The sequence below is a fragment of the uncultured Pontibacter sp. genome, from assembly GCF_947492645.1.
In the GTDB taxonomy this organism is placed as follows: domain Bacteria; phylum Bacteroidota; class Bacteroidia; order Cytophagales; family Hymenobacteraceae; genus Pontibacter.
In genome coordinates this window covers 57,672-115,342 of record NZ_CANLMZ010000006.1, presented here as the reverse complement: position 1 = coordinate 115,342, position 57,671 = coordinate 57,672, and the positions used below count along the sequence as shown (strand labels likewise).

The 57,671-nt window shown below is 46.2% G+C and carries 51 protein-coding genes (2 of these 51 cut by a window edge); 16 read left to right on the top strand and 35 right to left on the bottom strand.

All coding sequences use genetic code 11. The features are described 5' to 3' along the window. The 4 genes from Q1A23_RS06990 to Q1A23_RS06975 all read right to left on the bottom strand — a co-directional run. Positions 1-1,092, bottom strand: the 5' portion of a protein-coding gene (locus tag Q1A23_RS06990; RefSeq protein WP_299821416.1) for an SdiA-regulated domain-containing protein. The gene continues 129 nt to the left of window position 1, outside the view; only the first 1,092 of its 1,221 coding nucleotides appear in the window; it begins with the start codon at positions 1,090-1,092; its stop codon lies off the left edge, out of view. A 125-nt stretch (positions 1,093-1,217) separates the two neighbouring features. Continuing rightward, positions 1,218-2,486 (bottom strand): HAMP domain-containing sensor histidine kinase, encoded by a 1,269-nt coding sequence (locus Q1A23_RS06985; RefSeq protein ID WP_299821414.1) that lies wholly within the window; start codon positions 2,484-2,486, stop codon positions 1,218-1,220. Then, positions 2,483-3,160 (bottom strand): response regulator transcription factor, encoded by a 678-nt coding sequence (locus Q1A23_RS06980; protein WP_299821412.1) that lies wholly within the window; start codon positions 3,158-3,160, stop codon positions 2,483-2,485. Before Q1A23_RS06980 ends, Q1A23_RS06985 begins: the two co-directional genes overlap by 4 nt. A gap of 125 nt (positions 3,161-3,285) precedes the next feature. Next, positions 3,286-3,831 (bottom strand): SRPBCC family protein, encoded by a 546-nt coding sequence (locus Q1A23_RS06975; RefSeq protein WP_299821410.1) that lies wholly within the window; start codon positions 3,829-3,831, stop codon positions 3,286-3,288. A gap of 326 nt (positions 3,832-4,157) precedes the next feature. Between Q1A23_RS06975 and Q1A23_RS06970 the strand changes: the two genes are divergently transcribed. Beyond that, positions 4,158-5,258: a type I restriction endonuclease gene (locus Q1A23_RS06970; RefSeq protein WP_299821408.1), complete on the top strand. Its 1,101-nt coding sequence runs from the start codon at positions 4,158-4,160 to the stop codon at positions 5,256-5,258. A 99-nt stretch (positions 5,259-5,357) separates the two neighbouring features. On the opposite strand, the gene Q1A23_RS06965 is transcribed toward Q1A23_RS06970, so the two are convergent. Next, positions 5,358-5,915: a hypothetical protein gene (locus tag Q1A23_RS06965; RefSeq protein ID WP_299821407.1), complete on the bottom strand. Its 558-nt coding sequence runs from the start codon at positions 5,913-5,915 to the stop codon at positions 5,358-5,360. A 63-nt stretch (positions 5,916-5,978) separates the two neighbouring features. Continuing rightward, positions 5,979-6,674 carry a hypothetical protein gene (locus Q1A23_RS06960; RefSeq protein ID WP_299821405.1) on the bottom strand — a complete coding sequence of 232 codons (696 nt, stop codon included), beginning with the start codon at positions 6,672-6,674 and terminating at the stop codon, positions 5,979-5,981. 144 nt (positions 6,675-6,818) lie between these two features. On the opposite strand from Q1A23_RS06960, the gene Q1A23_RS06955 reads away from it, so the two are divergent. The 4 genes from Q1A23_RS06955 (at position 6,819) to Q1A23_RS06940 (ending at position 10,856) form a co-directional block, all read left to right on the top strand. After that, the gene (locus Q1A23_RS06955) at positions 6,819-7,583 is read left to right on the top strand and encodes a hypothetical protein (RefSeq protein ID WP_299821403.1); all 765 of its coding nucleotides are present in this window, start codon (positions 6,819-6,821) and stop codon (positions 7,581-7,583) included. A 70-nt stretch (positions 7,584-7,653) separates the two neighbouring features. After that, a complete protein-coding gene (locus tag Q1A23_RS06950; protein WP_299821402.1) occupies positions 7,654-7,902 on the top strand; it encodes a hypothetical protein in 249 nt (82 codons plus the stop codon). Positions 7,903-8,110: 208 nt separating this feature from the next. Beyond that, the gene (locus Q1A23_RS06945) at positions 8,111-9,487 is read left to right on the top strand and encodes an FAD-dependent oxidoreductase (RefSeq protein WP_299821400.1); all 1,377 of its coding nucleotides are present in this window, start codon (positions 8,111-8,113) and stop codon (positions 9,485-9,487) included. 13 nt (positions 9,488-9,500) lie between these two features. Next, positions 9,501-10,856, top strand: a complete 1,356-nt coding sequence (locus Q1A23_RS06940; protein ID WP_299821398.1) for a 4Fe-4S dicluster domain-containing protein — start codon at positions 9,501-9,503, stop codon at positions 10,854-10,856. Between the two features lie 58 nt (positions 10,857-10,914). Here the strand turns inward: Q1A23_RS06940 and Q1A23_RS06935 are convergent, their stop codons facing one another. Then, a complete protein-coding gene (locus Q1A23_RS06935; RefSeq protein WP_299821396.1) occupies positions 10,915-11,160 on the bottom strand; it encodes a hypothetical protein in 246 nt (81 codons plus the stop codon). Between the two features lie 640 nt (positions 11,161-11,800). Between Q1A23_RS06935 and Q1A23_RS06930 the strand changes: the two genes are divergently transcribed. Beyond that, positions 11,801-12,403, top strand: coding sequence for a TetR/AcrR family transcriptional regulator (locus Q1A23_RS06930; RefSeq protein ID WP_299821394.1), 603 nt, complete (start codon positions 11,801-11,803; stop codon positions 12,401-12,403). 44 nt (positions 12,404-12,447) lie between these two features. Here the strand turns inward: Q1A23_RS06930 and Q1A23_RS06925 are convergent, their stop codons facing one another. From Q1A23_RS06925 to Q1A23_RS06880, 10 genes are all read right to left on the bottom strand, one after another. Next, entirely contained in the window at positions 12,448-13,605 is a 1,158-nt protein-coding gene (locus Q1A23_RS06925; protein ID WP_299821392.1) for an iron-containing alcohol dehydrogenase, read from the bottom strand. 3 nt (positions 13,606-13,608) lie between these two features. Further along, positions 13,609-14,628 (bottom strand): NADP-dependent oxidoreductase, encoded by a 1,020-nt coding sequence (locus tag Q1A23_RS06920; RefSeq protein ID WP_299821390.1) that lies wholly within the window; start codon positions 14,626-14,628, stop codon positions 13,609-13,611. Positions 14,629-14,766: 138 nt separating this feature from the next. Then, positions 14,767-15,111 (bottom strand): 50S ribosomal protein L20, encoded by a 345-nt coding sequence (gene rplT, locus Q1A23_RS06915; protein ID WP_299821388.1) that lies wholly within the window; start codon positions 15,109-15,111, stop codon positions 14,767-14,769. Between the two features lie 89 nt (positions 15,112-15,200). Continuing rightward, a complete protein-coding gene (gene rpmI, locus Q1A23_RS06910; RefSeq protein WP_299821385.1) occupies positions 15,201-15,395 on the bottom strand; it encodes a 50S ribosomal protein L35 in 195 nt (64 codons plus the stop codon). Positions 15,396-15,419: 24 nt separating this feature from the next. Beyond that, entirely contained in the window at positions 15,420-15,944 is a 525-nt protein-coding gene (gene infC / locus Q1A23_RS06905; protein ID WP_299821384.1) for a translation initiation factor IF-3, read from the bottom strand. 117 nt (positions 15,945-16,061) lie between these two features. Further along, positions 16,062-17,999, bottom strand: a complete 1,938-nt coding sequence (gene thrS, locus Q1A23_RS06900; protein ID WP_299821382.1) for a threonine--tRNA ligase — start codon at positions 17,997-17,999, stop codon at positions 16,062-16,064. Positions 18,000-18,011: 12 nt separating this feature from the next. Further along, positions 18,012-19,097 (bottom strand): tetratricopeptide repeat protein, encoded by a 1,086-nt coding sequence (locus tag Q1A23_RS06895; RefSeq protein ID WP_299821380.1) that lies wholly within the window; start codon positions 19,095-19,097, stop codon positions 18,012-18,014. Positions 19,098-19,249: 152 nt separating this feature from the next. Then, on the bottom strand, positions 19,250-20,035 hold the full coding sequence (locus Q1A23_RS06890) for a hypothetical protein (protein WP_299821378.1): 786 nt from the start codon (positions 20,033-20,035) through the stop codon (positions 19,250-19,252). Positions 20,036-20,096: 61 nt separating this feature from the next. Then, a complete protein-coding gene (locus tag Q1A23_RS06885) occupies positions 20,097-22,853 on the bottom strand; it encodes a DNA gyrase/topoisomerase IV subunit A (protein ID WP_299821376.1) in 2,757 nt (918 codons plus the stop codon). Then, positions 22,846-24,708: a DNA topoisomerase IV subunit B gene (locus Q1A23_RS06880; RefSeq protein ID WP_299821374.1), complete on the bottom strand. Its 1,863-nt coding sequence runs from the start codon at positions 24,706-24,708 to the stop codon at positions 22,846-22,848. The genes Q1A23_RS06885 and Q1A23_RS06880 overlap by 8 nt, the downstream gene beginning before the upstream one ends. Before the next feature lie 343 nt (positions 24,709-25,051). Here Q1A23_RS06880 and Q1A23_RS06875 point away from each other — a divergent pair, with 343 nt between their 5' ends. Beyond that, the gene (locus Q1A23_RS06875; RefSeq protein WP_299821372.1) at positions 25,052-26,188 is read left to right on the top strand and encodes an AI-2E family transporter; all 1,137 of its coding nucleotides are present in this window, start codon (positions 25,052-25,054) and stop codon (positions 26,186-26,188) included. A 40-nt stretch (positions 26,189-26,228) separates the two neighbouring features. Continuing rightward, the gene (locus Q1A23_RS06870) at positions 26,229-27,731 is read left to right on the top strand and encodes an exonuclease domain-containing protein (RefSeq protein WP_299821370.1); all 1,503 of its coding nucleotides are present in this window, start codon (positions 26,229-26,231) and stop codon (positions 27,729-27,731) included. 96 nt (positions 27,732-27,827) lie between these two features. Here Q1A23_RS06870 and Q1A23_RS06865 read toward each other — a convergent pair whose 3' ends face one another. Then, positions 27,828-28,100: a hypothetical protein gene (locus Q1A23_RS06865; RefSeq protein ID WP_299821368.1), complete on the bottom strand. Its 273-nt coding sequence runs from the start codon at positions 28,098-28,100 to the stop codon at positions 27,828-27,830. Between the two features lie 271 nt (positions 28,101-28,371). Here Q1A23_RS06865 and fbaA point away from each other — a divergent pair, with 271 nt between their 5' ends. After that, entirely contained in the window at positions 28,372-29,442 is a 1,071-nt protein-coding gene (gene fbaA, locus Q1A23_RS06860) for a class II fructose-bisphosphate aldolase (protein ID WP_299821366.1), read from the top strand. Positions 29,443-29,594: 152 nt separating this feature from the next. Here fbaA and Q1A23_RS06855 read toward each other — a convergent pair whose 3' ends face one another. From Q1A23_RS06855 to Q1A23_RS06830, 6 genes are all read right to left on the bottom strand, one after another. Beyond that, positions 29,595-30,536: a hexose kinase gene (locus tag Q1A23_RS06855; protein ID WP_299821364.1), complete on the bottom strand. Its 942-nt coding sequence runs from the start codon at positions 30,534-30,536 to the stop codon at positions 29,595-29,597. Positions 30,537-30,617: 81 nt separating this feature from the next. Next, positions 30,618-33,023 (bottom strand): glycosyl hydrolase family 65 protein, encoded by a 2,406-nt coding sequence (locus tag Q1A23_RS06850; RefSeq protein ID WP_299821362.1) that lies wholly within the window; start codon positions 33,021-33,023, stop codon positions 30,618-30,620. A gap of 3 nt (positions 33,024-33,026) precedes the next feature. Then, complete coding sequence (gene otsB, locus Q1A23_RS06845; RefSeq protein WP_299821360.1) at positions 33,027-33,842, bottom strand: trehalose-phosphatase; 816 nt, start codon at positions 33,840-33,842, stop codon at positions 33,027-33,029. Then, positions 33,839-34,597, bottom strand: a complete 759-nt coding sequence (locus Q1A23_RS06840) for a beta-phosphoglucomutase family hydrolase (RefSeq protein ID WP_299821358.1) — start codon at positions 34,595-34,597, stop codon at positions 33,839-33,841. The genes otsB and Q1A23_RS06840 overlap by 4 nt, the downstream gene beginning before the upstream one ends. 21 nt (positions 34,598-34,618) lie before the next feature. Beyond that, complete coding sequence (locus tag Q1A23_RS06835) at positions 34,619-37,399, bottom strand: HAD-IC family P-type ATPase (protein ID WP_299821356.1); 2,781 nt, start codon at positions 37,397-37,399, stop codon at positions 34,619-34,621. A 59-nt stretch (positions 37,400-37,458) separates the two neighbouring features. Further along, the gene (locus tag Q1A23_RS06830; RefSeq protein ID WP_299821354.1) at positions 37,459-37,644 is read right to left on the bottom strand and encodes a hypothetical protein; all 186 of its coding nucleotides are present in this window, start codon (positions 37,642-37,644) and stop codon (positions 37,459-37,461) included. Between the two features lie 363 nt (positions 37,645-38,007). Here Q1A23_RS06830 and pgi point away from each other — a divergent pair, with 363 nt between their 5' ends. Both pgi and Q1A23_RS06820 read left to right on the top strand, forming a co-directional pair. Next, a complete protein-coding gene (gene pgi / locus Q1A23_RS06825) occupies positions 38,008-39,663 on the top strand; it encodes a glucose-6-phosphate isomerase (RefSeq protein WP_299822287.1) in 1,656 nt (551 codons plus the stop codon). A gap of 133 nt (positions 39,664-39,796) precedes the next feature. Continuing rightward, complete coding sequence (locus Q1A23_RS06820) at positions 39,797-41,359, top strand: hypothetical protein (RefSeq protein ID WP_299821352.1); 1,563 nt, start codon at positions 39,797-39,799, stop codon at positions 41,357-41,359. Between the two features lie 55 nt (positions 41,360-41,414). Here Q1A23_RS06820 and Q1A23_RS06815 read toward each other — a convergent pair whose 3' ends face one another. Continuing rightward, positions 41,415-42,326: a DUF58 domain-containing protein gene (locus Q1A23_RS06815; RefSeq protein ID WP_299821350.1), complete on the bottom strand. Its 912-nt coding sequence runs from the start codon at positions 42,324-42,326 to the stop codon at positions 41,415-41,417. 18 nt (positions 42,327-42,344) lie between these two features. After that, positions 42,345-42,755, bottom strand: coding sequence for a septal ring lytic transglycosylase RlpA family protein (locus Q1A23_RS06810; protein ID WP_299821348.1), 411 nt, complete (start codon positions 42,753-42,755; stop codon positions 42,345-42,347). A 133-nt stretch (positions 42,756-42,888) separates the two neighbouring features. Here Q1A23_RS06810 and Q1A23_RS06805 point away from each other — a divergent pair, with 133 nt between their 5' ends. Both Q1A23_RS06805 and ychF read left to right on the top strand, forming a co-directional pair. After that, positions 42,889-43,239 (top strand): DUF3276 family protein, encoded by a 351-nt coding sequence (locus Q1A23_RS06805; protein ID WP_299821347.1) that lies wholly within the window; start codon positions 42,889-42,891, stop codon positions 43,237-43,239. A 294-nt stretch (positions 43,240-43,533) separates the two neighbouring features. Beyond that, complete coding sequence (gene ychF, locus Q1A23_RS06800; protein WP_299821345.1) at positions 43,534-44,631, top strand: redox-regulated ATPase YchF; 1,098 nt, start codon at positions 43,534-43,536, stop codon at positions 44,629-44,631. 133 nt (positions 44,632-44,764) lie between these two features. Here ychF and Q1A23_RS06795 read toward each other — a convergent pair whose 3' ends face one another. From Q1A23_RS06795 to Q1A23_RS06765, 7 genes are all read right to left on the bottom strand, one after another. Then, a complete protein-coding gene (locus tag Q1A23_RS06795) occupies positions 44,765-45,346 on the bottom strand; it encodes a YdeI/OmpD-associated family protein (RefSeq protein WP_299821343.1) in 582 nt (193 codons plus the stop codon). 99 nt (positions 45,347-45,445) lie between these two features. Further along, positions 45,446-45,841 (bottom strand): hypothetical protein, encoded by a 396-nt coding sequence (locus Q1A23_RS06790; protein WP_299821341.1) that lies wholly within the window; start codon positions 45,839-45,841, stop codon positions 45,446-45,448. Positions 45,842-45,920: 79 nt separating this feature from the next. Next, positions 45,921-46,283, bottom strand: a complete 363-nt coding sequence (locus Q1A23_RS06785; protein ID WP_299821339.1) for a hypothetical protein — start codon at positions 46,281-46,283, stop codon at positions 45,921-45,923. A gap of 202 nt (positions 46,284-46,485) precedes the next feature. Continuing rightward, a complete protein-coding gene (locus Q1A23_RS06780; protein WP_299821337.1) occupies positions 46,486-47,817 on the bottom strand; it encodes a DUF5103 domain-containing protein in 1,332 nt (443 codons plus the stop codon). A gap of 436 nt (positions 47,818-48,253) precedes the next feature. Next, positions 48,254-48,706, bottom strand: coding sequence for an OsmC family protein (locus Q1A23_RS06775; protein WP_299821335.1), 453 nt, complete (start codon positions 48,704-48,706; stop codon positions 48,254-48,256). 100 nt (positions 48,707-48,806) lie between these two features. Further along, positions 48,807-50,162, bottom strand: a complete 1,356-nt coding sequence (locus Q1A23_RS06770) for an ATP-binding protein (RefSeq protein WP_299821333.1) — start codon at positions 50,160-50,162, stop codon at positions 48,807-48,809. Then, positions 50,152-51,543: a sigma-54 dependent transcriptional regulator gene (locus Q1A23_RS06765; RefSeq protein ID WP_299821331.1), complete on the bottom strand. Its 1,392-nt coding sequence runs from the start codon at positions 51,541-51,543 to the stop codon at positions 50,152-50,154. The genes Q1A23_RS06770 and Q1A23_RS06765 overlap by 11 nt, the downstream gene beginning before the upstream one ends. Positions 51,544-51,817: 274 nt before the next feature. On the opposite strand from Q1A23_RS06765, the gene Q1A23_RS06760 reads away from it, so the two are divergent. Then, a complete protein-coding gene (locus tag Q1A23_RS06760; protein ID WP_299821329.1) occupies positions 51,818-54,223 on the top strand; it encodes an ABC transporter permease in 2,406 nt (801 codons plus the stop codon). Between the two features lie 90 nt (positions 54,224-54,313). On the opposite strand, the gene Q1A23_RS06755 is transcribed toward Q1A23_RS06760, so the two are convergent. Continuing rightward, a complete protein-coding gene (locus Q1A23_RS06755) occupies positions 54,314-54,475 on the bottom strand; it encodes a hypothetical protein (protein ID WP_299821327.1) in 162 nt (53 codons plus the stop codon). A 371-nt stretch (positions 54,476-54,846) separates the two neighbouring features. On the opposite strand from Q1A23_RS06755, the gene Q1A23_RS06750 reads away from it, so the two are divergent. Together Q1A23_RS06750 and Q1A23_RS06745 are read left to right on the top strand one after the other, a co-directional pair. Further along, on the top strand, positions 54,847-56,448 hold the full coding sequence (locus Q1A23_RS06750) for an alpha-amylase family glycosyl hydrolase (RefSeq protein WP_299821325.1): 1,602 nt from the start codon (positions 54,847-54,849) through the stop codon (positions 56,446-56,448). Between the two features lie 69 nt (positions 56,449-56,517). After that, positions 56,518-57,240, top strand: a complete 723-nt coding sequence (locus Q1A23_RS06745; protein WP_299821323.1) for a DUF2490 domain-containing protein — start codon at positions 56,518-56,520, stop codon at positions 57,238-57,240. A 91-nt stretch (positions 57,241-57,331) separates the two neighbouring features. Here the strand turns inward: Q1A23_RS06745 and abc-f are convergent, their stop codons facing one another. Further along, positions 57,332-57,671, bottom strand: the 3' end of a protein-coding gene (gene abc-f, locus Q1A23_RS06740) for a ribosomal protection-like ABC-F family protein (protein WP_299821321.1). 1,592 nt of this gene lie beyond the right edge of the window; 340 of the gene's 1,932 nt are visible here — the last part of the coding sequence; its start codon lies beyond the right edge, outside the window — the gene reads right to left on this strand; the stop codon is at positions 57,332-57,334.

The window sequence follows — 57,671 nt, the reverse complement described above, 5'->3', positions numbered from 1 at the left end:
AGTTAATTTCACGATCTTTCCCTGTTCGCTCAGCACCATTATTCTGCTGTTTTCAGCATCAAGCACATACAGTTCGTTGGTGAGCGGGTGTATTTCCAGGGATGCCGGCTGAAGCCCGTCGTAGATACTTTTTGCTTTCTTCTTGCTTTCCAAGTTCTTCTGTGGCAGCTCGATAAGTATAACAGGTTCGGGGTTCACTTTATTTGATTGAAGGTCAAATTCAAAAATTGTTTTCTTGCTGCCATACTTCTTATCATACCCTTTACCGGCTATCAGCAGGCGGTTCCGGGCAGCGTCAAGGGCCATCCCCTCGGTATCTTGTGTTGGTGCAAGGCCAAGCGAATGGCTGGTTACCTGCGGCTTTTCCTTCCTAAATCCTTTTATGCGCAGCAGGGTAGCATCGCTGCGAAGTACGATAGCTTCATCATCCATGATCACAATGCCTTCATAATCGCCCGGTCCGGCAAAGTCTATTTGCCTTTCCACGGATCTTTTGCTTGTGTCGTAAATAAATATTGTGCCCTGTTCATCTTGCACACAGGCAAGCTTTTCGTCTGGCAGCACAGCAATTCCGGATATTTCCCTTAGCTCCTGCGGCAGTTCCCAGCGCGCTACGGGCTTACCCAACATGTTAACACGGTCATCCGACATTGAAACAGGTAGTACTGTAGCTTGCTCTGCCTTTAGTGCAGCAGGTTCTGGATCCGTGAGGTTTAACAAATTGCCAGCCTCATCAAATGTTATCAGCACTTCCTTTGTTCTTCGCTGCAGTTCAACCACATAGCTGCGTTGCTTATCGCGCTGCACCCGGTGCACTTCCTCTACATTGTAGTTGCCATACTCTTTGGCCATTCGGGCAAGTATAGCTTCAGGCAAATCCGCTTTATCAATCTCTTCTGATACTTGCACCAAAGCACCCGTAGTATCCAACAGCACCTCCCTTTCCCTGCCATTGATTTTAAAATCAGCTTCGTACAGCGTATTTTCTAAATCCCAGTCAACGTTTTTTACGCTAGGGTACATCTCTGCAAAGCGCACTTTGATATTTTCAGGCACCTGGTCCTCTTCCCAGAAGGTATTGCAAGAGGCCATTATGGTGCTTCCTGCCAAAAGCAAGCTATATAAACTCCGTTTTTTCATATCTACAATCATCTTGGTAATCTGTATAGGTTAGCTTACGAAGTGATTTTGTAGGAATTCTGAAGCCATGATCTGTTTCAGGAGCGGGAATCAAAGTGAATGCATAACTTATGCTCCTCTTTAAACTGGTACTCGTACCTGAAGCTGTATACTTCACTTATCTTTTTCACCAGCGCAAGCCCTATCCCCAACGACTCAACAGCAGCTGAGGCACGCTTAAAACGCCTGAAAAGATAGTCCGGCACCTCCTCCAGCTTTGCTCCGGAATTGGCCACGCACAGTTTGTCGGCTGTCAGGTACACCCGGATATAGCCGTTGTCATGATTGTGTTTGATAGCGTTGTTCAGCAGATTGGTAACCAGCACTTCTGCCAGGCCGCGGTTCATTTTGAGGTATACTTCCTCCAATTCCAGGGCCTGAAGGGTAATGTTACGTACGGCGGCAAATTCCTGCAATATGCTCACCTGCTCCTTTATCACTTCCTGCAAAGGCACCTCGTCCTGCACCTGAAATTCCCTGTTCTCGATGCGGGTTAGCAATATAAGCGATTTATTTAACCGCGACAGCCTGTTGATAGCTCCGTACATATCCGACAACATGCCTGCCTGTTCGCTTGTCAGGTTATCGGATTGCATAAAGAGTTCGATCTTACTTTTAACTACCGCCAATGGCGTTTGTATTTCGTGCGATGCATCTTCTGTAAACTCTTTAAGGTTAATGTAATCGCTGTGGATCTTATCAGTCATGGAGGTAATAACCTCGTTAAGCTCCTTAAACTCTTTGATGTTGGTAGCACTTAGCTGCAGCGGCTCCTGCTGTGCCAGGCGGTAGCGTTTAATCTTATAAAGAGTGCTGTAAAAGTTTTGCCAGGTGTGGCGGCTTACAAGATAGTTTACAAAAAAGAGCCCGATCAGGAGTAGCACAAAGGTCCAGAGCATGGCCAGAACGGTACTTTCCACCAGGTCCTGAAAATCCATCAACGACTTCAGGATAGTGTATTCGTATGGCTTATCGCCTTGATATGCTGTAAAAGTAAGCCGGCGGTAAGGAATATACTCTTCGTCGTAAGTGCTGAAAATTAAGGTATCGGCAAGCTGTTCCATGATGGGTGCCGCCATATTCGCTTCCTTCACAAGTATAGCCTCTGATATACCTGATGTTACGTTTGGCAGGCGATCATGCACCCTTATATAATTGATAATGTTTTCCTTATCTGTAAACAGCTGATCATCTACTTCATCGTAGATCTCTTCGCGCATGGTTGTATAAAACAGGATACCACCAACCAGGAACACAGCCACAGACACCAGCGCATAGTATAAACTGGTTTTGGTCAGGATTCTCATGCGTCGCTGAATTTATACCCAAGGCCATATACATTTTGGATGTAATCGGTGCTGCCGGCATCCATCAGCTTACGCCGCAGGTTTTTGATGTGCGTGTACACAAAGTCCAGCGAGTCAAGTCCATCAATATGGTCGCCCCACAAATGTTCAGCAATAGACTCTTTGGTAACAACCCGCTTTTGGTTGGAAAGGAAGTATAACAGAAGGTCGTGTTCTTTTTTTGTCAATACCACTTTTTTACCTTTAACGCGCACATCCGCAGAATCGGGTATCACTTCCAGGTCGCCGAAGGATATAACTTTCTGGCCGCTGAAATTCCTTCTTCTGATAATAGATTTTAGCCTGGCGTTGAGTTCCGATAAATGAAAAGGCTTAGTCAGGTAGTCGTCGGCTCCTATCTCCAGGCCGTTTATTTTATCGCCTAGCGCATCTTTAGCAGATATGATGATGATGCCGGTCTCGGGGCTGTTTTCTTTTAACAGGCGCACCAGTTCCAGCCCGCTACCGCCAGGCAAGGTAATATCGACAACAACGCAGGCATAATCAAAATCAATAATTTTATAGCGGGCCGCCGTGTATTCTGCAGCCGACTCACAAGTATAGCCTTCCTGCCGCAGGTAATCTACAATAGAGCTGTTTAGTGCCTGCTCGTCCTCAACAATTAAAATTTTCATGCTTCTATGGTAAGGCTATTTCCCGGAAATATAAAGTATAAATCTGAGGAAAATCTGTGATAGGAAAAAGAGCCAACCTGATATACAGGATGGCTCCCAAAGTTTACATATTTTTCATAACTGCTTTACCTTACAGCTGTTGGTTTCTCCACAATTTTTCTCAGGTTTTCGAGGCCTTTCTCGAAACTTGGCCCGAGCATGGGGTCCAGCAGCAGTCCAAAATATTTATGCACCGGGTTAGATCCCGTTTCGGCCTCCATTGCCCACGTAACTACTGTTCCTTCAGGTGTTTCCTCAAACGTGTAATAGGCAAAGCCATCGTTTTGGCCTTCAAACTTCAGCTTTGTATCGATGCGTTGGTAAGGTTTGCTGTTTGTGATGGTGAGCGAGCCACTGCCCACGTCCGGGTGTTTGCTAAACCAATTATACTTTGCGCCTTTACCGGCAATGGGCCCTTCGTAAGAAAGCAACATGTGGGGATCGATTGTGTGCCACGGAGACCATTTCTCCCAGTTCTGCAGCCTGTTTACCTGATCAAATACAGTTGTGGCAGGTGCTTTAAGTACCGCTCTACGCTCTATGGTAACTTTAGAAGGAAGGAAAAAGGCGACAAGCAGGAGTACCACCATTAAACCCAGCAGGCTTACACCGAACTTTTTCAAGACGTACATAAGGTGACGTATTATGGTTAGTTATTGAACATAGGAATTTTTTAAGGCTTTTGCAACTTGGGCCGCTTTACAAAAAAAGCCGCAGCTTACGCCACGGCCTTTTTCTCAGATGGAAATTTAATACTAATGTACTAAGAGTTATACGTGAATGTTACGATAAGTATACAGTATTAATGATTGTAAAGCATTTTTACTTCTATACTGTTTCTACACCACTTTTTACATGAAAAATTTCATATAATTAATTGTTTAAATACAGAAAATGTTTTTTTATACCATAAAGATTATATATATTGTTTAAGTAATTAAATCTAAGAAAACTAGATATGGATTTTATTGATGTAATCAGAACTCTCGGAGAAAAGGTAAACCGAATGAAGGACACTATACAGACGGAAGAAGCTACCAAAACAGCATTCGTGATGCCCTTTATAGCAGCCCTTGGTTATGATGTTTTTAATCCTTTTGAAGTTATACCTGAATTTATAGCTGACTTAGGTATTAAAAAAGGTGAGAAAGTAGATTATTGTATACAAAAAGATAATCAACCAATAATTATCATAGAATGTAAGCATTGGAAAGAAGAACTTAATGTTCATAATTCCCAATTACATCGTTACTTCCATGTATGCAGCACTCGATTTGGAATTCTTACAAATGGAATAACTTATAGATTCTACACGGATCTAGAAGAACCGAACAAGATGGATAATAAGCCATTTTGGGAGTTTAATATAACCGAAATGGCAGAGGCTACTGTTTCTGAACTGAAGAAATATCAGAAGAACGCTTTTGATGTTGACAATATTCTGAGTGCAGCAACTGAACTAAAGTATACTAGAGAAATAAAGAAAATAATCTCTGCAGAATTCATTAACCCTTCAGAGTTATTTGTAAAACACTTTGCAAAGCAAATTTATTCTGGTCCTATTACAGCAAAAGTAATGGAACATTTTGCTCCAATGGTTAAGAAATCTTTAAGTCAGTATGTGAGTGATCTAATTAGTGATAGATTAAAAACAGCTTTATCAAATGAAGTTGATGCTGCCAGGATGGAACACGAAGCAGAGCAGCAGGCTCAGGTCAGCACAGTTACTGATACTAACGATCCTAAAACAGAATTTACTGAGCTTGAGCAAGAGAGCTTCCACATCTTAAAATCAATTCTTCGAACTAAAGTGGATAGCCATCGAATTTATTATAGAGACACAACTAGATACCTAAATATTATTCTGGATGATTCCATAAGAAAAACAATTTGCCGCCTATACTTAAATAACACCAAAAAATATATAGGCTTGATAGATGAAGCAGGTAAGGAAAATAAAATTGAGCTAAACACCCTTGATAATATTTACGATTACACAGAGCACCTGTTGAATACACTACAACGTTATGATAAAACGTTTGAGCCTGCAACCGCTTAATTAAATTCATAAAACAAGAAACCCCAAATCTCTATCAGTACAGCTTTGGGGTTTCTTGTTTTATAAGCAGATGCTCATTAACTGATAAATTCTGGAGTATTACCTGTTATATCCTCCAAAATGTCCGTAATAGCGGTTACCTCCCCTGTCTCCTGTACCGTATCTGTCATCTCCGAAATCCCGGAAAGCATCTTCATTGCCATAGGCTGCATCATGGCGGTAACCATGATTCCCGCGGCTATCAAAGTCCCGGTACATGTCGCCTTCCTCAGGATTATCGAAATTGGGGTTGTAACCCATGTTGTAGCGGTAGTTTCGGGGCCTGCCTGCATATGGGCCCTCGCCCCTGCGCGGGTAGTCCCCAAATGTATCCAGGTCGTTTTCAGCGGATCTTGGCAAACCATAGTCTTCCGATCTTGGCTGCGCTGTATAGTTGCTGATGTCATACATCTGGTCGTAGCGTTCTTCGCGCATACCCGCATCGCCGCCTCTACTGCCATACTCACGGCTTTGCTGCCTGCGGTACTGTTGCCCCGGCTCATGCTGTGAATCTCCTAAGTAAGCCTGGCGCCTACCCTGAAACGGCCCATTTTCCAGGTTTCCTTCCTCGTATCTTTGGCTATATCTGCCGTAGTTCATATCTCTTTCGTCTCTCATGGTTTTATACTTAAACAGGTGCCGCAAACAGTTGCAGCACCTGTTGTTATACATTGGTTTATATTAGCGTCTGTCTCTGTCTCTCATATAGCGTTCGCGCTGCGAGTCATTCTCAGATTGCCATCGGTCAAGGTTGCTGTAATAGCTGCCTTCGCCATAATGCGTGGCATCCTTGGCGTAATTTCGTCCGGAGAAACCCGTGCTGTAATCGTTATCGTAGTTGCGGTTTCCTTCTTCGTAGCGTCTGTAAGACTCATGGTCGCCGCGCGAGCCGCGCGCCCAGTTATCGTTGTCATCTCCCCTGCGCACATCATGGCCAAACTTTTCATCAGCCATTCTATAGCGGGTTCGGGGCTCGCTGTTGCTTCTTAAACTATCGTAATCGCGGTTGCTGTAATCGGCACGGCCATCGTAGTGCCTGCCCGAGTTGTACCTGTTTTGTGGCACATAGCTCATCCCGTAAGGATTGTCTGAGCTTTGGTTTCTGCTGAAATCTTCTCCGGCATATTGCGCGCCACCCGGCCCAAATCTGCCTTCACGGTATATGTTCTGCTGATCCTCGCTTGAATTATAGCTGGAGTTGTCTCCAAACTGCTCAAAGTCGTTGCGGCCATAACCCCTGTTGAAATGTGTATCAACGGTGTAGTTGCCACGGTCGGAGTTCTGGCCCTGGTGGTGGCCATGCAACCAGCGTGCATCAGGGTCTCCGGCTCCGTGTTCCATTTCATCGCGACGATCATATCTTCTGTTGTCTGTCATAGCTTAGGTTTTATATAGGTTTAACTCAATTACATACCTTATTACGGTAGGTTGCGCCAATTTGGTTAGATCCTCTAGGCTGATGCTCGTAAACCCAAGTCGACTTCGTGCGTTAAAAAGGTAGAACCAAAATGAAACAAGACTATGGAAGGAATGGATTGGTATAACAGGACAGGCTACACCGATTACCGCAATCATTACCGTGGCGATGAACGCCCTATGGATGAAGATGAGTACCGTGGCGCCTATCGTTTAGATACATCAAGCAAGCACAGCAACCAAAGCACCTGGGACTGGAACAGAGACCAGGGAAGAGACCACAGCCGCAACAATTATAACCGCGACTATAATAGAAACTATAACCGTGATTATAACCAGGACTACAACAGCGGCAACCAACGGGCCGGCCATTTGGCTAACCAGCGCGATTACGAAAGAGACTGGAGCGGCAATTACCACAAAGACCGCGGGGGCTACGACCACGACAACCAGAACATGGACAGCCGCTACCGCCGCAACGATAGCGACCGCTCTTACAAAACCAGCAACAGCAGCGACTGGAACCGCAACCGAAACGATGACTACAACAGCCACGACCGTGGGCAAGGCAGCCACCGCAGCGTTAGAAGCCGTATAGATGAAGGCAATAGGGACCGAAGCGGAAGCAGCAACTTTAATGCAGATTATGGACCAGACCGTTATGGCCGCGGAGGCGGTGAGAACTATGGCAATATGGCCGGGTCGCTTAGCTACGGCTACGACGGCGCTAACAACCACGATCCTGATTGGGATAGACATTACGATCCGCTAAGTGGCCGCAGGCAGCGTAAAGGTGGTAATTACACCAGCCGCCATACAGGCCAAAGCCAGAACCGTGACTCAGACCGAAATTCAAATAACCGTTACTAACAATATAGAAACTTATAATACAGGAGTGTAAGTATGCTTCTGCATCTCAACAAATTTAATATTACATACTATGAACACGAACAATAAAAATAGCGACAGAGACAACGATAAATTAAAAAACGAAGACACAAACAAAACAGTCAATAAAGGAAACAAAGTACCTAACATAAATCCGACTGGCCAGAAGCAGGACGTTGATAACGACGAATTAATGCAGGGCAATGTAGGAGGAGCGCCATCGCAGAAAAGCGGCAGCAGAGGCAGCTCTGACGTGCAGGATGGTGGTACCGACATTGGCAGCAGCGCCGGTAGTCATTAAGCTATACTTTAAACATAAAGAAAAGGCCGGCAAAACCGGCCTTTTCTTTTGCTACATGCCGATGGTAAGTCCTGCTCCTGATTTTAAATTAAAACCTATGCTGTATCTTTAACGGGCTTACTTATACTAATTAGAATTAGGCTCATTTAAACAGGCAAATAAACCTTATCTGCTTGTTCAAGTTTATTACCTGTACAAAAACCAGCCTATGCGGTCAGATCAACACTTGGTTATAATTGGAAACGGCATTGCAGGTGTTACACTTGCCCAAAACGTACGCAAAAAGAGTGATTGCGCCATTACGTTGATCTCCTCTGAATCTGCTACTCATTTTTCAAGGCCTGCCTTGATGTACGTGTATATGGGCCACATGCGCTACAAAGACATACTACCTTACCCGGATTGGTACTGGATCAAAAACAACTTAGCGCAGCTGCATGACCGTGTAACAGCTGTAGACATCCATGCCAAAACCCTTGTGTTGCAAAATGGAGCACCCATAAACTATGATGTGTTAGTGCTGGCTACCGGCTCCTGCCCTGCCTTTTACAACTGGCCGGGGCAAGGCTTAAAAGGAGTGCAAGGATTAGTAACATTGCAGGACCTGCACCTTATGGAAGAAAACACCCGGGGTGTAACAGAAGCTGTAATTGTAGGCGGAGGGTTAATTGGCATAGAGATGGCTGAAATGCTGCGCAGCCGAGGTATAGCTGTAACGATGCTGGTGCGCGAACTGCATTACTGGCATAACACTTTACCGCCACAAGAGGCTATACTTGTTTCTAATAATATCCGGAAGCACGGCATCAGCGTGCTGTTTCAGGAGGAGTTAGCAAGTATAAACCCGGATGCGGCAGGACGCGCTGAAAGTATAACAACCAAAAGCGGCAAAAAAATACCTTGTCAATTTGTAGGGCTGGCCACCGGTGTCAAACCCAATGTAGGCTTTTTGCACGGTTCTGGCATTGAACTGGACAGAGGTGTATTAGTTGACGATACTTTTGCCACAAGCGCACCTGCAGTATACGCCATAGGAGATTGCGCTCAGTTCCGTAATCCGGCTCCTTTAGCTCCTGCTGTAGAGCAGCTGTGGTACACAGGCCGCCAACACGGCGAAACCTTGGCGCAAACCCTTACCTCTGCTACTCAAAAGAAAAGGTATAGCCGTGGCCCCTGGTTTAACTCAGCTAAGTTCCTCGACATCGAATACCAGACCTATGGATTTGTTCCTGCCACCTGGGATAGCAAGTATGATTCGTTATATTGGGAACATGCAGAGGGCAACAAGGCCATACGGTTTCTGTTTGAAACGGAGTCCGGGCTGCTTTTGGGAGTAAACATACTTGGGATTCGCTACCGCCACGACCTCTGCCACCATTGGTTGCAGCAGCAGTATACTATACACGATGTAATGCAGGAGTTAAGCGCAGTAAATTTTGATCCGGAATTTTTCCAGCGTTACGAACAGGATTTGTATAACCAATATGCAATCCGCTTCCCGAAACTGGCAGTTCCACCGCGCCAAAGCAACTGGTGGGAGTTGCGCCATAAATTCAGTCTTTTCTCTTCTTCCGAAAGTTGCTAATAACAAAGTATAAATGAGTACTACAACATCAGCCTATAGTTCGCCTGTTACACCCAACGCTCATGGAGGTGCACTTAAACTTACCGGCTTACTTCTTATCTCGTTGGGTTTACTCGGCATGCTGGTAGCTGCTGTTGGTGCAGAGGCTGTTTCTCCAGTACTTTCTGGCCTTGGCGGAATAACGGCCGTTACAGCAGGCGGAATTTTATATGTATGGGAAGCCCGTAGACAGAAGTCAGTCGCAGAGCAAAACAACGGCGCATGGCAAAATAACATGACAGCACGCGGCGCAGGCGCCTGGGTTGTAGGCATTGTGCTTACCGGCTTTTATATTCTGTTGTACTGGTTCCCGAACACCTTGCATGGCCTGATACTGGCTGTGGAGCCGCTGAGCCAATGGCTACGTAACCGCCCCGCCGACCATTGGTTTCTGTATGGCATATTTTATACGTTGGCCGTACTAGTAATGGGTTTGCACGCGCTGCTAAAATACCGCAATAGCCGCTACCACATCATCCGTACTGTCTCGGTCATGTTCTTCCAGTTGGGGTTTGCGTTCCTGCTGCCTGGCCTGCTGCTATTCTTAAACAAACCAGAATTTTATTTCAGTTATTTCTGGCCCTTAAAGTATGATTACCTCTTCCCCAGCACCGTTGGCTACCTCGTAGACAATGGTGCTGCCTTAGGAGTGTTTATGGTTTTCTGGGGGGCGGTGTTCTCATTTATTGCCACGCCTATACTTACCTACTACCTGGGCAAGCGCTGGTATTGCTCCTGGGTTTGCGGCTGTGGCGGACTAGCCGAAACAGCCGGCGACCCCTACCGCCACCTGTCCGATAAGAGCAAAAAAGCATGGCAATGGGAAGTTGCTATTATCTACCCTATACTTGGCTTTGTGATCATCACTACATTAGTACTATGGGTAAACTCCTGGAGCGAGGGTAAACTGCTGGGCAATCTATCGCACGGCTTCTCCAGCACCTACGGCTTCTTTATAGGTGCAATCTTTTCCGGGGTTGTTGGTGTAGGCTTTTACCCGCTTATGGGCAACAGAGTGTGGTGCAGGTTTGGTTGCCCTATGGCAGCTTATTTAGGGCTGTTGCAAAAGCACTTTTCCCGGTTCAGGATTACTACCAATGGCGGGCAATGCATTTCCTGCGGCAACTGCTCTACCTATTGCGAAATGGGAATAGATGTGAGGCACTACGCTCAGAAAGGCGAGCCTATTATACGATCTTCGTGTGTTGGTTGTGGTATATGCGCGCACGTATGCCCCAGGGGTGTGCTTAAACTGGAGAATGGCCCCCGCGACAATCGCTACGCAGCCACCCCGCTTATTAACCGCGACGATGTAGACATACTTCGCTAAAGCAAAAGCCACCTTTACCGGGTGGCTTTTGCTTTATATCTTATAAGACAATCTGCGCTTACTGCAGCTCTTCCTGCTCCATGTAGTCCCACATCGCATCTTCGCTCGAGCCTGTTTTAGCTGCATACACTAACATGGTAGTATACACACCTATCAGTAAAAAGCTTAACGGGATAGAAAATACAAAAGAGACAATGAGCGTTTTAATAGGATCTGGCTTGGAACGCATCTTTGTGGAGGCATACCAGAAAAACAAAACGTTAAAAATACCCGAAAGTGCTACAAAGTTTAAGATGTCAAGCATTGGCTAAAAATTTATGTGATGTAGATCTACCAAGAAATATGCCAGCGTGAATAAGCTATTCTGCTTACATTTTAATCTCTTAGATAAATCCTTTTTACTGTTCTGTTTAATGCAAATTAAGTTACAACTTAGAGAATGCCAAATTTTAGAATGAAAATTTTACAAAAATTTCACAACCTTAAATATTTGCATATTACTATATATCAGCACCTTTATCAAACCACCTTCAGTTTAGTAGCAATACTGATCAAAAATAATGCAAAACGAATAAGGCCATTCTCTTCTCTGCTTTACGTACCTGCAGTTGTTTACTTCCCTATCAAACTTACTACAGAAAGATAAGCTCGCTTACTGCTGCTGTACTTGTGTGGGCAACACTTGCCGCTGTAAAAGCATTCCTTAAACTAACTCAAGTACAAACATTTTTTTGATAGAGCGTAAAAGATTAAAATTTATCTTACTAATACTCAATACAGAAGCTATTAATTTTAGATTGCAAGAAAGGTAAAACACTACAAGTATAATTTTATTTAGACTAAACTTATATATTTGTTTATATACAAAGTATAAACCTGCGCCTTTTTAGTGTCCCGCTAAGCACCATAGCCGGGCCATTTCTAAAAGACGAGTATAACTAGCTATGAATCCAAGAGAGCAGATTATTACAAAAGCAGGTAAATTGTTTTTTGAGAAGGGATATGTATCTGTGCTGATGGCTGATATTGCCCGGGAGATGGGCATGAGCAAAAAAACACTTTACCAGTACTTTACAGGAAAAGAAGATTTAGTTGTAGAAGTAATTAAACTGTACCAACAGCAGATGCAGACAACTGTAGAGCAGCTGATTGAGAACTCTACCATTTCTTTTCCGGATAAGGCAAGCCAGATATTCAGGTTTGTTGCCACCAAACTACACGATATCAACCCTCAATTTATTGATGATATCAAACAGAATTCCCCTAAAAGCTGGAAACTGATACAAGACTATAAAGCAGATGCCGCTTACCTGCGTTTTAACTCATTACTCGAAGAAGGCGTGCGCATGGGGTATGTTCGTGCTGATGTGAATCGCCCTTTAGCTGTAATGCTTTACGCAAGCGCCCTTGATACCATTGTAAATCCTGCTTTTATGAAGCAGGTCCCACATCAACTGACAGACGAAATACCTTACTCGCCAGATGCTGTTTTTGATGGATTAGTCAATATCATTTTTAAAGGTATACTTAACGGTAAAGAGCATTAGGCACAAAAAAGGCTGCTAAAATTAGCAGCCTTTCCTGAATTCTATTAGAGACTCATCGTGAGTATCTCTTCTACATCCTTTATCTGTATATCGGCATGCTCGCCAAGGTTTTTTACTCCGCGTTCTTCAAAGCGCCTCACAATCTCTTTTACAGTTTCCTGTCCTACTTCGTAATCGGCTAGGGTAGTCTTAATGTCAAGCGACTCGAAGAATGCGACAGTAGCCTGTATCGTGGCTTCTATGCGCTCATCTTCGGTGCCTGCATCTACTCCCCATACACGCTGGCCGTATTGCAACAGCTTCTCTTTTTTGGTTTCCTGTTTGTAACGCAGCAGCGATGGCAATACAATGGCTAATGTACGGGCATGGTCGATGCCGTGCAGGGCAGTAAGTTCGTGACCTATGTAATGGGTAGCCCAGTCTGTTGGTACACCCACGCGAATAACTCCATTCAAGGCCATGGTAGCGCACCACATGAAATTAGCCATGGTGTCGTAGTCTTGTGGGTTTTCAACGGCCTTAGGACCCTCCTCTTTCAGCGTCAGAAGTATAGATTCTGCCATTCTATCTTGCAGCGGCGCATTAACCGGGTAGGTAAGGTATTGTTCCAATACGTGGGTATATGCATCTACAATACCGTTGCTGATTTGGCGCACAGGTAAAGTATATGTTGTTTCCGGGTCAAGTATAGAGAACTTTGGAAAAGTGAGCGGGCTGCCAAATGAGAACTTCTCCTTTGTTTCGGCTTTGGTGATAACCGAACCAGAGTTCATTTCAGAGCCTGTGGCAGGCAAAGTAAGAACGGTGCCGAACGGTACTGCTTTCTTAACCGGTGCTTTTTTAGCTAGTATATCCCAGGCATCAGCTCCCTCATACTCCATGGCAGCCACAATAAATTTGGTGCCATCAATTACGGAGCCCCCTCCTACAGCCAGCACAAAATTTACTTGTTCTTGTTTTGCCTGGTTTACAGCTTTCATCAAAGTTTCGTAGTGTGGGTTAGGCTCTATCCCCCCAAACTCAGTAACAGTTCTGCCGCTTAGTGCAGCCATAACCTGGTCGTAGACACCATTTTTCTTTATGCTGCCACCTCCGTAGGTAACTAGCACTTTTGCATCCGCAGGTATTTCAGAGGTTAATGCCGCAATTTGTGCTTTACCAAAAAGTATTTTAACCGGATTATAAAATGTGAAGTTATTCATGCTTTATTCTTGTGTTGATCTATCTGCAATTTTGACTAATTGTTTGCCTGTATTCTCTCCTTTAAACAAACCTAAGAAGGCTTGTGGGAGATTATCAAACCCTTCTGTTATACTTTCCTCATACTTTAACTTGCCTGCTTTTACCCACGCTGTCAGGTCTTTGGCTGCCTCTGGAAAACGCGCTGCGTAGTCGCCTACAATAAAACCTTTCATCAGGCAGCTCTTAGTTAAAAGCATTGGCTCGATTCTAGGCCCCGTTGGCCGGGAAGTGGCATTGTAAAAAGCTATCTGCCCACAAATGGCAATGCGTGCAAACTTGTTAAGCAAGGTATAAACCGCATCCGATATGTCTCCGCCAACATTATCAAAGTAAATATCCACGCCGTTTGGGCAGGCTTGCTCTAGTGCTTTGGCTATATCAGGTGTGGTTTTGTAGTTGATGGCCTCGTCAAAGCCTAACTCTTCTTTCAGATAAGCTACTTTCTCATCGGTTCCGGCTATGCCTATTACCCTGCACCCTTTCAATTTCGCGATTTGTCCTACTACTGTACCCACAGCGCCAGCCGCCCCGGATACAACCACAGTTTCTCCTTCTTTGGGCTCCCCGATAAAGAGCAGGCCGCAATAAGCAGTTAAACCTGGCATGCCTAAAATTCCTAAGTGGTAGCTTAAAGGTGCAACCTCCGGATCGATTTTCTGTACCCCCTTTCCATCTGATATGCTATAGGTTTGCCAGGGAAGGCTTCCTAAAATCACATCTCCTTTTTCAAACTTCGGATGGCGGCTTTCTACTACCTCGGCTACTACACCTCCGGTAATGGGCTCATTAACTTTATAGGGCGGCGCATAGGATTTAGCATCGTTCATTCTGCCACGCATGTACGGGTCTACAGAAATATAAAGTGCCTTCAGTAGCAGTTCCCCTTCATTTGGGCTTTCTATTTGCTCCTCCACAAATTCAAAGTTGTTTTGGTCTGGCACCCCTTGTGGCCTGCTGCGCAATAATATCTTTTTAGTGTTCATACTATAAACTCTTCTTTCAAATGTAATTTATGCATAACAGCTAACAAGGGTTTAGGTTTTGGCCTGCGCCACAAATTGGGGTAAAACAAAAAGGGCTTAGCATGCGCTAAGCCCTTCTCGGTATATATTGCTAGTAAATTACTTTACTTTATCAACAATGCTCTTGAACGCCTCAGGGTGGTTCATGGCAAGGTCAGCAAGTACTTTACGGTTAAGGTCGATGTTGGCTTTCTTAAGAGCGCCCATCAACTGAGAGTATGACATGCCGTGCTCACGCGCACCAGCGTTGATACGCTGAATCCATAAAGCTCTGAAGTCTCTCTTCTTTGCTTTTCTGTCGCGGTAAGCGTAAACTAAACCTTTTTCAATAGCGTTTTTCGCTACTGTCCAAACGTTCTTGCGACGACCAAAGTAACCTTTGGCCATCTTCATCATTTTTTTTCTTCTGTGTCGTGCTGCTACGACATTGACCGATCTTGGCATTTCTTTAAAAGTTTTGGCGACTGGTGATTAAGATTAATCTTCAAAAAAGACCAGGCACCGGGTTCGTACTATTAGTTAACCTAAAATAATTAAATGTTAAGCATTGCTTTTACTCTGTCCATGTCAGCTGAGCTAACAAGTCCTGCATGAGTAAGGTTACGCTTCTGCTTCGTCGTTTTCTTGGTCAGGATGTGGCTTTTGTAAGCGTGCTTACGCTTGATTTTGCCAGTACCTGTCAAAGAAAAACGCTTCTTTGCACCAGATTTAGTTTTTACTTTTGGCATGTTTATAAAATTGATTGATAAAAATTATTTTTTAACAGCAGGTGCCACTTTCGGTGATAGGATCAAGAACATTCTCTTTCCTTCCAACTTAGGCAGCTGCTCAACTTTAGCTACATCCTCAAGCGCCTGTGCAAATTTAAGCAACAAGATCTCGCCTCTTTCTTTGAACACAATAGTTCTACCTACAAAGTGCACATAAGATTTAATCTTAAATCCACTCTCTAAGAAGCCTTTGGCGTGCTTTAGCTTAAACTCGAAGTCATGATCATCCGTGTTAGGGCCGAAACGAATTTCTTTGATCACTACTTTTTGCGCCTTTGCCTTCATTTCGCGCGTTTTCTTCTTCTGCTCGTACTTAAATTTCGAGTAGTCGATGATGCGGCAAACTGGCGGATTAGCTGTCGGTGAAATCTCAACCAGGTCAAGATTCTGCTCATTTGCTATTTTCTGAGCATCTCTGGTCTGGAAAATTCCTTGCTCTACATTGTCACCAACCAACCTAACTTCTCGGGCAGTTATTTTATCATTGACTTTGTATGGCTCTTCCACCTTTCCGCGTGGGATGTAGCGCTTATTTGGCGTTGCTATGGTTGTACCTCCTTTAAGTTAATTTCTACAATTAGGCTGCGAATATCGCAATTTTTATATCAAAAAGAAAATAATTTCTTATTTGTTAAGTGTTTCAGCAATTTTTGACTTAAACATTTTGATGTATTCATCAACTGTCATCGATCCTAAATCGCCTTCGCCGTGTCTTCTTACAGACACCGCATTGTTCTCCTGTTCCTTCTCTCCTACTACCAGCATAAAAGGCACTTTGCGAACTTCCGCATCCCGTATTTTACGTCCGATTTTCTCGTCGCGGTTGTCTACAAAACCTCTGATATCTTCCTCTTCCAGTTTGTTGTATACTTCCTGCGCAAAATCGTGATACTTTTCTGAGATAGGAAGTATGGCAAACTGCTCCGGGCTTAACCAAAGCGGGAAGTTACCACCGCAATGCTCGATCAATACAGCCACAAAGCGTTCTAGTGAACCAAATGGCGCTCTATGGATCATTACAGGACGATGCTTGGCATTGTCGGCACCTATGTACTCTAACTGGAACCTTTCAGGTAAGTTATAATCTACCTGAATAGTTCCCAACTGCCATTTACGGCCAAGGGCATCCTTCACCATAAAGTCGAGCTTAGGTCCGTAAAACGCAGCCTCGCCCAATTCGGTTACAGTACGCAGGCCTTTCTCTGCTGCAGCCTCTATAATAGCACTCTCAGCTTTCTCCCATACTTCGTCAGTACCAATATACTTCGTCTTGTTCTCAGGGTCGCGCAAAGATATCTGAGCTGTATAATCTTCGAAGCCTAGTGCCTTGAATACATAAAGCACAAGGTCAATTACCTTGATAAACTCTTCTTTTACCTGATCTGGGCGACAGAAGATGTGGGCATCGTCTTGCGTAAAGCCACGGACACGTGTCAAGCCGTGTAGTTCACCGCTTTGCTCGTAACGATATACGGTACCAAACTCAGCGAAACGCACCGGAAGCTCTTTGTATGAGCGCGGACGTGTTTTATAAATCTCGCAATGGTGCGGGCAGTTCATTGGCTTCAGCAGGAACTCCTCATTTTCATTCGGTGTCTTGATCGGCTGGAAAGAATCCGCGCCATACTTTTCGTAGTGGCCGGATGTAACATAAAGCTCTTTGCTGCCAATGTGTGGCGTAACAACCGGCTGATAACCTGCTTTAACTTGTGCTTTACGCATAAACTGCTCCAGGCGCTCGCGCAGCAGCGTGCCCTTAGGCAACCACAGCGGCAAGCCCATACCTACCTTTTCAGAGAAGGCGAACAGTTCCAGCTCTTTGCCCAGCTTACGGTGGTCACGCTTCTTGGCCTCTTCCAGGCGCTCCAGGTACTCTGTCAGCTCCTTCTGTTTCGGGAAGGTTACGCCGTAGATTCGGGTAAGCTGTTTTTTACTTTCGTCACCTCTCCAGTAAGCACCTGCCACGTTCATTAATTTTACAGCTTTAATGCTACTGGTGTTCGGCAGGTGTGGTCCGCGGCATAGATCCACGAAGTTACCTTGGGTATAGAACGTAATGGTGCCATCTTCAAGGTCTTTGATCAGATCCAGTTTATACTCATCGCCTTTTTGTGTGAAGTAATCTACAGCCTCGGCTTTTGACACTTCACGGCGCACGAATTCGTTTTTAGTGCGGGCAAGTTCGAGCATCTTCTGCTCTACTTTAGCGAATTCATCCTGCGAGAATGACTGCTCCCCAAGGTCTACATCGTAGTAGAAACCGTTTTCAACAGGAGGTCCGATGCCAAACTTCACGCCGGGGTATAATTCTTCCAGCGCCTCAGCCATCAAGTGAGCTGATGAGTGCCAGAACGTGTTTTTACCTTCTTCATCATTCCAGGTGAGCAGCTGCACCGTTGCATCTTCGTTTATCGGGCGCGTTATGTCCCAAACAGAACCATTTACTTTGGCAGCAAGCACATTTCTAGCTAAGCCTTCGCTTATACTTTGTGCGATCTCGAAGCTTGTTACACCTTGGTTGTACTGGCGAACAGAGCCGTCTGGCAGTGTGATGTTGATCATGTATCCTAAAATCTATTGTTCTATTGTTGCCCGACGCACAGTTGTACTATCGGGTACTGGTTTCGTTAATTTATACTTCAGGCGGCTAATTGCCTGATAGCCATAAGTATAGCGTGGCTCTACCTCCACTAAACGCTGGTAGGTAGACAGCGCTTTTATGTTTTGACCGGTACGCTCGTAGGCACCTGCTAAGGTGCTTAAGTACTTTGGTTCGCGTTTATACTTATCGTATACCTTCTCAAGATGTGCCAAAGCTTCTTCGGTGTTACCCTGCGCATAGGTGGCCATTCCTAACCTGTAATGAGCGCCGTATAGCGTATCACTTAGTGCCACCGCTTTATTAAAACTAAGTAAAGCACTATCCTGCTTTTGCGTTGCCTGGTAAAGCAAACCTTTATAATACCAAAGCTTTCCGTCTTTCTTATCCAGCTTCTCTACCGTTTTTAAGTATGGCTTTGCCGTTTCATACTCTTTCCGGGCTATGAGCAATCCGGTTAGTTCGCGGTGCGGCTGCATAAAGTCGGGTAGCTGTTCCAGCGCCATCTTATAATTCCGCATTGCCCTTGCCGTATCTCCGGTTACCTCCTGCACACGCCCTTTGTAATAATATGCATAAGCATCTGTAGGTGATAACTCCTGCGCTTTATCCAAGTATAGCTTAGCTTGCTTGTAATCTTTCCGTTGCAAGTATAACTCGCCGAGTAAAACATATAAAGAACTGCTCTGGTAGGAGTTGCGTTCAGCCTGTAAGGCTAATGGCAATGCTTCTTCCTGCCGGTTTAAAGCTCTTAGCACCTGGGCTTTCACAAACAAGGCTGATGGTTCGTTCTTGGTAAGCCGTACAGCATCTTCTGCATCTTTCAGCGCCCTTTCCAGATCGCCTTTACGAAGCAAAACGATGGCACGCCGTGCATACAAGCTGCCGTCACGCTTTGATTGATCTATTGCAGCGTCCAGGTTCTTGAGTTGGGCCTCCGGATCATCTTTCACGTCAGTCAGGTCCACCATGCGCTCCTGCGCATCCTTCTCGCCAACACATCCGCTTAAAGACATCACCAGCACTAATCCCCAAAAATATAGCTGTCCCTTTACTGGCATATTTTAATTAAGACGGCCTAAGGCCCTTAAGTGCGCTAAATTAAAACAAATTACCTAAATAGAATAATACTATGTTACTTATCCACGCTGTATAAAGCAGAAAGCCTACCTCCTATTCGGAAGCAGGCTTTCTGAAGACATTCTGAATATGTTTATGTATTCTTTTTCTCTTGCAGCATGATCTTGCAGCGCCTGCTTAACTCTAACTCTTCCTTGGTGTACAAGGTAAGCGTAAGAGCTTTCGTCAGCGTATTCATACAAGCTTCTTTTTCCTTCATCTCACTATAAATAAGAGCCAGATCGTAATAATATCTGATGTTTTTTGGATTGTAGGTTATGGCCCGCTCTATCGCATCAGCGGCATCTTTATTAGACGCAACACCACAAACACCTCCAAACAAAAACTTAGAGGCCATTTTTTCGGCAAAATTAAGATTGGCCATCTTAAAATACCAGCGCCCCAATATGTGCCATGCTCCCGCGTGTTCCACATTGGCAGCTAAAGCAGCGTCCACAAAAGTTTTCATCTGGTTTATACTTGACAGCCGTTCTTTTGGACCAGAAACCAATGCCTGACTACCCAATGACAGCGCCATCACGTAATTTGACTCTGAATCGGACGGATTTAAAGCATAAGCTCTGTTGGCATACTCTCTTGCTTTGGAGATATGTTGCAGCTTTTTTGTTTCGTCGGTATACCTGTCGCCTATGCGGCAATGCAGGTAACTGGCTTTACAAAGGGCCACATAATTATCTTCAGACTCCTCTAAGATTTTTTCAAAGACTACGAGTGCCTCGCTATCCTTATAATTAACAAGCAATTGCTCAGCCTGCTGCAATAGCTTGTCATTCCCTGATGCGCCATCATCTGCCATGGTGGCAAACGCGGAGCAAAAGAGAAAGAATATAACCGGAAATGCTTTTAAAAGTCTTCTCATATTTCTACACACTACAAGCTAAGGAATATCAAAGACTTCTGCAAGAGTAAAGTTAGCCGGATCAGAAGAGATCCAGCTGCTTTTTCTCTTTTAAAGCTTTAAGTCCGTCGCCATCATGCTTGTCTTCTTCTACGGTTTCAACTTCGGAGAGTTGGGTGCCACTAATCTTGGCGGCCTCCTCTGCCAGCTCTTTTAATTCGGATGGTAGCGTTACAGGCGCTTTCTTGGGAGCGGCTTTTTTGGCTTTGCCCTTCTCGTCCTGCGGCTGCTCTACAGCATCCATTTTAGGTACATCTACATCGTATATCTTAAAGTAGTTCAGTTTATTACCCATTGCCTTCCAGCCTTTCACATCAATAAAGTCGCTTAGCAGCAGCTTTTCAGATGCTTTTTCGCCTCGCAGGCTTAGCTTAAACTTGATGGTTGCCAACGGCTGCGAATGCGTGGAAACGGCCTCCAGCCTCGAGTTTTTGCTCTCAGAGATAAAGGTAAATTTCTTGCCTACAGTAGAGGTTTCTATCTTGAAACGCTTTACATAATACGTTTTATTATCTCCCTCGTAATAAATTGCAGACACTACCAGTTCCGGTTCAAACTTCTGCAGCACTTTAATCTTCTCAACGGTGTAATGGTTGGTCAGGTCAAATGTTGTCTGCTCGTAAGTACCATCCTCGTAAATAACAAGTATAGTATCTTCTGTATTGAAAGACCCCAAGTAGCGGCCGCGGCCTTCCGTGTTCAGCCTACCGATCACCTCGTCATAGTAAATCTCACGGCCACCCAAAGTAGAATCGCCAAGACTCTTCTGCACAACTTTCTTGATCGGGTATTTCGTAACAATATTACCGTTAGAGCCTTTGCCCTTGATCATCAGATCCGCAAAGTCGTAGTCGAATTGCTTGATGCGCGCAGTAGACTGTGGAGCCAAAGTTATACTTACCACTTCCGACTCTGAGTTCGGGTTGGCAGTCAGGTAATGTACTTTAGAGCCTTTGCTGCCTTTGGTCAGGTCATACTCCTTATCTCTGGTAATGGATTTTACAGCAAATCGCTTTGCAAACGATACGCCTGTCTTACCGTCCACATAGATCATGTTGTACACCATGTGCTCGTCGTTTTTATTGTAAACGCCGGCCATAATAATGTCCTTACCAACAAATGTTTTATCTGAAACTTTGGTTACTGTAAACTTGCCATCTTTACGGAACACGATTATATCGTCCATATCAGAGCAGTCGCACACGAATTCGTCTTTGCGCAAGCTGGTACCGATAAAGCCGTCCTTAGCGTTCATGTACAGCTTCTGGTTTGCAATGGCCACTTTCTGCGCTGTAATCACATCAAAGGTTTTGACTTGTGTTTTGCGATCGCGGCCCTGGCCATACTTCTTCAGCAGCCCTTCAAAGTAAGCAATGGCGTAGCGGATTAAGTTAGCCAGGTGGTCATCTACCTCAGCCATTTCCTCTTCCAGCTTTTTAATGTATTCATCGGCCTTGAAAGAGTCAAACTTAGAAATACGCTTGATCTTTATCTCAGTCAGGCGAATGATATCATCTTCTGTAACTTCGCGGCGCAACAACGACTTGAATGGATCCAGGCCTTTATCGATAGCATTGAGAACAGCCTCCCAGGTTTCGCACTCTTCTATATCACGGTAAATGCGATTCTCGATAAAAATTTTCTCCAGCGAAGAATAGTGCCACTTATCTTCCAGCTCGCCCTTGCGGATCTCCAGCTCACGCTTCAGCAGGTCAACTGTTTTGAAAGTTGATATGCGTAGCAGCTCATCCACACTCATAAAGTGCGGCTTATCATCGATAATAACGCAGGTATTCGGAGAAATGGATACTTCGCAATCTGTGAAAGCGTACAAGGCATCCATTGTAAGATCCGGAGAAACACCTGGCGGCAGTTGTACTTGTATCTCTACATTGGCGGCCGTATTATCAATCACTTTTTTGATCTTGATCTTGTTGTTCTCGCTTGCCTTCACAATCGATTCCATCAGGCCGGTAGTAGTAACACCATATGGCACATCACGGATGATGAGCATGGTCTTATCTACCTTCTCTATGGTAGCACGCACGCGTATTTTGCCACCGCGCATACCATTATTGTAATTTGTAATATCAACCTGGCCTCCGTTAGGAAAGTCTGGTAAAAGCGTGGTGCTACGGCCCTTTAACACATCAATAGAGCCTTTGATCAGCTCTTTAAAGTTGTGCGGCATTATTTTGGTAGATAAGCCCACCGCTATACCTTCCACGCCCTGAGCCAACAACAGCGGAAACTTAACCGGCAATGTTACCGGCTCATTTTTGCGGCCATCATAGCTTAGCTGCCATTGCGTAGTCTGGGGGTTAAACACCACATCCAAAGCAAACTTGGAAAGTCGTGCCTCAATATAACGTGGTGCAGCAGCGCTGTCGCCTGTACGCACATCACCCCAGTTACCCTGGGTTTCTATCAAAAGATCTTTCTGGCCGAGGTTCACCATAGCGTCACCGATAGACGCATCACCGTGCGGGTGATACTGCATTGTCTGACCTATCACGTTAGCCACCTTGTTAAAGCGACCGTCGTCCATCTCCCGCATCGCGTGCAGGATACGGCGCTGCACCGGCTTTAGACCATCTTCGATAGCTGGTACCGCACGCTCCAGAATTACATAGGAAGCATAATCTAAGAACCAATTTTCATAAAGGCCGGCTACAGGAGTTACATTATGGATTACTTCTTCTTCGCCATCTGTAAACGCTACTTCCAGTTCTTCTCCCTCCTGTTGGTGCAATTCTTCGTTTATATCGTCGTTATGCATAAATCTCTTCAACTATGTCTTTCTCAATCTTCAAATTATCGATAATGAAGTTCTGGCGCTCCGGCGTGTTCTTGCCCATGTAGTAGCTCAGTATCTTCTGTATCGTGGTATCTTTCTGCAGGATCACCGGCTTCAGCTTAATGTTATCGCCGATAAACTTGCCAAACTCATCCGGCGAAATCTCTCCCAAACCCTTGAATCGAGTGATCTCAGGACGTTTGCCCAGTTTCTGAATTGCCACCTGCTTCTCTGTTTCGTTGTAGCAATAGATCGTTTCCTTTTTATTGCGCACCCGGAAAAGCGGTGTCTCAAGTATAAACACGTGCCCGTTACGAACCAGATCCGGAAAGAATTGCAGGAAGAACGTGAGCAGCAGCAGACGGATGTGCATACCGTCCACGTCGGCATCCGTAGCGATTACAACGCGGTTGTAGCGCAGGTTCTCCAAGCCTTCTTCAATGTTAAGGGCGTGTTGCAGCAGGTTAAACTCTTCGTTCTCGTAAACTACTTTCTTTTTCAGGCCATAGCAGTTAAGGGGCTTACCTCTTAAACTGAAAACGGCCTCTGTATCCACATTCCGTGATTTTGTGATAGAACCACTGGCAGAGTCACCCTCGGTAATGAAGAGTGTGGAAAGAAGCGCATTCTCATGCTTGTCTTCGTTGAAGTGAAGGCGGCAATCGCGCAGTTTGCGGTTGTGCAGGTTTGCTTTTTTAGCGCGTTGGTTGGCAAGCTTTTTAACCCCAGCCATGTCTTTACGCTCACGCTCACTCTGCTCAATTCGCTTCTTCAGGGCCTCAAATGTTTCACTATTCTTTCTTAAATAGTTATCCAGGTGCTCTTTTATGAAGTCGTTAATGTAGGCGTTAACCGTCGGGCCATCAGGCCCCATATCAATAGAGCCTAGCTTTGTCTTCGTCTGCGACTCAAACACCGGCTCCTGCACACGCAGCGAAATAGCGCCTATAATAGAAGCGCGAATATCAGCGGCATCGTAATCCTTTTTATAAACCTCCCGGATAGTCTTAACTATAGCCGTTCTGAAAGCCGCCAGGTGCGTACCACCCATTGTAGTGTACTGGCCGTTCACGAAACTGTAATACTCTTCGCCATAGTCGTTGCCATGCGACAGCGCCATTTCAATATCCGGCCCTTTCAGGTGGATGATCGGGTAACGCATGCTTTCTTCATCGGATTTATTGCGCAGCAGGTCCAGAAGACCATTTTCGGAATAATACTTTTTACCGTTGAAGTTTATAGTTAAGCCAGCATTCAGGTATACATAGTTCCAGATCTGGTTTTCCAGGTATTCCGGGTTGTACTGGTAGTTTTTGAAAATAGTATCGTCCGGTGTGAAAACGGTAAGCGTACCATTGCGCTGCGATGAATCCTGGATTTCAAGATCTTCCGTTAAAACGCCGCGCTCAAACTCGGCCGCCTTAACTTTTCCGTCGCGCACAGACTGGATGCGGAAATAACTGGAAAGGGCATTCACCGCCTTGGTACCCACCCCGTTCAAACCAACCGACTTCTGGAAAGCCTTGCTGTCGTACTTACCGCCTGTATTGATTTTGCTAACACAGTCAATCACTTTGCCAAGCGGAATTCCGCGCCCGTAATCGCGCACCTGTACTTTGTGGTCAGAGATTTTGATGTCGATTGTTTTACCGAAACCCATCACGTGTTCGTCAATGGAGTTATCAATCACCTCTTTCACCAAAATATAAATACCATCATCAGCCGAAGATCCATCTCCAAGCTTGCCGATGTACATACCAGGGCGTAACCTGATGTGCTCGCGCGGCTCCAGCGAGCGAATGCTGTCTTCGTTGTAATTATGCTCTAACTCTGCCATTCTGTAAGCGTAAGTGTAGTTGTTTAGGTAAACCCAATCGGAAATATAGAAAAATAAAAGCGCCCCGGTGCAACAATTAGTTCCGGCACCAGAACAAAATGCAAATAACTAAAAATTTAGCTAATATAATTAGCAATTAAAAATTAGCTTTATGGCTTTCATAGCCATTGCATTAGTATAGAACCATAAAATTAAGGCTCTGGTTCATGAAAATCAAGATATTTGGCTTATACTTTAGCTATTAAATTTAGCAAATTAATATATAAAAACTTCTATAATTTAAGCTTAACATTTAGTTACTTTAATGCCTGATGCACGCATACTTCTTGTGGCTTAGCCTTCTATGGAGATAAAACTACCTAACTACCTGAAATTTATACTTATCCTGCTGGGCGTTGTGCTTTTGATAGGATTGCTTCAATCGTTTAAGTCGGTGCTTGTGCCCCTGGCTTTTGCTTTGCTTTTTGCTTTGCTACTGCTGCCCCTAACCAAAGACATGGAACGGCTGCGCATTCCGCGGCCATTGGCTATACTTTTCTGTATTGTGCTGGTGGTAATTGTGCTCGGTGGCGTGGTGTGGTTCCTGTCCATGCAGTTGGTGAGCCTTACTTCTGAGCTGGATACTATTGGCGAAAACATTGGTACGCTGGTGGATAAAGTGCAGACTTTCCTTTACAGCAAATTTGGCATAGAGCCCTCTAACAGAGCCGATCTGGTTAAAAACGCCATTGGTAGCTTGCAGGATATTACAACCACTTTTCTGGGCAGCACCATATCCATGACAACAGGTGCCTTATCGATGCTTGTGGTGGTACCAATTTTTGTGTTCTGCTTTTTATACTACCGCGACCACCTGGAGCAGTTCCTGTTTAAGTTTGTATCTAAAGACCGCCGCAGCAGCCTGACGCAAACAGTAATGAACATACAACAGGTGGTGCAGAGCTACATTTCAGGTTTAATGATTGTGATTTTTATAGTGGCGCTGCTAAATTCTGCCGGGTTAATGCTGCTTGGCGTAAAGTATGCGATCTTCTTCGGTGTGTTTGCCTCTATCCTTACTATCATACCATACATCGGTATACTTATTGGTGCGCTGCTACCTGCCCTACTCACGCTTGCCACTACGGGCCATCTGATAGATGCCGTACTTGTGATTGCAGTTTTCATGTTTGTACAGTTCCTGGAAGGCAATTTCATCACGCCATTTGTAGTAGGATCTAAGGTAAGTATAAACCCGTTTGCTGCCATTGTGGCCTTATTAATTGGCGGTGAAATTTGGGGCGCAGCCGGCATGATTCTGTCTATACCCCTTATAGCCATGCTTAAAGTAGTTTTTGACGTGTACCCGCCATTAACGCCTTTTGGTTTTCTGCTTGCCGACATCGACACAGTTAACACCAAAAAGCGGGGCCGAGTCAGCAATTGGTTTCAGGAAATGTGGAATGGAATTGCGAGGGGCAAACGCAAGAAAGAAGACTAAATGCTAACCTTATTCGCTCAAAAGCTAAGTTGCGGTTAATTTGAAACGGAATACTAAAAAAATTGGTTTAGGAGAAGAGCTTCCTGCACTTGCAGATGCGCAGGAAGTAACGGACTTAACTCCCAACCATTTGTACGCTATAATAGATATTGAGACCACAGGCGGACAGCCTGCTCAAGACAGAATAACTGAGATTGCCATATTTATACACGACGGACACCAGGTTGTTGATAAATACAGCACTCTCATAAATCCACAGCGCCCGATCCCATACTTTATTTCGCAGCTAACCGGCATTACCGACGAAATGGTAAAGGATGCGCCGAAGTTTTATGAAGTTGCCAAGGAAATTGTTGAGTTTACAGACGGAAAAATATTTGTGGCCCACAACGTGCGCTTCGATTACTCTTTTATTAAAAAGGAGTTTGCCGACTTAGGTTATACTTTTCAGCGCAAAACCCTCTGCACCGTTCGCCTCACCCGAAAGCTTATTCCGGGTTTGCCCTCTTACAGTTTAGGTAAGCTTTGCAAAAGTATAGATATCCCGCTCAGCCAGCGCCACCGCGCCATTGGCGACGCAGAAGCCACAGCCAAGCTGTTTGATAAGCTGATTAAAATAAACCGCCCTGTAGTGGATGGCAATATGCACATGGCTGCAGAGCCTTCGCAAGCCATCAAACAGGAAATAAAAACATCGCTGCTGCCTCCCAACATTTCAAGGGAGCAGATAGATGCCTTGCCCATGGTGCCTGGTGTTTACTATTTTTATAACGAGAAAGGCGAGGTGATTTATGTTGGGAAAAGCATCAACATAAAAAAGCGGATTATCCAGCACTTTAACATCGATTACAAAAGCCGCAAGTCCCTGGACTTTAAGAACAGCATAGCCGACATTACTTTTGAGATGATGGGCAATGAACTAGTGGCTTTGTTGTTTGAGTCGGCGGAGATAAAGCGCATGAAACCGCAGTATAACCGCCAGCAGCGCCGCAGCGTGTTTAACACCGGCATTTTTACCTACACCGACGACAACGGTTACAAAAGGCTAACCTTCGGAAGTGTAAACAAAGCCGACAACGTGAGCATGACACCCATTATTGCGCTCTCAAACCACTACAAAGCCAAAGGCTTTTTGTTTCATAAGGTGGCCAAATTTAACCTTTGCCAAAAGCTCTGCGACCTGTACAAAACAAACGGCGCTTGCTTTGATTACCAGGTGCACCAATGCAAAGGCGCCTGCCTTGGAAAAGAGGATCCGGAAGAATACAATCAACGCGTAGATGCCGCCCTCGAGTCCTTCACTTATGAGCATAACAGCTTCGTGATTATCGGGAAAGGCCGTGAGCCAGGTGAAAAATCCGTAGTAGTGGTAGAGCACGGCACTTACATGGGCTTTGGCTTTGTTGACGACACCTTCTCTGCCTCGTCGCTGGATGATTTTAAGGGAGCGATAACACGCTATAACGATAACAAAGATATTCAGCAGATTATACGAGGCTACATGCGCGGCAAACACAAAGACAAAGTGCTGGTTTTTGACTGAAGGTCTGGCTTTAGAGCCCAGGTAGCATAACAACCAAAAGAAAATAAAAAGGAGGCGCAGGCCTCCCTTTAAACTTTATACTTCTATACTAACTCCTCATCCTGTTCTGTTCGCTTTCTGAACCACCGGTATTGCGGCTGCGTTGCTGTCCTGCTTTGCCAACGTGGTAAAAGAAAGACATAACTTTGTATCCATGTTATCAACCTTCTCCTTAATGGCCTGCAGCTTCTCATGAGATGTTTTTATATTTCCCAGCAACTGCATCATTAACTTTGTCAGCTGCCCCTTTATACATTGTTTCGATAAATTTATAGGGCAGTTCGGTTTTTGTTTTTTTTCTGCTTGCGCCACGATGTAAATGCGCTTCATACTGCTCTCATCGCGCTTCAACAGGCCTTAATAACTATTATCTGCATCAGCTTTGGTTTGTTCAGGCAATGCACTTTTATGCAGCGTTTCTGTAGTTATGGCCTGAAGGCAGGAATTTGTTCTCACGATAAATGATGTAGCTTTAAATTTTCCTATAAACTTAAGGAAATACCTTTTACCTGAGGTTGAATGAAAGATAAACTTGTTTCTTGCCTTTTTATTTTCTAATCTCGTTTAACTCATTTTAAAAGTATAAAACAAGCATTAAAACATGGGAAAAAGATTCAGAGCAGGTGTATTGTTCGGTGATGAAGTTTCGGAACTGTTCCGCTACGCCAACGAAAATAAATTTGCCTTACCGGCTGTTAACGTCATTGGCACAAACTCCGTAAATGCGGTGCTGGAAACTGCCAAGGCGGTAAACTCTCCGGTTATAATTCAGTTCTCGCATGGCGGGGCACAGTTTTTCGCTGGCAAAGGCTTAGACAATGAAAACCAGAAAGCTGCCATTGCCGGTGCTGTTTCCGGGGCACAGCACGTGCACCTGATGGCCGAGGCTTATGGCGTTCCGGTTATACTGCACACAGACCACGCTGCCAAAAAACTGCTCCCCTGGATTGACGGCTTACTTGATGCAGGCGAAAAATACTATGCGCAAAACAACAAGCCGCTGTACAGTTCGCACATGCTGGATTTATCAGAAGAAGAGATAAAGGAGAACATTGAGACCTGCGCCAGCTACCTGAAGCGCATGGATAAAATGGGCATGACTGTAGAGATTGAGTTGGGCGTAACAGGCGGCGAGGAAGATGGTGTAGACAATACAGGCGTAGACAGCTCGCGCTTATATACCCAACCAGAAGAAGTTGCCTTTGCCTACGAAGAGTTAAAGAAAGTAAGCGATCGGTTTACCATTGCCGCTGCTTTTGGAAACGTGCATGGTGTGTACAAACCTGGCAACGTAGAGCTTCGCCCCGAGATTCTGAAAAACTCGCAGGACCACATTCAGCAAAAGTATAGCACCAGCGCTAACCCAGTAAACTTCGTGTTCCATGGCGGCTCCGGCTCCGAAAAAGCTAAGATCACAGAGGCTATCGGGTATGGTGCCATCAAAATGAATATTGACACGGATATGCAATGGGCTTTTTGGGATGGCGTAAAAAATTACTACGAAGGGAAACGCGACTACCTGCAGGCTCAACTAGGAAACCCGGAAGGCGCAGATTCCCCCAACAAGAAATACTACGACCCAAGGGTATGGCTGCGTGAAGGCGAAAAGAACTTTATCGCTCGCTTAAAAGAAGCCTTCGCAGATTTAAACTGCATGGACAGAAACGCTTAAGTATAATTTACACTTCGAGAGAAAGAGAAAGGGTGGAGTTACGGCTCCGCCCTTTCTCTTTTTTATACTTAGTTGAACATTTATAAAAGCTATCAAAAGTATAAACCCGGAAAGCCGCTGAATCTGAATACGGACTTGCGTTTACCTTCCTGTTATTTGTGTTCCTGCAGCCACTTATAAATTGTTTCGGTGTCTTCTTTCCGGCAAAGCTCTGAGCCGGCTGTCATGGTGGCTGCTGTACCGGCTGCAACGCCATAACGCACCACTTCATCTAAAGAGCAACCTTTAGCAAGGCTCATTACCATACCCGCCACCATACTATCGCCGGCGCCAACTGCGCTTTTGGGCGGCACGGTGGGTGGCACTATATACGTTATACCTTCTTTGGAGGCAAGCATGGCTCCTCTCGGCCCCAGCGATACCACCAGTACCTTGCATTTGCCTTCGCTAAGTATCTGCTGTGCTATTTCTTCCTGCTCCATCGCAGAAATATGCTCCTTACCTGCCAAAGCTGCCAGTTCTGCCAGATTTGGCTTTAGCAAGTATACGCCCTCTCCTGCCGCTTTCATCAAAGCTTCGCCAGATGTATCCACCACTAATTTAAAACCTTTCTGATGGGCAATTTCGGCTAAGCGCAGGTAAAAATCGTCGGGCACGCCTGGGGGTAAACTGCCGCTGGCCACTACAAACTCCGGAACATCCTGCTGCGGCATTTGCTCCAGTTTATTCAGACATTGGGTCCATTCATCTTCATAGGTTTCGGGGCCAGGCATGCCAAACCGGAACTGGTTTCCGGTGGTGGTTTCCATCACCATCAGGTTTTCGCGCGTCCACTCTTTTGTTTTAACTGCCCAGGCAGATACCCCTTCTTCTTTAAGTAAACTGCTTAGCATTTCGCCTGCAGGCCCTCCTGCCAAAAACCAGGCACAGGATTCGCCACCTAATTTTTTAATGGCTCGCGACACATTGATACCGCCTCCCCCGGGCTCGTATACCGGGATATCGCAGCGTAGTTTTTTTTCGGGCAGCACGTGGCTCACCGTAGTACTTTTATCTAATGCAGGGTTAAGTGTGATTGTGATGATTTTATGCATGTTGCCTGTGTTAAAGTATTTTGTAGTTCTGCTCTAAACTGTTTCTGTTGCAAGCGCTGTTAAGTATAGGTTTTGATCTGGCTAACTTTTCCGAATGGGAAACGCACGTTTTTCACCAGCTCTAAAAGTGTATACCTCGCCCATTACACCAATTTTTATTTCTTTCGCCCATCCCTTATCAAACGTTATAAGCATTTTATCCTGTAACAGCTCCAACGATAGCCAATGGCTGCGGTAACGTAACTTTAAGTTCAGACAGCCGATCTCATCCGGAAGCACAGGGTTAAACCACAACATTTCATCGCGTATCTCAAGCCCTGTAAAACAGCGCTGCACCAGGTCTACTGTGCCAGCCATGGCGCCAAGGTGTATACCCTCTGCCGTTGTACCTCCCTGCACATCCTCCACATCGCTCATTAAGGCCAGTTTAAAGTTATCCCAGGCACGTTTTCTATCTGATCGGGCTAACACCCAGGAATGCACTATTTTACTTAACGTAGAGCCATGAGAAGTTCGCTGCGAATAGTAGGCAATGTTTTCGGGAATAGATTCGGGTTTGAAAGTATAGCCCATTTTCTGAAACATCTGCTGCAGTTCCTCTGAAGAAAACAGGTAAAACAGCATCAGCACATCGGCTTGTTTGCTGGCTTTATACTTGTTCACATTGTCATTTTCGCTCTCCAGGATACGGTCCAGGCGCATGGCCTCTCCATGCTTGGCTTTATACTTCTCCCACGGAAATTCCTCCAGCTTCTCGTAGCCTTCAAACTGGGCAATAATGTTGGTTTCTCCGATATACGGCACGTACATGCGCTGGCTAATGTGCTGCCAACGCTCTACATCAGCTGTGGTGATACCACATTTATCTTTCAGCTCCTCAAGCCGCGACCTATCCAGTATATCCATTACCTGCAAAGCGCATTGGATAACCCACACGGCCATCACATTGGTGTAGGCATTATTCGAAAGACCTGGACTGTCGGAATCAGGATATTCGGTGTGATATTCATCCGGCCCAACCACGTTGCGGATCTCGTAGCGCCCTTTTTCCTGGCTAAGAATGGCAATTGAAGACCAAAACTGCGCGATTTCAAAGATCAACTCTGCCCCGTAAAAAGCCAGGAACTCTCTGTCGTGGGTGGTTTGGTAGTAATGCCATACATTATAGGCTACGGCTGCGTTAATGTGGCGCTGCAGAAACGTGTTGTCCGGCAGCCAGTTTCCAGATTCCGGATTAAGATGAACAACCTGGCTTTCTTCACGCCCGTTGCTGCCGCTTTGCCACGGGAACATGGCTCCCCGGTAACCGGCCTCAATAGCTGCATACCTGGCCTCTGGCAAACGACGGTAACGGTACATCAGCAGCGCGCGGGTAAGGGCGGGCAGGCGCAGGTTCAGAAACGGGAAAATAAAGAGCTCATCCCAGAAAATATGCCCGCGGTAAGCCTCGCCGTGCCAACCACGCGCCGGCACTCCCACATCGTGCCCAACAGAATGCGCCGAAACTGTCTGCAGCAAATGAAACACATGCAGCCGCAGTATAGACTGTGCACTTTCGTTACAGTCTAGCTCCAGGTCGCAACGATTCCAGAGGCGCTGCCACGCAAGGCCACTAGCATTCAGCAATTGATCGAACCGGCCCAGCCGCTCTATATTTTCGCAGGCTTCCAAGAGTGGTTCTGATATGGCGTGATCCCTGGAAGTATAAATAAGTACTGATTTCTCAACTACCACGGCTTTGCCCTGGGTGCAAGGCAAGGTTAGCTGCTGCTCCACGTAATCTGGCGCAGCCATACTTCTGCGTGCCGCCTCCTGCCGCTTTCCATCAACAAAAACCTCAGTACGGGCAGCCTGCGCCATCCGTACTTTGGATTGTGAGGTTTGTGCTACCAGGTACAGCGTGTCTTCATTATACTGATCTGCTGTGACAGGCTCTAAGTGTTTGCTTTCGAGGGAACGGTAACGTGCCACGCCGCTGTTGATCACTCTCCCGTCTAAGGCAGTTTTCAGCTCTATTTCTCCTGACCAGTTTTGAGGAATTATTTCCCAGGCCAGCGCTGCAACATGGGGGTTAGCCATACTTACCAGCCGCCGGCTTGTAAGCAATGTTTCTCGTTTGGCTGCATCCCGGAAAAGAACCCGCCGGGTAAGCAATCCCTGCTGCATGTTCAGTTCCTGTTCGTATTCCAGCACGTCCACCTTTTGCAGGCTAAACCATTCTTCTCCTTTGTGTCTAAAAGACAAAGGCAGCCAGTTAGGCCAGTTCACAAGGTCTTCGTTCTCTACTTCTTTCCCCGATACTATGGAGATTAACCTGTTATACCCACCTGCCATATACGTGCCAGGGTAATTTACTTGCTCATCGGCGGTTTCTTCCTCAAAAGCTCCGCGGGTAGCAAAATAACCGTTGCCCAAAGTACAAAGCGTTTCACGCAAAGGCTGGGCGTGCGGTTCCCAGGTGTTATAGGTTATTCTCCATTTTGGCATAGCTTAAAGTGTGAGGTGTTGTGTTAATTTCTGCAGGAATGTCTCTACTTCTTCCACGTTTTCCAGCCTATATTCTGCTGCCGTTTTATCGTCGTGCTCTCCAACTAAAATACCTACACCCCGGCCTTGTAAAGAGGCAAAGGCGTCTTCATCCGTGATATCATCGCCAATGTAAAGCGGCACGATGTCCGGTTTGTTCAGGTTAAGTTCTTCCATCAGCCAAAAAACAGCTTTGCCTTTGTGCCAGTCCAGGTTAGGCTTTAGCTCGATTATCTTTTTGCCAAGTCCCTCTTTAAGTGCTGGATGCGCCCCTAGTACAGCGGCGGTAATACGTTTCAGCTCTTCCACTTCGCTATCTTGCACGTTGCGGTAATGTACTGCAATAGCGTAGCGTTTGCGCTCTACCAAAGCACCCTGTATGCTGTTTAGCTGCTGGTTTAGTTCTTCTGCGGCTGCATCCAGCGCAGGCAAGGCAGCTTTTGCCCCACCAGGTTCGGTGTGCATGTTATCAGGGCCCGAAATATCAAAGCCATGCGACCCGGCAAAGTATAAATTATCCAGCTGCACCAGCCTGGCTACATCAGCTCTGTCGCGGCCGCTTACAATGGCTACGCTGCATACTTTGGCCAGTTGCTGCAAAGTGTTGCGCATGCCGGCACTAAGTATGGCTTTGGCAGGGTCTTTTACAATAGGCGACAGGCAGCCGTCGTAATCCAGGAAAACAGCAGGTCTTTTTCCTTCCAGAAATGCAGGCAAATTGTCGAGAGCAGAAGGTAAGGCAAGCGGATCGTGCTTCACCACGCCAGGTTGATTTTTCATGTGTTGTGTATAGGAAATTTTTCCAGCACCACATCGGCACCGTAGTTTAAAAGTTCTGAGTTATTGCCAGCGCGTTCCACTCCTACAACAAGTGCAAAACCGCCAGCCTTTCCAGCCTTTACGCCGGCTATGGCATCTTCAAAAATGGCAGCCTCCCTGGGCAGTACACCTAGCAGTTCGGCGGCTTTGAGAAAAACGTCCGGGGCAGGTTTGCCTTTTAAGTTCAGCTTCACAGCCTCCACCCCATCTACGCGCGCATCAAAAAGGTGTTCTATGCCTTCAGCGGCAAGTATGGTTTTGCAGTTTTTACTTGCAGAGATAACGGCTGTTTTGCGCCCCTGCCGCCGCTGTTGCTTCAGCCAGGATACGGTATCGCTGTACACTTCTACGCCACCTTGCTTGATGATTTCCTGAAAGTATAGATTTTTAAGATTTCCCAGTCCGGCTACTGTTTCTTTTCCCGCTTCATCTTCGGGTGTGCCCTCCGGCAAAACAATACCACGCGACGCCAGGAAGTTGCGCACCCCATCATAGCGCGGGATGCCATCAATGTATTGGCGATAATCTGTAGCGATCTCTAAGGCATTGTATACCTTGCCGTCGCTTTTGCCGCGCTGCTGCAGGTAATCATCAAACATTTTTTTCCAGGCATTGGCATGTACCTGCGCTGTTTGGGTAATTACCCCGTCCAGGTCAAGTATGACAGCTTTTATCTGCTTTTCCCGGATTAGCTGCTCTAAAGTATACGGCATCATTAGATAACTACTGGTTTATACTTACGCGGTTTCAGGTGCTGCATCATTTGCCCATTCATCCCTATCTTCTCTTTCACGCTCCTGTTTTCCAAAACGCACTCTCTTGTACATTTCTGCAAACCAGATAACCAACGTAGAGAGGCCGATAAGAATAAGCAAGTCAAACCATGGGAGTTCTTCAAAGCGGAACACGTTGCTCAGAAACGGCGTGTAAATAACCAGCAACTGCAGGGCCAGCGAAACGACAAAGGCAATGTTCACAAACTTATTGCTAAAGAACCCGATAGAGAACAGCGACCTGTCTATGGAGCGCATGTTGAAGGCATTGAAGACCTGCGTCATGGCAAGTACTATAAATACTGCGGTGCGGGCTATTTCCTCGCTTTGCGGCAAATAATAATAGAACACGCTCAGGGCAAGGCCCAGCATCATCACGCTCATCAGCAACAAGTAAGGCACAATTGATCTGTCCAGGATATTGGCATCGCGGGCTACGGGTTTCTGCTTCATAATGTCGCCGTGTCCGCGCTCTGCCGCCAGGCCAAGCTCCATCACCCCGTCTGTTACCAGATTAACCCAAAGTATTTGCGTGGCTGTAAGCGGCACAGGCCAACCCAGGGCTATGGCAACAATAAAAACCGACACAAAGGCAAAGTTGGTGGTAAGCAGGAAAAAACTTGTTTGCCGCACATTCTGGAACACGATCCTGCCTTCGCGGATAGCTCGCACAATGGTGGCAAAATTATCATCTGAAAGTACGATCTGGGATGCATCTTTAGCTACGTCGGTGCCTCTTATCCCCATGGCAATGCCCACATCGGCACGCTTTAGTGCTGGGGCATCGTTTACACCGTCTCCGGTCATGGCTATCAGGTGGCCTTTCTCCTGCATATGCTCGGCGATGCGTAGTTTAGTATTTGGGCTAACGCGCGTAAAAACAGAGACATGCTCTACCTGCTTTTCAAAGAGGCTCAGCTCTTCTTCCAGTTCATCTTCCTGCAAAGCTTCGGGATAACCGACAGCAGCCGCCTTACCATCTATAATGCCGACTTCGCGGGCAATGGCGGCACCGGTTTTCTTATGGTCGCCGGTTAGCATCATTATCCGTATACCCGCCGATTTACATTTTTCAACAGCCTCTGGTACGCCGTTTCGCGGAGGGTCTACAATGCCGGTGATGCCCACCCATGTCAGCTCCTGCACCTGGTCTGCGTTTAAGGCGTCCCCTCCATCTGCAGGCTTGTAAGCTAAAGCCAACACGCGCATGGCATGATCCGCCCACTCGTCCATTTTAAGTTGTACCTGCTCACGGTGCGCTTGTGTCAGTTCCTGGGGGCCGTTGGCGGTTAGTATTTTTGAGCTAAGCTTCAGAATTTTCTCTGGGGCACCTACAACTAATATCTCTTTTTTAGCCCCGGTTTCTGCCAGCGTGGCCCTGAATTTTTGTTCAGAACTAAAGGGCAGGTCATCCAGCTTTGCTGCGTCGGGTAGCAAAGCTTTCTCTTTGGCATTCGCTTTTCGGGAGAGGACAAGCAAAGCAAGTTCCGTAGGGTCTCCGGACACTTCCTGCTCTTCGGGTAAATCGCTGCCGGCTGCTGCTTTTTTTTGCGAAAGCCTTGCGTTGTTACTTTCTGCGGCAATGTATAAAAGCTTTGCTAAAACCGGGTTCTCCGAGGCATCAATTGGCTCTCCGTTTCGCTTTATTTCCCCATCAATCGCGTACCCGGACCCGGACACTTCCAGTTCGGTAGCATCGCCTAAAAAAATGCGTTTTACGGTGAGTATACTTTTGGTGAGGGTACCTGTCTTATCGGTAAGTATAACCGAGATAGAGCCAAGCATTTCGGTTGCCGTAAATTCCCGGATGATGGCATTCTGGTCGGCCATGCGCTTGGCACCAATGGCTAATACAATAGAGATAACGGCAGGCAACCCTTCAGGAATAGACGACACAAGCGTAGCCACCGTTATAAGTAAAATCTCCTCGAAAGCATAATCCCGCACAAAGTACCCAAGTATAAACACGAGCACAGAGGTAGCAATCGCTATTATGGCCATTTGCTTTGCCAGCCGCTCAGTCTTTTTCCTGAAATTGGTGGTAGTTGATTTTATCTCGCTCAGCGACTTAGATATTTTGCCAAGCTCGGTATTGCCTCCGGTGCCGGTAACCACCGCTGTAGCTGTACCACGAGCTACGTGCGTGCCTTTAAAAAGTGTGTTTATTCTGTCTCCCAGGTTGCTCTTATCCGGTAGTGGGTCCGTCTTTTTTTCAATCGGCAGCGATTCTCCCGTTAGCGAAGCCTCCACAGTTTGCAGGTTCTTGTATGAAACCAGGCGGGCATCGGCAGGTATGCTGTCGCCTTCTTCCAGTTGTATGATGTCGCCGGGCACCAGGTATTTGGCCTCAATGGTTTTGGGTATGCCATCGCGCACAACTGTTGTCTCCTGCTTAATCATGTTTTTGAGCGCAAGTATGGCCTTCTCGGCACGGTACTCCTGCATAAACCCGAGTATGGCATTAAACAGGATCACGCCAAGTATCACATACACATCCACCCGCTGGTCGGCGTACCATGCCACACCTGCCGCCAGTAACAAGATCAGAATCAGGAAGTCCTTGAACTGCCTCAGGAAAAGCAGCACGGGATTTACACCTTCTGACCCGGTTAGTTCGTTTGGCCCGAATTGTTCTAGCCGCTGCTTTGCATCCTCCTCCGTCAGCCCCTCCTTTTTTGCGTCCAGCTTTTGTAAAGTTTCATCAACAGCGATGCTGTAGTAGGGGTACTTCTGGTCTATCGCCATGAGGTAAACTGTGTTTCAGGGAAATCTCCTGGGTTTATGATAATTTTATACTTTAAGTTTTACGGAATGCCTGTGGTGCGCTCCTGTGGCGGCACATCCGGCCCCTGCTCCGGACGCGTGGCTCTGTTCTTGCCACCAGTTACATACCCTGTAGGTCCGGGAGGCGTGCGTTTTCCATCGTCTTCCCGCAGTATGTTTTTCTTGTCTGTTCCCCTCTGAGGGTTTTCTTTTGCATCCTCTTTCATAATCAAGTATAAGTTTTAAGTATAAACCGGCGTGCTGCTTTATGCTGCTCTATTTAAAATTCAAGCTGATTAAACAGTCCGCTTTCCTTGGTTCTACGGCAATACCTAGCGCCTGGGATACAAAGGGCTTTCGAACCAACAGGCACCCTACCTATAGCTTCGGAAAACAGAGGCGCCTCTACTTAAAGGTAGTACGCTAAAATTAATCTAATATTAGTTTTTTTGCATATAGCTGAATATTGCTGTTATTTTGAAAGAGGTGCCCATAAGTATAAAGCCCTTTAGATTCACCTTTTCGCAACCCGGAGCCCATTATTTGAGTAGTTGTGCCCGAACAGGAACTACTCTCAGACTAGAAATATGATGCTAAAAAATTACGCCCCTACCCATACACATGCTTGGCAAAAACTCGAAGCGCATTATAAAGCGGTGCAACCAAAACACCTCAGCGAACTTTTTGCTGAGGATGCACAGCGTTTCGAGAAGTTATCGCTGCAGTTTGAAGACATGCTGTTCGACCTTTCCAAAAACCGGGTAACTGAAGTAACCCTGGACTTGCTCGTAAGCCTTGCTCAGGAGATGGAGTTACCGGCAGCCATCGAAAGCTTGTTTAGCGGGGAAAAAATTAACGCCACCGAAAACAGGGCCGTATTGCACACAGCCCTGCGAAGCTTTGCTGGTGATGCCCTTGAAGTAGAGGAAGAAGACGCTTTAAAGGAAGTGCGTGATGTACAGCAGCAAATGAGAACGTTCTGCAACAAACTGCACAGCGGCGACTGGAAAGGCTATACAGGCAAGCCAATTACTAGTGTAGTAAACATTGGCATTGGCGGTTCGCACCTGGGCCCTCAGATGGTTGCCGAAGCGCTTAAAAGCTACCAGAAAGAAGGAATAGAAGTATACTTTATTTCGAACGTGGACGGCACCGATGCCGCCGAAGTGCTGAAGAAACTAGACCCGGAGACAACGCTGTTTATCATCGCCTCTAAAACTTTTACTACCAAAGAAACAATTGCCAACGCCGAGACGGCACGCGACTGGTTTTTAAAAGCTGCCAGGGATAAAGAGCACGTAAAAAAACACTTTGTAGCCTTATCTACCAACACCAAGGCAGTAGCAGAATTTGGCATCGCCCCTGAAAACACGTTCCGCTTTTGGGATTGGGTGGGCGGCCGTTTCTCGTTGTGGTCTGCTATAGGCTTATCTATTGCAAGCGCCATTGGCTACGATAAGTTTGAGGAGATGCTGCGTGGTGCAGAGGCCATGGACAAGCACTTCAGGCAAACAGAACTGCGCCGCAACGTACCTGTACTGATGGGGCTGCTGAGCATCTGGTACACCAACTTTTTCGGGTGCCAGACACATGCCATACTTCCTTATGACCAATACCTGCGCCTGCTGCCTGAGTTTCTGCAGCAGCTGCTGATGGAAAGCAACGGTAAAACGGCAACCCGCGACGGAAGCAAAGTAACTTACCAGACACAACCTGTCATCTGGGGAGCCGCCGGCACAAACAGCCAGCACTCCTTCTTCCAGCTTATACACCAGGGCACATTTATCATCCCATGCGATTTTATTGCGCCCGTTAACAGCAACAACCCGATTGGCCAGCACCACACCATGCTGCTATCTAACTTCTTTGCCCAAACAGAAGCCTTGATGAAAGGTAAAACAGAAGAAGAAGTAAGAGCGGAGTTTGCGGCGAAGGGCAACATGAGCCAGGAAGAAATAGATGCCTTAGTTCCGCATAAAGTCTTCGAAGGTAACAGGCCATCCACTTCTATCATGTTTCACCAGCTTAACCCCTATACTTTAGGCGCTTTGCTTGCCATGTACGAGCATAAAACTTTTGTGCAAGGCATCATCTGGAACATCTACAGCTTCGACCAATGGGGCGTAGAACTGGGCAAGCAGCTGGCCGGCAAAATAGAGGAAGAGCTCCTGGACGAAAATGCACCAAGCAACCACGACAGCTCTACCAGCGGCTTAATGGCATACTATAAAAAGCACCGAAAATAAAAGTATACCGATTAAAGTATAAAGCTTCTTCTCCTATCTGCGTATGACTGGGGAAGAAGCTTTATACTTTCCGCTTACCTTTAAACGTTTTTTTGTGCAGATAACACTATGTCGGTCGCTTGTACTTCTGTTTATGGCATTAGCTTTAAACAGTTGTGCCGATAACGACTTTTTCCAGGAGGATGCCCTAGCCACGGAAGAAGAACTTAAAGAATTGCCGCCAGCCGGCAAAGACAGCTTATGGGTAATACCGGGCAGGCACTACAAGCGCAGCGGGTTTCATAACTTTTTCTGGGGCAACCACAACCGGGACATCTGGGCAACACCTGTTAAACTGCCTGTGCTGGATATTAACACGGCACAAGGCGGACTAAGTATAGTTAAGCGTGGCGGCGGTTTTCAGTCTACCAGTTTTGAGTTGGCAGATAGTACAGGCCGTGTTTACGCTTTACGCTCCATCGATAAAGACCCCATTCATGTTGTAAGCAAATTCTGGCGGCATACCTTTGTCAGTAATGTGCTGCGCGACCAGACATCGGCCGGCAACCCTTATGGCGCAGTAGTAGTGCCTGTACTTGCCCAAGCCATTGGCATTCCGCATTCCAGTCCTAAGTTATACTACATAAGCGCCACCGACACCTCTTTCGGGAAGTATAACAACCTGGTGCAAGGCAAGGTGTTTTTGCTTGAACAGAAGTATAAAAGCACAGCCGACTTAACGCCATTCTTTAAAGGAGTTGTTGATTTTGAGGATTCTGAGGATGCCTTGCGGAAGCGGTTTAAAAGCAACCGTTACCAGTTTGACCAGAAAACATTTGCCCGCGCACGCCTTTTGGACATGCTGCTCGGCGACTGGGACCGTCACAAAGGGCAATGGGATTGGGCAGTAAAACCAACGGGCCATGACACCATTTTTATGCCTATCCCCAAAGACCGCGACCAGGTATTTTTTAAGATGCACGATGGCCTTGTGCCCTCCATTGCCACAAGTAAAGTAATGGCCCGCAAATTCCATTCCTTCGACGATGACTTCAGCGATGTAAAGGCCTACATGATCAATGCAAAGTTTATTGACGAACGCCTGCTTAACGAACTAACCCGCGAAGATCTGCAGCAGATTGCCCACAGCATGAAAAGCGCTTTAACGGATAAGGTAATTGAAGCCGCTGTACGCCAGTTACCTACAGCAATTTATACTTTAAAAGGAGAAGAAATCAGCCACAACCTGAAAAGCAGGCGAGACCTCTTGGATAAAGCCGCTGATAAAATGTACAGGCAACTAGCTAAAAAAGTAATAATTGCCGGCTCAGATGAAGTAGAGCATTTTACTGTAAACCGCCTGGATGATGAGTATACAGAAGTTATCCTGACACGACCTGCTACAAAACAATTTCCTGCTACAGAATTATACCGCCGCACATTTAACCGATCCGATACAGAGCAGCTTATACTTTACGGCCTTGCCGGAGACGATAAATTTATACTTACAGGGAATGTGAACAACGGCATCAAAATTAAAGTATACGGCGGTCTGGGCGAAGACGAAATATCCGACAGATCGCGTGTGAAGGGCTGGAAAAAGTATACCGAAATTTACGACACAGAACGAGGCAACGAGATAGACTTCGGTACTGAGGCGAAAGACAAAACAACCCGCGATGTACGCGTTCACGCCTTTGACAGAGAAGGAAACTAAGCTGCTGTGATTTTAACTTGAGGCTTTGATCTAAGCCAGGAATATTCAACTGTGCTTACCTGACCTTGGAGCGTTTGATCAAGTATGAATAAAGTACCTTATCAAAGGGTTCGCTGATATCCACGGGAATGAAATCAATTTTATACTGCCCGCATTTTAAGGCCAGTTCTTTTTTATAGCTGTCAACGGCGGCGCGGTAGTGGTCGCGTACCTGCGATGGTTGCAGCTTTAGCTCCTGCCCTGTTTCAGAATCCATGAAAATGTAAGGGCGCTCGGCAAAGTCAAAATCCTCTTCTGTTTTGCGGTCCATCACATGGAAAATAAGCACCTCATGCTTCTGGTGCTTCAGGTGCTGCAGGGCGGCAAAAATCTTTTCGTTGTCATCCAGCTTGCTTAGCATATCGCTGAAAATAATTACCAGCGAGCGCTTCTGTATTTGCTGCGCAATCTGGTGCACCACCTCCGATACATTAGTATCCTTGGCAGTAGGCGGTAATTCCAGTTGCTTTTGCAGCAGCAAGAGCAGCGTGTGCAGGTGCGAAGCCGTAGATTTAACAGGCGTTTGCAGTTCTATTTTATCAGAAAAAGTAACCAGGCCGATGGCATCGCGTTGCCGCCGCAAAAGTGTTGCCAGCGCGGCCGCGCAAAGTACAGCAAACGTAAGCTTACCGTTGTTGTCAGCAGGATAGTACATGGACGGAGAAACATCCAGCAGAATATGGCAGCGCAGGTTGGTTTCCTCCTCGTAGCGCTTAACAAAAAGCTTGTCGGTGCGGGCAAAAACCTTCCAGTCTATGTGGCGGGTACTTTCGCCGCTGTTGTAGAGGCGGTGCTCCGAAAACTCAACAGAAAAACCGTGGTAAGGCGATTGGTGCAGCCCGGTAATAAAGCCTTCCACCAGTTGCTTGGCCAGAAACTCCATGTTCTCGAATTTCTGCACATCGGCTAAGGTTAAAGGCTTTTTCATAAAAACAGGGTGCTGATGTTAAGATCTTTTTCCTGCTTCTGAAACGGCTAAAGGTATATCTTGTTGCTTCTCCTCTTCCTTTTCCACCTCGGTTAACTTAACGGTGGTGATACCATCGCGGATAAGCCCGATTTCTTCGGCGGCGGCCCTGGAAAGGTCGATGATGATGTGGCGGCTCTTTGCTTTCCTGTCGTTGATCTTGACGATGACAGATTTGCCGTTTTTGAGATTTGTTACCTGCACCAGCGTATTGAAAGGCAATGTGGCGTGTGCAGCTGTCAGTTGTTTTTTGTCGTACCTGTCGCCGCTGGCAGTTCGTTGCCCGTGCATGCGATCGGCGTAATAAGTAGCTTTACCTTCTGCAAAATAAGAGGTGGTATTGTTAAAGAATGAGAGCAGAAGTACTAGTATAATTGAACAGATATTCATAATATACTATAGTTGGTCCGGTGGCAAATATAATATTTAATATTTAAGAAATTTAAATTATAAAATTTTTATATATCGGAAGTATATGTTACTTTTAGATTTACAAAGTTGAAATTAACGTTATTATAAAACGGTGGAAGAGAACAACGAAAAAGCAGAGATTTATTCCCAAAGAGTAAGAGCCGGGAAGAGAACGTATTTCTTTGATGTGAAGTCAACTCGATCAAACGATTTCTATGTGACCATTACGGAGAGCAAAAGAAAGTTTAAGGACGAAACTTTCTCTTATGAGAAACACAAGATTTTCCTTTACAAGGAAGACTTTGTTAAGTTCATGGAAGCGCTTCAGGGAACAATTGATCACGTTAAATCAGAGCTGTTGACCGAAGAAGCCCTGGCTGCCTTAGAAGCTCCTGCACAGGTACCTGTAGCAGAAGAAACTGAGACTGCCGCCACTTACGAGGGTGACCTGAAGTGGGAATAAACTCCCGCGCTTCTATTTAGCTAGCAACCACTAAAGAGATATACAAAGCTCATGGCACAACCATGGGCTTTTTTTTGTTTATCCCTGTTTCAAAGCCTTTTAAAACGCGCCCCCTACTGTGTAATAAAGACACTCTAACGGCAGGCAAAAACGAAGTATAAAGAAATCAAACGCCGATCAGGCTACACCCTATCCCTCAACAATTTAACTATTAACCTATTTAACCTCCCAACCTGCCACATAACTCCTTAAAATATCTTATCTTTGCACCCTGAAATTAATAACTAAGAATACATGGGACTAAGATGCGGCATTGTAGGACTTCCGAACGTTGGAAAGTCGACGCTGTTTAACGCTATTTCTAACGCCAAGGCAGAATCTGCCAACTATCCTTTCTGTACCATAGAGCCTAACGTTGGCGTGATCACCGTACCCGACGAGCGCCTGCAGATACTGGAGGAACTGGTGCACCCCGAGCGCGTATTGCCTACTGTGATCGAGTTCGTGGATATTGCCGGCCTTGTAAAAGGTGCCAGCAAAGGCGAAGGCTTAGGCAACAAATTCCTGGCTAACATCCGCGAGGTAGATGCCATTATACACGTGGTGCGCTGCTTCGAAGATGAGAACATTGTGCACGTAGACGGCAAGGTAGACCCTATTGCTGATAAAGAGATCATCGACACGGAACTGCAGCTAAAGGACCTGGAATCGATTGACAAGAAAATACTTAAAGTTATCCGTTCTGCTAAATCCGGAGATTCAAAGGCAAAGAAAGAACTTGCCAGCCTGGAGAAGTATAAAACGCATTTAGAAGCCGGCCTTAATGCCCGCAGCCTTGATGTGAACGAGGATGACCTGGAAGCTGTAGAGGACCTGAAATTATTAACTGCAAAGCCTGTTATATATGCTGCCAATGTAGACGAAAACTCTATGAACGACGGCAACAAATATTCTAAGACATTGGCTGAACACGTGAAGAATGAGAACGCGCAGGTTGTGTTGATCTCGGCCTCCATCGAAGCCCAAATTGCAGAACTGACAGACCCAGAAGAGAAAGAAATGTTTCTGGCTGAGTATGGCCTGAAAGAGTCTGGTTTAAATAAGCTTATAAAAGCATCTTACAGCCTGCTTAACCTGATTACATACTTTACTGCCGGTGTTAAGGAGGTGCGTGCCTGGACAATAGAGAAAGGCTGGAAAGCTCCTGCTGCAGCCGGTGTAATTCACTCAGACTTTGAGAAAGGTTTTATCCGCGCTGAGGTAATCAAACTTAAGGATTACCAGGAGTTTAAATCTGAAGCTAAGATTAAAGAAGCCGGTAAAATGGCCGTAGAAGGAAAAGAATACGTGGTGCAGGACGGTGATATTATGCACTTCCGCTTTAACGTTTAGTTTATACTTACCTAAAAGCAAAAGGGGCAGATTAAAATCTGCCCCTTTTGCTTTTAGCGAGTTTTTAGAACAACAAGCTTGCTTGGCTAAGCCCAAATTTTAGCCGCAGCTTTTCGTGGATAATGGCTCCACTTTACTTGTCATTCAGTCCCTTCCCCATCAGGATGTTTGGAATACATTTCTCGATTCTTGACGCGCGGGTTTTGGCATGTTTGGCCTGGGAAAAGTACAGCAGATATCCCCTTTGCCGCCCTGGGGTTAAATTTTCGAAAGCAGCATGTAGTTCAGCTTTCTCATGCAGCCGCGCTTGAAACTCTTCAGGTATGTCAAATTCCATCGTTTTTTTAAAATCCACTTTCAACCCTAGCTTTTCAACCTCAATGGCTTCGTAAATATAGGATTTGATGGTAAGTGCCAGTTTCTCAATTTCCATACTATCTGAAAACCTGATTTGACGTGCCGACTGAACATTTGCTGTTTGTTGGGTTAAGATTCCATTTGCGTCCTGCAGCAAAGCTCCTTTATGAAATAAAAGAGCATAATAATCTTTAAATCCGTGAATCAAAACGATGTTGCTCTCTTGGAAAGTATAACAAGGAACACCCCATTTCAACTCCTCTATCAAGCCGCAATCAAGCACAAGATTTCTCAACATCCTGTACTCGCTTTGCCATTTGGTATCTTTGTCGAAAAACCAATCAGTTTTAGGGTTCATGTTTTCAAATTAATGTCAGTAGCGGTTAGTACAGGCTGTGGACGAGGCGTAGCCGAAGTATAACTTATAGGCTGGGTTAGGCAAGGAAGTTCTTTAAATCTATATAACCTCTAAACGTTCAATTCGCCAGTAAATAAACTCACCAATTACTTTTTCATCTCTGGTCCAGTTTCCTAAATCGAGCCAAATATCCCCAAAGCAAGCTATTACTGGATTTACCTGCTCAATTTGTCCATACCCAATATACCCCCAATCCTTAGTGAGTTTTTCTAATCTCTTTTCTTTTGAAGAGTTTAAGCTAAAAGTTACTTCCCAATCAAAGTGCAAGTTCAGGTGACTTAGTTCTATTTTTCTTTTTTCACCTACTTCAAAAGTGTTTCCCCAAAGGAATGCTTCATATGTATTACCAGACTCCGTTCTAAATTTAACTGTACCTTCATGTTCATCATGATAATTTATATGAATGATTTCTACAGGCAATTCATTGATTTTCATTCTTATATTTCTTGCCTAACGTCTAGTATAGACGACGGGCGAGGCCGTCGGCCGAAGGCTGACGTTTATGCCTTGTTAGCTACTTTCTTTTTCTTACTTCTGCTGTTCCTTTTATCCATTTTGAGGTTCTTTCAGAAATTCGATTGCCAAGTTCCAATCCTTCTTGGCCAGCAAAATCATCCCAAGCCCCTGTCGGTAAAAACCATTGGTGGATTTGAGTCAAGTCGGTTTTATTGTTGTATTTAATCCAGTCTATTTCATCTTCTAACGCCTCCCTGAATTGCTCAATTGAGTCAAAGTCGCCCGAATATCCGCCAGTTTTATTTTTAAGTATTTTTTCGGCTACTTGAAGGTCGTCTAGTAGTCCGTAAAAGTCCCACTTTTCATAATATTCAAATTTGGTGAGTTGCTTCTGTTTCTTACCAAAGAGCCAATTAAACATTTTTCATATTTAAAATTGTAGCTAACTACTGTATAAACGTCATCGTGACGTTTATCTGCCATATACACGTATGTGCCTAAACCCAAATTAGGGCTTTGATTCAGTTTAGATTTGCAATAGGGAAGTGATAAGCACAGGCGTTCATATCATAAAGCTAATATATAAACTATTATCAATTGTTTATATGGGTTTGCCGTCTTTACTACCTCCTGTTAAAGGCTAATTCCTCGTACCCGATTAAAAGATCAGCGCGGGTTCCGGGTGGGCGGTAATAGATCAGGATATCATAGCTATTCTCGGTGGCGAAGTGGCTGCCTTCAAAATAACTTTCATCGGTTGCAGCCGATGCATTGGGCTTTAAAGTATAGTAGTAGTTGTAGTAGCCTTGCTTTAAGAGCAACTGCCCTTTATACTTCCCTTCCTCTGCCAGGTAGCGCATGCGGGCTTCTTCCTTCTGGTTCCAGTTGGTAAGGCCTCCGGTAATGTATACTGCACCGGGTGCCTCTGCCGGCACGTTCAATTCGAAATCAACCAAAGTATAATCTCCGTTTACCTCGCCGCTGCCATACTGCCTGTTTCCAAAAATGCGCATCCCGTTAATGTCAGGTTCCTGGCTATACACAGCTGTTTGCCGGCTTTTGCCGGGCTCCAGGTCTACAGCAATAGGATTTGATTCCAGGTTTATACTTTGCACACCTATCCCATTAAAAGTAAGGCTACGGGTATCAAAAGCTCTGAATTCGGCAAACCCTTTAAACAGATCCTTTGGCTCGAAGAACACATACTCCAGGCGACGCTGCGCATCATGTATAAAAGTTGGTTTAGAGATGTTTTTGGCGTTATCCCAGCGGTAGTTCTGCCGTAGTATCGCCTTTACCTCCATCGAGGGGTTTACGATATGGTAATCCTTGTAAAACACATTAAACTCCACAGGCTGCCTTGCCTCGCGGCCACCTGGCCCAAGTGGCGCACCAAGCTTGGCTGTTACAATAACTGTATTCTGAAACACCAGCAGCCGCTGCGTCAGCAGCAGGTTACCGCCCTCCTCCTGCACCACCAGCAAGTAGTTTCCGCTCAGCTTAACCCGGGGCACCCTGAAGCGGTAATGCACATACGGTACGCGCGTATTTACAGAGTTTTGTACATCGGTTATAAAGAACTCGTTAAAGTCGTTCAGGTACTGGGTTTCACTTAAATTGGAGGGGGTCCAATTGGCATTGCAATGCACCAGCTTTGCCAGCAGCCGCTGCGGACCAGCCTTTAACCTGTCGAACTCCAACACAAGCGGGTACTGCTGGGAGATAGCGGTAACGGGTGGGTTTAGCACCTGGTCGGTTTCGCCGGTGGCCAGGTAAGCCTGCACCGATCTTATACTTTCGTGGTACACGTAATCTTCGTAGCGTAAGGCAGCTTGTGCCGTTGTGCCGGTGCCGCTGCTTTGCGCCTGCTCTTCCAGGGGCACACAGGCGGTAAGGCTGCTGCTGGCTAAAACGGCAAGCAGGAACTTCTTCGCCTTTCGTATCTTAACTATCATGCTGTTTAAATCTTCTTTTTAAAGCCAGACTGGCATTGCAATATCAAGCAAGCTTGTAAATAGCCAACCTCACCAATTACCAACTGACTTATAAAGAAAACAATTTTCCGGCAATTATCTGTACAGCCACTTAGCAAAACCTCACACCGGTCAAAGCCAAGCCGGCTGGCGCTACCACAACTCCTCTTGGCTGGTACATCAACAAACGCATACTAAAACCATACTTTGCGGCACTTTCAGTTGCTTAAGTATCGCTGCATTTCTTCATGCAATGGTGGTATCAGGATAATTTCTAAAGCTGTTTAAATTGAGATTATAGGCGGCAGATGCGCGACTGCAGAACTATGCCAAAGCAATTTTATACTTACCCCCCGCCTTACGGCCAGCTTTATACTTGCGGCCTTGCCCAACAAAAAAAGAGAGTTGCAACGTAGGCTTATACTTTGCCCTGAAGTATGGTTTTGATGGCAATGCCTGCTTCCAGGGTTTTCTGAACCGGGCACCTTGCAGAAATAGCTTCCATGCGCTTTCGCTGTTCCTCATTTAAATTGCCGTAAAGATGGAGATGCTTGGTAACCTGCGATAGCTTTGCATCTGCGCTTTCGCATTGCTCGCAGTCGGTGGCATGCACCCGGTCATGGCGAAGCTTCACCTCGGCTTTCTCTAGTGGCCAACCCTTGCGCTGTGCGTACATGTGCAGCGTAATAACGGTACAGGCACCCAGCGCGCCAAGTATAAAATCATAGGGATCGGCCCCTGGTTTCATTCCCTGCATTACTCCTGACTCATCAATGATCATGGTTTGTGAGCCAGCTGTTACATGTGCTACCATCGGGGCGCTGCTATCGGCGGTAACCGTTACAAATCCTTCTACTTCTAAAACACTCATGGATATTGGGTTAGTTAAGCGTTAAAGTATATGCGCAAAAAATTCTGAAAGGTTTTAATAAGTATGAAGTTCTGAAGCGTAGAAATTGTGGCAGAAGCACTTAGAAGCGAAGTATAAATTTGGTGCCACGCCCAAGCTCAGACTGCACCGAGATGGAGCCTTTGTGCAGGCGCATGATCTGGCGCGATAAGCTGAGCCCGATGCCGGAACCCGTATTTTTGGTTGAGTAAAAAGGAATAAAGATCTTGGTTAATGCCTCGGCTGTCATGCCAGAACCGTTGTCGGCTACCTCCATACTGATGCGGCTGCGCTCATCCAGGTAAGCACGAAGTATGATGGTTGCATCTGTGTGCTCCTGTACTGCCTCTGTCGCGTTCTTGATCAGGTTGATGAGCACCTGCTCGATCATGGACCTGTCGGCGGAGAGAAGCAGTTTGTCCTGGGGCAACTCCAGCTTAAGCCGTACCTGCTTTTGGGCTAGTTGCTCGCGCATCAGGGTCTTCATCTCTTGCAACATTTCGTTTACACTAAAACGGCTGAGCTGGGGTAACGAAATTGCCGTAAGGTTCCGGAAATCGTTTACAAACCTGATCAGGCCATCAGAGCGGCGACTGATTGTGTGCAGGCATTGGCCAATGTCTGCCAACTCATCTTTTAATAAAGTTACTTCTTCAGAGGCGGTGTCGGTGAAGCTGTTTAGTTCTTCGAAGGCGCTTGCCGAGAGCGAGGCGATGGGCGTAACAGAATTCATGATCTCGTGGGTAAGCACTTTGATCAGGTTATGCCAGGCTTCCATCTCTTTTTCTTCCAGCTCTTTCTGTATGTTTTGCAGCGAGGCCAGCCGCACTCTTTCACCCAGCATCGAAAGCTCCATGACATGCACCGACAGGTTAACCTGGTCGGCACCAAGCTTTAATGGTACCAGCACTTTGCCGTTATGCTCGAGTTGCTGCAAGCCCCTGGCCAGCTCGGGGCTGTCCTTTTCAAGGTCCTGCACCTGCAGTAAGCGCCCTACCCGCAAAAGTTTTTTAGCGGCTTGGTTCAGCAGCATAATAGTGCCGTCGGGTTTGTAGCTGATGATACCGATGCCAATGTGCTGCACAATCATTTCAAAATACTGCAGATGCGCCTCCTTCTCGGCCCGCACCTCCCTGAATTTATGCATCACCTCGTTCAGCTTCAGCGCCAGCTCCTGTTGCTGTTTCCCTTCCGGGCCAACTTTAAAAAGCTCAGTAAAATCGTCGTACTTAATGGAGTTTAGAAAGCGCAGAAACTGTTTGTTTGTACGGTCCTGGTACAGCACCAAAAGCCATACCTGGCCAAGTATGGCCACGCCAAGGCCAACGGTTGTAAAACGGTAATCAGGGTTAAAGCCGGTACGGGCAAAAAAGAAAACGGTAAGCGCCAGTATGGCTACCCGAAGCAAAAGCTGCAGCCTGTAATTGCTAAAGTTCATACTTCTCTAATCTGCGGTAGAGTGCCCCCCTGGATAAGCCCAACTCCTTGGCTGCCTTGGATACATTGCCTTCGTGTTTTTGCATAGCGCGCTGCACCGCTTCACGCTCCAGTTCGTCCAGGTCAAGGCTTTGGGCTTCAGTTTGGCCAACTCCGGTTGCAGGTGCTGTCTCAGCCAGGAAAAAGAAATCCTCTGAATCCAACTCCCTGTTATCACTCATAATAGAGGCACGTTCCAGGGCATGCTGCAGCTCCCGTATATTGCCGGGCCAGTTGTAGCGTTTCAAACGGTCCAGGGCAGTTGCTCCCAGGCGTTTAACCGGTTGCTTATACTTGTGGGCATAGGTAGTCAGAAAATGTGCGGCAAACACCGGTATATCATCCAGGCGGTTACGCAAAGGCGGCAGGTTAAGCTCAACGGTGTTAATGCGGTACAGCAGATCCTGCCTGAACTCGTTTCGTTGCACCATCTCTTTCAGGGGCATGTTTGTAGCACAGATCAGGCGCACATTTACTTGTATGGGTATGTTTGTACCCACACGTATTATCTCGCGGCGTTGCAGTACCGTCAGCAGTTTTGCCTGCATGGCCAGCGATAAATTCCCGATTTCATCTAAAAACAGGGTGCCTCCGCTTGCTGCCTCTATCCTGCCAATGCGATCTTCTTTGGCGTCGGTAAAAGCACCTTTCTTATGCCCGAACAGTTCACTCTCAAAAAGCGATTCTGTGAGAGCCCCCATGTCCACGGTTACAAAAACTTTATCTGCACGGCTGGAGCGCTGGTGTATGGTGCGGGCAATTACTTCTTTACCTGTTCCGTTCTCGCCTAGCAACAGTACATCGGCATCAGTTTTAGCCACTTTGTCTATAATAGAAAAAAGCTGCTCCATGGCCGGGCTATTGCCTTGTATAATATCGAGTTTGGGTGCGTTTACCTGGCTGGCTAAAGTACGATTTACCTCTTTTAGATGGCTTACCTCTTTGTAAGAATTTCGCAGCTTAGAGGCCGCAGAAAGTGTGGCTATCAGTTTTTCGTTTTGCCAGGGCTTCAATACAAAATCGGTGGCTCCCTCCTTCAGCGCTCGCACGGCCATCTCCACATCGCCAAATGCCGTAATCATAATCACTACCGCCGATGGGTCGTAGCTCAGTATTTCTTTCAGCCAGTAAAAGCCTTCCTGCCCGCTGGTAATGTCGTGGCTAAAGTTCATATCCAGCATAATCAGATCGAATTCCTCGTTGTTCATCAGGAACGGAATCTTCTTCGGGTTCTTCTCCATCACCACTTCCCTGGCATACTTCTTCAGCAGCATCTTCGCCGAAAAAAGTATATCCTCATTATCATCGATGACCAATATACGGCCCAGGTTCCGTTCCTCCATAGTCTAATTTTGTGTGGGTAAGCAGGTTGATGGATGCATGCTAAACAGAAAATAGTATGCCAATTGGTAATAAGGTTAAATATAGCTGATTTGAGAGAAAAGTATAAAGCGCAATGTCCATGTATGGACACTTTTTGTCCGCTCCCGGACATTGGCTGGCACTACAGATGCCCTGTAGTTAGTTAAATGGCGCTATTTATTCTTTGGCACAGCGCTTGGCAAGTATAAACACAACCAGCATTACCTAACCCCATACATACCTACTTCTAAAACTATGCTAAAACTATACATTCTTACTGCGCTGCGCTCACTAGGGCGCAATAAAAGCTACAGCCTGCTAAATGTAGCGGGGCTTTCGCTTGGCATTACCTGCAGCATCCTTTTGTTTCTGGTGATACAGTACGAACTAAGCTACGATACCTTCCACGGCAATGCCAGCCGCATCTACCGTGTTAACTCCGATACCTACTACGAGGATGGGGTGAACCGAAACTCAGGAACGCGGTTTCCGCTGCCAAAGCTGTTGCGCACAAACGGAAAGCTTGGCATGGAAAACCTCACAACCATTTTTGGCGAGGAAGGCGCCCAGATCAATGTCCTAAGCAACGATGGCGATGCTCCTAAACGCTTTCTAGAAGAAAACCCCATTGCGTTTGTAGAGCCGTCTTTCTTCGACCTGTTTGATTTTAAGACTGGAAGTACAGACCCACGGACTGGCTTAGCAGAGCCAAACACGGTTGTGCTTACTCAAAGTATAGCTGATAAATACTTTCCTGAAGGCGATGCTGTAGGAAAGCTGCTAAAGTATAACAACATCCTCACGCTTAAGGTGACTTCTGTTATCCCTGACTTTCCGGCAAATACAGATTTCCCTTTTGTGATGCTGATATCTTACGAGTCTTTTAAAAATTACAGCCACCTGGATCTGACGACCTTCAACACCTTGTCCAGCAACCATCAGCTTTATGTGCAGTTGCCGGAGGGTGTAGCACCAGATGCCAAAACAAAAGAACTGAACAATTTTATTGACAGGCACAGAAAGCAGGAAGGCAGAACAGAGGAAGTGGTTAGCCTGCAGCCCCTTTCTGACCTGCACTTTAACGGTGATTACGGCAATTTTGGGCAGCGCACTATATCCAAGGGTATTATAGGCTCCATGGCGCTTATCGGCATTTTCCTGGTGCTGGTGGCCTGCATTAACTTTGTAAACCTGGCAACGGCACAAGCTGTTAGGCGGGCAAAAGAGGTTGGCGTGCGCAAAGTATTGGGCAGCAGCAAATACCAGCTGATGCTACAGTTTATCGGCGAAACCCTTCTGATTACGTTGCTAGCCACCATGCTTTCTATTGTGCTGGTAGAGCTTACCCTGCCATACTTAAACAGTTTGCTGGAGCTACAGATAACGTTTAGTATACTGCAATCGCCAACTTTGCTGTTGTTCCTGCTGGCGGAGGTAGCTTTGGTAACGCTTTTTGCAGGGCTGTATCCGGCACTTATTATGGCGCGTTTCCAGCCAATTGCTGCACTTAAAAGCCGCATCAACACCCAGGAGGTGGCAGGGCTATCGCTGCGCAGGGCGCTTGTTGTATTGCAGTTCACTATCTGCCAGGTGCTTATAATCTGCACCCTGTTAGTAAATGCACAAATGGATTATTTCCGCAATAAGTCGCTGGGCTTTAACCGGGATGCCGTGGTAACGCTGTTGTTGCCAAACCAGGCGGGCCGTAAACTGATGGCATTGCAACAGGAACTGCAAAACAACCCCGCTATTCGCAAGATAAGCTTTGCCGGTGCGCCACCATCTGCCAACATGACCTGGGGCTCTAACTTTGCCTACAACAACTCCGGCGAGGACGCTCCTTTTGATGCCAATATGAAATTTGCCGATGCTGATTACCTGGACCTCTACGACATTAAATTAGCAGCCGGAAGAGGGTATAGCAACAGTGATTCTGCTGTTGTACTTATAAACGAAACCATGCGCCGCAAATTAGGCATCGAATCCCCGGCTGATGCTTTGGGGAAGACCATAACCTTGAACGGTAGCTACAAGGCATCCATTGTAGGTGTAGTGGAAGATTACCACCAAAACCCGCTGCATATGCCCATCGACCCGACTATTATGGTAACGAACCCGGATACATACCACTTCTTATCTGCAAAAATAGATATGAGCCAGAAGCAGGAAGCGCTGCAGCACCTGGAAAAAGTATGGAATCAAGCTTATCCGGATGATGTATTCAGCTATGAATTTCTGGATGAGACAATAGAGAAGTTTTATAGTGCAGAAGCCCGACAGAATACGCTGTTTAAGGTGTTCTCATTTATCGCCATCCTGATCGGCTGCCTGGGGCTGTATGGCTTAGTAGCTTTTATGGCAGCGCAGCGTACCAAAGAAGTGGGCATTCGGAAAGTGATGGGCGCCTCTGTTTTTAACATTGCCGTGCTCTTCTCTAAAGAGTTTGTAAAGCTTGTACTCATAGCCTTTGTACTGGCTGCCCCTATCGCTTATTACGTCATCAACCTGTGGCTTGAAGACTATACTTATCGCATCACCATCAGTTATTGGCCGTTCCTGTTTGCAGGTTTAATCACCCTAGTCATTGCCCTAATCACCATGAGTACACAGGCTGTAAAGGCTGCACTCGCCAACCCGGTTTTATCTTTAAAAAGCGAATAAAAAGTATACATTGCTTCTTGCACACAAAAGCCACCCCTGCTTAGGGTGGCTTTTGTGTGCATCATACTACCTAAGAGATATCCCCTTCTCTTAGTAGCGTCCTTTTGGTGCAGAATCCGACAGGAAAGTCTTTTTATGCATAGGGTTGCTCACAATCTTGCTATAGGCAGGGCAAGAAGTTTGCCTCTGGCAGGAAAACGTGGCTGTTGCAATAATTACAACCGAAAAAAGTTTGAGTAGCGTTGATTTCATATGTGCTTGGTTGGTTTGTACTATTTAATTTCCTGCCTAATATAGCTTGCCCTGTACTTGTTCCCTTTGCTATAACGCAGCCTGTATAAAGTATAACTTAGATACTATGCCGCGTCTATAATAAAAATTTACAAGTAATAAACTGCCTTTTTACAAGAAGGTACAAATATATAAAAGTTAATATATATAACAACAACTGTATATTAAAAATAATTTAAGTACAACAACCCCGATCACTCCTATCCTAATGCGCCGCAGTTGCAGCAAGTGCTTTTGGGCACAGCGGGGGCAGTAATTGCACGGAATTAAATCCTCTAAACCATGCTATCGTACATACAGAGCTACTAGTAAATAAGAAACTAAAGATTACTATGGCGCAACAACAGCAATTTCTCTGGTGGCAGTCCGGAATTATCTATCAGATCTACCCCCGCTCTTTCCAGGATAGCGACGGCGACGGCGTTGGCGACTTGAAGGGTATTATCAGCAGGCTGGATTACCTGCAATGGCTAGGTGTTTCTGCCATTTGGGTCTCGCCGATTTACCCCTCGCCTATGGCAGACTTTGGCTACGATATTTCCGACTACTGTGGCATACACCCTTTATTTGGAACAATGGATGATTTTGATGCGCTATTAGCCGAAGTGCATATGCGGGACCTGAAACTTATACTTGACCTGGTACCAAACCATACTTCCGATCAACATCCGTGGTTCCTGGAGTCTAAATCATCAAAAGACAGCCCAAAGCGCGATTGGTACATCTGGAAAGACGCAAAAGAAGATGGTAGCGAACCAAACAACTGGCTATCGGTATTTGGGGGCAGCGGCTGGGAATGGGACGAGCAAACACAGCAATACTATTACCACGCTTTCCTGAAAGAGCAGCCCGACCTTAACTGGCGAAACCCGGAAGTGCAGCAGGCAATGTTTGACGTAATGCGCTTTTGGCTGGATAAAGGGGTTGATGGCTTTAGAGTGGATGTGATGTGGCACATGGTTAAAGATGACGAACTAAGAGACAATCCTCCAAACCCGAACTACAAGCAACACGAGGCCACATACGAACAGCTTATACCTGCCTACTCCACAGACCAGCCAGAGGTGCACGACCTGGTGGAGAAAATGCGTAAAGTAACGGACGAATACAAAAAACGGGTGCTGATAGGCGAAATTTACCTGCCCATACACCGGTTGGTCACCTACTATGGCCACGACAACAAGGGTACGCACCTGCCTTTTAACTTTATGCTGATCAACATAGACTGGAACGCTGAGACTATTAAATCAAAAATTGATGAATATGAAGGCGCTTTACCTGTAGGGGGCTGGCCAAACTGGGTAATCGGCAACCACGACCAACCCCGCATAACAAGCCGTGTAGGTACCTCCCAGGCAAAAACAGCCGGTATGCTGCTGCTAACGTTGCGCGGTACGCCTACCATGTACTATGGCGATGAACTGGGCATGCGCGACGTACCTGTTCCGCCAGAGGAAGTACAGGACCCGCAGGGGCTGAACATGCCCGATAAAGACCTCAGCCGCGACCCTGCCCGTACCCCTATGCAATGGAGCGACTCTGAAAATGCCGGCTTTACAACAGGAAAGCCCTGGCTTAGAGTTGCCGAATCTTATCGCAGATTAAACGTTAAAAAGCAGCAGGCTGAGGAAGAATCGATGCTACAGTACTACCGCAGGTTAATCAGGCTGAGGCAGGCCGAACCGGCGCTGCATATTGGGGATTACATACCTGTTCAGGCAAAGTCACCGCTCCTGGCGTACATCAGGCAGCACGACAGTAAACGCATTTTAATAGTGCTAAACCTAAGCCATAAGCCATGCATGTTCAGGCCGCAACACGAACGCTACAAGGGTACCATCGTTTTAGGAACGGCCTCCGAAAGGGAAAACAGCAAAGTGGATGGCAACATCAGCTTATCAGGTGATGAGGGTATTGTGGTAGTGCTTAGTTAGATGCTGGTACAGGTTATAGCTTAAAATTTACTTTAGGCGATGGTGGTAAAGCTAAGATGCTTATGGTTTATGTTACTGCTCTGGTGTATAAACCCATGGCATACCGCCCATGCGCAGCAAAAAGATGTAGTTGATGAGTTTGCAGCCTGGAAAGGAATATTGCTGAACACACGCCTGACACAGCGAAACTCGATATTTACAGACTTGCACCATATAGGCAAATCATTTGTAGTTATAAGGGCCGGTTTAACGCAGCACCTGCCTTACGGAGTGGATGTAACAGCGGGTTATGCTCGGGTATGGTTAACTGTACCGGGGGCTAAAGACGATGCTTTAAAAAGAAATGAGCGCAGGCCCTGGATGCAGGTGGCCGTTCCGGGTAAGATTGGCCGTGACATCAGCCTAGGCACCAGAGTACGCTACGACCTCCGCTTCAGGCAACGGGTAGTGGCAGCCGAACTACAGCCAAAGTATGACCTTACCCAAAGGATAAGGCTGCAGGAAACACTACGGTTAAACCTGCCCAGCTTACAAACTGGCCAAGTGCTCCCCTACATCGTGTTAAGCGATGAGGTGCTGCTTAACTTCGGAAAGTATGTTACGCACAACACCTTCGACCAGAACCGCCTTAGCCTGATGCTGGGGCTACAGCACAAGGACTTGCGCCTGCAAACCGGCTACATGCACCGTTTTGTACAGTCGGCTACAGTACCAAACAGGTATACCAGCAACCATAATGCTGTTGTGTGGCTGTTTTATACTTTGGACCTAAGAAAACAGGAACATGAATAATCTGCCGGTATTAATACATTAAAATCTAGCCCAAACCAAAAGAGCACCTGCCTTACGCCAGGTGCTCTTTTGGTTTATACTTCAGCTTAAATTACTCCGCCAGCTTCGCTTCCAGGTCCTCTACCTCCAGCATTAGCTCTTCCCATTTCTCCTGCGCAACATCAAGCTCTTTTTTAACTTTCTCAAACTTAGCGGTTACTTGCTGCAGCAGCTCCACATCGCTGTATACTTTAGGATCTGCTAACTCGCTTTCGTGCGCGGCAAGTTTTTCCTCCAGCTGCTGCACCTGTTTCTCTACATCGCTTAGTTGCCTGTTTACCTGCTTTAGTTGGTTATTTAACTGGTTGTATTCGCTTTTTTCGCGTGGCTGCTTTTGCTGTACTTGCTTTGCTTCCGGCGTCTCAGCCACCTGTTTTTTAGCCTCTTTATCG

Coding starts and splice junctions, on each gene's coding strand:
- ychF (WP_299821345.1), top strand. CDS start 43,534: ATGGGACTAAGATGCGGCATTGTAGGACTTCCGAACGTTGGAAAGTCG.
- Q1A23_RS06935 (WP_299821396.1), bottom strand. CDS start 11,160: ATGCTTGACATCTTAAACTTTGTAGCACTTTCGGGTATTTTTAACGTT.
- Q1A23_RS06950 (WP_299821402.1), top strand. CDS start 7,654: ATGAACACGAACAATAAAAATAGCGACAGAGACAACGATAAATTAAAA.
- Q1A23_RS06755 (WP_299821327.1), bottom strand. CDS start 54,475: ATGAAATCAACGCTACTCAAACTTTTTTCGGTTGTAATTATTGCAACA.
- Q1A23_RS06880 (WP_299821374.1), bottom strand. CDS start 24,708: ATGGCAGAGTTAGAGCATAATTACAACGAAGACAGCATTCGCTCGCTG.
- Q1A23_RS06840 (WP_299821358.1), bottom strand. CDS start 34,597: ATGATGCCGTATACTTTAGAGCAGCTAATCCGGGAAAAGCAGATAAAA.
- Q1A23_RS06925 (WP_299821392.1), bottom strand. CDS start 13,605: ATGAATAACTTCACATTTTATAATCCGGTTAAAATACTTTTTGGTAAA.
- Q1A23_RS06875 (WP_299821372.1), top strand. CDS start 25,052: ATGGAGATAAAACTACCTAACTACCTGAAATTTATACTTATCCTGCTG.
- rplT (WP_299821388.1), bottom strand. CDS start 15,111: ATGCCAAGATCGGTCAATGTCGTAGCAGCACGACACAGAAGAAAAAAA.
- Q1A23_RS06895 (WP_299821380.1), bottom strand. CDS start 19,097: ATGCCAGTAAAGGGACAGCTATATTTTTGGGGATTAGTGCTGGTGATG.
- Q1A23_RS06780 (WP_299821337.1), bottom strand. CDS start 47,817: ATGATAGTTAAGATACGAAAGGCGAAGAAGTTCCTGCTTGCCGTTTTA.
- Q1A23_RS06790 (WP_299821341.1), bottom strand. CDS start 45,841: ATGAAAATCAATGAATTGCCTGTAGAAATCATTCATATAAATTATCAT.
- fbaA (WP_299821366.1), top strand. CDS start 28,372: ATGGGAAAAAGATTCAGAGCAGGTGTATTGTTCGGTGATGAAGTTTCG.
- Q1A23_RS06945 (WP_299821400.1), top strand. CDS start 8,111: ATGCGGTCAGATCAACACTTGGTTATAATTGGAAACGGCATTGCAGGT.
- Q1A23_RS06830 (WP_299821354.1), bottom strand. CDS start 37,644: ATGAAAGAGGATGCAAAAGAAAACCCTCAGAGGGGAACAGACAAGAAA.
- Q1A23_RS06960 (WP_299821405.1), bottom strand. CDS start 6,674: ATGACAGACAACAGAAGATATGATCGTCGCGATGAAATGGAACACGGA.
- thrS (WP_299821382.1), bottom strand. CDS start 17,999: ATGATCAACATCACACTGCCAGACGGCTCTGTTCGCCAGTACAACCAA.
- Q1A23_RS06815 (WP_299821350.1), bottom strand. CDS start 42,326: ATGAAAAAGCCTTTAACCTTAGCCGATGTGCAGAAATTCGAGAACATG.
- Q1A23_RS06970 (WP_299821408.1), top strand. CDS start 4,158: ATGGATTTTATTGATGTAATCAGAACTCTCGGAGAAAAGGTAAACCGA.
- Q1A23_RS06855 (WP_299821364.1), bottom strand. CDS start 30,536: ATGCATAAAATCATCACAATCACACTTAACCCTGCATTAGATAAAAGT.
- Q1A23_RS06795 (WP_299821343.1), bottom strand. CDS start 45,346: ATGAACCCTAAAACTGATTGGTTTTTCGACAAAGATACCAAATGGCAA.
- otsB (WP_299821360.1), bottom strand. CDS start 33,842: ATGAAAAATCAACCTGGCGTGGTGAAGCACGATCCGCTTGCCTTACCT.
- Q1A23_RS06770 (WP_299821333.1), bottom strand. CDS start 50,162: ATGAACTTTAGCAATTACAGGCTGCAGCTTTTGCTTCGGGTAGCCATA.
- Q1A23_RS06975 (WP_299821410.1), bottom strand. CDS start 3,831: ATGTACGTCTTGAAAAAGTTCGGTGTAAGCCTGCTGGGTTTAATGGTG.
- Q1A23_RS06980 (WP_299821412.1), bottom strand. CDS start 3,160: ATGAAAATTTTAATTGTTGAGGACGAGCAGGCACTAAACAGCTCTATT.
- pgi (WP_299822287.1), top strand. CDS start 38,008: ATGCTAAAAAATTACGCCCCTACCCATACACATGCTTGGCAAAAACTC.
- Q1A23_RS06775 (WP_299821335.1), bottom strand. CDS start 48,706: ATGAGTGTTTTAGAAGTAGAAGGATTTGTAACGGTTACCGCCGATAGC.
- Q1A23_RS06750 (WP_299821325.1), top strand. CDS start 54,847: ATGGCGCAACAACAGCAATTTCTCTGGTGGCAGTCCGGAATTATCTAT.
- Q1A23_RS06890 (WP_299821378.1), bottom strand. CDS start 20,035: ATGAGAAGACTTTTAAAAGCATTTCCGGTTATATTCTTTCTCTTTTGC.
- Q1A23_RS06765 (WP_299821331.1), bottom strand. CDS start 51,543: ATGGAGGAACGGAACCTGGGCCGTATATTGGTCATCGATGATAATGAG.
- Q1A23_RS06985 (WP_299821414.1), bottom strand. CDS start 2,486: ATGAGAATCCTGACCAAAACCAGTTTATACTATGCGCTGGTGTCTGTG.
- Q1A23_RS06885 (WP_299821376.1), bottom strand. CDS start 22,853: ATGCATAACGACGATATAAACGAAGAATTGCACCAACAGGAGGGAGAA.
- Q1A23_RS06965 (WP_299821407.1), bottom strand. CDS start 5,915: ATGAGAGACGAAAGAGATATGAACTACGGCAGATATAGCCAAAGATAC.
- Q1A23_RS06865 (WP_299821368.1), bottom strand. CDS start 28,100: ATGAAGCGCATTTACATCGTGGCGCAAGCAGAAAAAAAACAAAAACCG.
- Q1A23_RS06820 (WP_299821352.1), top strand. CDS start 39,797: ATGGCATTAGCTTTAAACAGTTGTGCCGATAACGACTTTTTCCAGGAG.
- Q1A23_RS06955 (WP_299821403.1), top strand. CDS start 6,819: ATGGAAGGAATGGATTGGTATAACAGGACAGGCTACACCGATTACCGC.
- rpmI (WP_299821385.1), bottom strand. CDS start 15,395: ATGCCAAAAGTAAAAACTAAATCTGGTGCAAAGAAGCGTTTTTCTTTG.
- Q1A23_RS06760 (WP_299821329.1), top strand. CDS start 51,818: ATGCTAAAACTATACATTCTTACTGCGCTGCGCTCACTAGGGCGCAAT.
- Q1A23_RS06785 (WP_299821339.1), bottom strand. CDS start 46,283: ATGTTTAATTGGCTCTTTGGTAAGAAACAGAAGCAACTCACCAAATTT.
- Q1A23_RS06850 (WP_299821362.1), bottom strand. CDS start 33,023: ATGCCAAAATGGAGAATAACCTATAACACCTGGGAACCGCACGCCCAG.
- Q1A23_RS06920 (WP_299821390.1), bottom strand. CDS start 14,628: ATGAACACTAAAAAGATATTATTGCGCAGCAGGCCACAAGGGGTGCCA.
- Q1A23_RS06930 (WP_299821394.1), top strand. CDS start 11,801: ATGAATCCAAGAGAGCAGATTATTACAAAAGCAGGTAAATTGTTTTTT.
- Q1A23_RS06835 (WP_299821356.1), bottom strand. CDS start 37,399: ATGGCGATAGACCAGAAGTACCCCTACTACAGCATCGCTGTTGATGAA.
- Q1A23_RS06940 (WP_299821398.1), top strand. CDS start 9,501: ATGAGTACTACAACATCAGCCTATAGTTCGCCTGTTACACCCAACGCT.
- Q1A23_RS06810 (WP_299821348.1), bottom strand. CDS start 42,755: ATGAATATCTGTTCAATTATACTAGTACTTCTGCTCTCATTCTTTAAC.
- Q1A23_RS06745 (WP_299821323.1), top strand. CDS start 56,518: ATGTTACTGCTCTGGTGTATAAACCCATGGCATACCGCCCATGCGCAG.